The 57671-nt window shown below is 37.2% G+C and carries 58 protein-coding genes (2 of these 58 cut by a window edge); 41 read left to right on the top strand and 17 right to left on the bottom strand.

Annotated features, from left to right (window positions below):
• The 3 genes in view from FFS26_RS12440 to tssO are tightly spaced (at most 48 nt apart) and all read right to left on the bottom strand, a layout consistent with a single transcriptional unit that may run on beyond the window.
• Positions 1–616: the 5' portion of a PKD domain-containing protein gene (locus FFS26_RS12440; RefSeq protein WP_110011661.1), read on the bottom strand. It extends 296 nt beyond the left edge of the window; 616 of the gene's 912 nt are visible here — the first part of the coding sequence; the start codon lies at positions 614–616; its stop codon lies off the left edge, out of view.
• Between the two features lie 48 nt (positions 617–664).
• Entirely contained in the window at positions 665–1189 is a 525-nt protein-coding gene (locus FFS26_RS12435) for a type VI secretion system transmembrane protein TssO (protein ID WP_137905162.1), read from the bottom strand.
• Between the two features lie 11 nt (positions 1190–1200).
• Positions 1201–1737, bottom strand: coding sequence for a type VI secretion system TssO (gene tssO, locus FFS26_RS12430; protein WP_110011659.1), 537 nt, complete (start codon positions 1735–1737; stop codon positions 1201–1203).
• 179 nt (positions 1738–1916) lie between these two features.
• Between tssO and FFS26_RS12425 the strand changes: the two genes are divergently transcribed.
• The 8 genes from FFS26_RS12425 (at position 1917) to FFS26_RS12385 (ending at position 9216) form a co-directional block, all read left to right on the top strand.
• A complete protein-coding gene (locus FFS26_RS12425) occupies positions 1917–2588 on the top strand; it encodes a response regulator transcription factor (RefSeq protein ID WP_047429454.1) in 672 nt (223 codons plus the stop codon).
• A 319-nt stretch (positions 2589–2907) separates the two neighbouring features.
• Positions 2908–3198 (top strand): HU family DNA-binding protein, encoded by a 291-nt coding sequence (locus FFS26_RS12420; RefSeq protein WP_002984212.1) that lies wholly within the window; start codon positions 2908–2910, stop codon positions 3196–3198.
• Positions 3199–3566: 368 nt separating this feature from the next.
• A complete protein-coding gene (locus FFS26_RS12415) occupies positions 3567–5126 on the top strand; it encodes a ribonuclease E/G (protein WP_137905161.1) in 1560 nt (519 codons plus the stop codon).
• Positions 5127–5382: 256 nt separating this feature from the next.
• Positions 5383–5850, top strand: coding sequence for an OsmC family protein (locus FFS26_RS12405; protein ID WP_137905160.1), 468 nt, complete (start codon positions 5383–5385; stop codon positions 5848–5850).
• A gap of 104 nt (positions 5851–5954) precedes the next feature.
• The gene (locus FFS26_RS12400; protein WP_110011656.1) at positions 5955–6584 is read left to right on the top strand and encodes an NUDIX hydrolase; all 630 of its coding nucleotides are present in this window, start codon (positions 5955–5957) and stop codon (positions 6582–6584) included.
• A 27-nt stretch (positions 6585–6611) separates the two neighbouring features.
• Positions 6612–7418, top strand: a complete 807-nt coding sequence (locus FFS26_RS12395) for a lysophospholipid acyltransferase family protein (RefSeq protein WP_062675350.1) — start codon at positions 6612–6614, stop codon at positions 7416–7418.
• 16 nt (positions 7419–7434) lie between these two features.
• Positions 7435–7872: a hypothetical protein gene (locus FFS26_RS12390; RefSeq protein WP_110011655.1), complete on the top strand. Its 438-nt coding sequence runs from the start codon at positions 7435–7437 to the stop codon at positions 7870–7872.
• Positions 7873–7878: 6 nt separating this feature from the next.
• Positions 7879–9216 carry a UDP-N-acetylmuramate--L-alanine ligase gene (locus tag FFS26_RS12385; RefSeq protein WP_137905159.1) on the top strand — a complete coding sequence of 446 codons (1338 nt, stop codon included), beginning with the start codon at positions 7879–7881 and terminating at the stop codon, positions 9214–9216.
• A gap of 45 nt (positions 9217–9261) precedes the next feature.
• Here the strand turns inward: FFS26_RS12385 and FFS26_RS12380 are convergent, their stop codons facing one another.
• Together FFS26_RS12380 and FFS26_RS12375 are read right to left on the bottom strand one after the other, a co-directional pair.
• Entirely contained in the window at positions 9262–10326 is a 1065-nt protein-coding gene (locus tag FFS26_RS12380; protein ID WP_110011653.1) for an NAD(P)H-dependent flavin oxidoreductase, read from the bottom strand.
• A gap of 169 nt (positions 10327–10495) precedes the next feature.
• The gene (locus FFS26_RS12375) at positions 10496–11371 is read right to left on the bottom strand and encodes an aldo/keto reductase (RefSeq protein ID WP_137905158.1); all 876 of its coding nucleotides are present in this window, start codon (positions 11369–11371) and stop codon (positions 10496–10498) included.
• A gap of 276 nt (positions 11372–11647) precedes the next feature.
• Between FFS26_RS12375 and FFS26_RS12370 the strand changes: the two genes are divergently transcribed.
• Positions 11648–12082, top strand: a complete 435-nt coding sequence (locus tag FFS26_RS12370; RefSeq protein ID WP_137905157.1) for a GNAT family N-acetyltransferase — start codon at positions 11648–11650, stop codon at positions 12080–12082.
• Positions 12082–12549: a GNAT family N-acetyltransferase gene (locus FFS26_RS12365; RefSeq protein ID WP_110010920.1), complete on the top strand. Its 468-nt coding sequence runs from the start codon at positions 12082–12084 to the stop codon at positions 12547–12549. Before FFS26_RS12370 ends, FFS26_RS12365 begins: the two co-directional genes overlap by 1 nt.
• On the opposite strand, the gene FFS26_RS12360 is transcribed toward FFS26_RS12365, so the two are convergent.
• Positions 12526–13422 (bottom strand): LysR family transcriptional regulator, encoded by an 897-nt coding sequence (locus FFS26_RS12360; RefSeq protein ID WP_110010919.1) that lies wholly within the window; start codon positions 13420–13422, stop codon positions 12526–12528. The genes FFS26_RS12365 and FFS26_RS12360 overlap by 24 nt on opposite strands.
• A 40-nt stretch (positions 13423–13462) precedes the next feature.
• Positions 13463–14209 carry a metallophosphoesterase family protein gene (locus FFS26_RS12355; protein WP_110010918.1) on the bottom strand — a complete coding sequence of 249 codons (747 nt, stop codon included), beginning with the start codon at positions 14207–14209 and terminating at the stop codon, positions 13463–13465.
• A gap of 310 nt (positions 14210–14519) precedes the next feature.
• On the opposite strand from FFS26_RS12355, the gene FFS26_RS12350 reads away from it, so the two are divergent.
• From FFS26_RS12350 to FFS26_RS12325, 6 genes are all read left to right on the top strand, one after another.
• Positions 14520–15137, top strand: a complete 618-nt coding sequence (locus FFS26_RS12350; RefSeq protein ID WP_137905156.1) for an NAD(P)H-dependent oxidoreductase — start codon at positions 14520–14522, stop codon at positions 15135–15137.
• Positions 15134–16018 (top strand): NAD-dependent epimerase/dehydratase family protein, encoded by an 885-nt coding sequence (locus tag FFS26_RS12345; protein WP_137905155.1) that lies wholly within the window; start codon positions 15134–15136, stop codon positions 16016–16018. The genes FFS26_RS12350 and FFS26_RS12345 overlap by 4 nt, the downstream gene beginning before the upstream one ends.
• 2 nt (positions 16019–16020) lie before the next feature.
• Complete coding sequence (locus FFS26_RS12340) at positions 16021–16308, top strand: putative quinol monooxygenase (protein WP_110010915.1); 288 nt, start codon at positions 16021–16023, stop codon at positions 16306–16308.
• Between the two features lie 2 nt (positions 16309–16310).
• Positions 16311–17063, top strand: a complete 753-nt coding sequence (locus FFS26_RS12335; RefSeq protein ID WP_228449433.1) for a type 1 glutamine amidotransferase domain-containing protein — start codon at positions 16311–16313, stop codon at positions 17061–17063.
• Positions 17064–17289: 226 nt separating this feature from the next.
• Positions 17290–18273 (top strand): aldo/keto reductase, encoded by a 984-nt coding sequence (locus tag FFS26_RS12330; RefSeq protein ID WP_137905154.1) that lies wholly within the window; start codon positions 17290–17292, stop codon positions 18271–18273.
• Positions 18274–18493: 220 nt separating this feature from the next.
• Entirely contained in the window at positions 18494–19462 is a 969-nt protein-coding gene (locus FFS26_RS12325; protein ID WP_137905153.1) for a cyclase family protein, read from the top strand.
• Positions 19463–19940: 478 nt separating this feature from the next.
• Here the strand turns inward: FFS26_RS12325 and FFS26_RS12320 are convergent, their stop codons facing one another.
• The 3 genes from FFS26_RS12320 to FFS26_RS12310 all read right to left on the bottom strand — a co-directional run bounded on the left by FFS26_RS12320 (position 19941) and on the right by FFS26_RS12310 (position 21460).
• Positions 19941–20384, bottom strand: a complete 444-nt coding sequence (locus FFS26_RS12320) for a carboxymuconolactone decarboxylase family protein (RefSeq protein ID WP_137905152.1) — start codon at positions 20382–20384, stop codon at positions 19941–19943.
• 8 nt (positions 20385–20392) lie between these two features.
• Complete coding sequence (locus tag FFS26_RS12315) at positions 20393–20824, bottom strand: DoxX family protein (protein ID WP_171006301.1); 432 nt, start codon at positions 20822–20824, stop codon at positions 20393–20395.
• 63 nt (positions 20825–20887) lie between these two features.
• Positions 20888–21460 (bottom strand): Crp/Fnr family transcriptional regulator, encoded by a 573-nt coding sequence (locus FFS26_RS12310; RefSeq protein ID WP_137905151.1) that lies wholly within the window; start codon positions 21458–21460, stop codon positions 20888–20890.
• A 65-nt stretch (positions 21461–21525) separates the two neighbouring features.
• On the opposite strand from FFS26_RS12310, the gene FFS26_RS12305 reads away from it, so the two are divergent.
• The 4 genes from FFS26_RS12305 to FFS26_RS12290 all read left to right on the top strand — a co-directional run bounded on the left by FFS26_RS12305 (position 21526) and on the right by FFS26_RS12290 (position 25354).
• Entirely contained in the window at positions 21526–21891 is a 366-nt protein-coding gene (locus FFS26_RS12305; RefSeq protein ID WP_110010909.1) for a DUF1304 domain-containing protein, read from the top strand.
• A 527-nt stretch (positions 21892–22418) separates the two neighbouring features.
• A complete protein-coding gene (locus FFS26_RS12300; protein ID WP_110010908.1) occupies positions 22419–23669 on the top strand; it encodes a glycine betaine/L-proline ABC transporter ATP-binding protein in 1251 nt (416 codons plus the stop codon).
• 1 nt (position 23670) lies between these two features.
• Positions 23671–24498, top strand: a complete 828-nt coding sequence (locus FFS26_RS12295) for an ABC transporter permease (protein WP_137905150.1) — start codon at positions 23671–23673, stop codon at positions 24496–24498.
• Between the two features lies 1 nt (position 24499).
• Positions 24500–25354, top strand: a complete 855-nt coding sequence (locus tag FFS26_RS12290; protein WP_137905149.1) for a glycine betaine ABC transporter substrate-binding protein — start codon at positions 24500–24502, stop codon at positions 25352–25354.
• A gap of 288 nt (positions 25355–25642) precedes the next feature.
• Here the strand turns inward: FFS26_RS12290 and FFS26_RS12285 are convergent, their stop codons facing one another.
• Positions 25643–26026, bottom strand: a complete 384-nt coding sequence (locus FFS26_RS12285; RefSeq protein WP_110010927.1) for a winged helix-turn-helix transcriptional regulator — start codon at positions 26024–26026, stop codon at positions 25643–25645.
• A 92-nt stretch (positions 26027–26118) separates the two neighbouring features.
• Between FFS26_RS12285 and FFS26_RS12280 the strand changes: the two genes are divergently transcribed.
• Both FFS26_RS12280 and FFS26_RS12275 read left to right on the top strand, forming a co-directional pair.
• Positions 26119–27114, top strand: coding sequence for an NADP-dependent oxidoreductase (locus FFS26_RS12280; protein WP_110010905.1), 996 nt, complete (start codon positions 26119–26121; stop codon positions 27112–27114).
• Entirely contained in the window at positions 27104–27577 is a 474-nt protein-coding gene (locus FFS26_RS12275) for a cupin domain-containing protein (RefSeq protein ID WP_137905148.1), read from the top strand. Before FFS26_RS12280 ends, FFS26_RS12275 begins: the two co-directional genes overlap by 11 nt.
• A gap of 173 nt (positions 27578–27750) precedes the next feature.
• Here the strand turns inward: FFS26_RS12275 and FFS26_RS12270 are convergent, their stop codons facing one another.
• Positions 27751–28212, bottom strand: a complete 462-nt coding sequence (locus FFS26_RS12270) for a redoxin domain-containing protein (RefSeq protein WP_110010903.1) — start codon at positions 28210–28212, stop codon at positions 27751–27753.
• A complete protein-coding gene (locus FFS26_RS12265) occupies positions 28209–30278 on the bottom strand; it encodes a TonB-dependent receptor plug domain-containing protein (RefSeq protein WP_171006300.1) in 2070 nt (689 codons plus the stop codon). The genes FFS26_RS12270 and FFS26_RS12265 overlap by 4 nt, the downstream gene beginning before the upstream one ends.
• A 123-nt stretch (positions 30279–30401) precedes the next feature.
• On the opposite strand from FFS26_RS12265, the gene FFS26_RS12260 reads away from it, so the two are divergent.
• The 10 genes from FFS26_RS12260 (at position 30402) to FFS26_RS12220 (ending at position 40813) form a co-directional block, all read left to right on the top strand.
• Positions 30402–31553, top strand: coding sequence for a homogentisate 1,2-dioxygenase (locus tag FFS26_RS12260; protein WP_110010902.1), 1152 nt, complete (start codon positions 30402–30404; stop codon positions 31551–31553).
• 183 nt (positions 31554–31736) lie between these two features.
• Positions 31737–33248, top strand: a complete 1512-nt coding sequence (locus tag FFS26_RS12255; RefSeq protein WP_110010901.1) for a succinate CoA transferase — start codon at positions 31737–31739, stop codon at positions 33246–33248.
• 180 nt (positions 33249–33428) lie between these two features.
• The gene (locus FFS26_RS22985; protein WP_410493528.1) at positions 33429–33614 is read left to right on the top strand and encodes a bacteriocin-like protein; all 186 of its coding nucleotides are present in this window, start codon (positions 33429–33431) and stop codon (positions 33612–33614) included.
• 475 nt (positions 33615–34089) lie between these two features.
• A complete protein-coding gene (locus FFS26_RS12250) occupies positions 34090–35364 on the top strand; it encodes an acetyl-CoA hydrolase/transferase family protein (RefSeq protein ID WP_110010900.1) in 1275 nt (424 codons plus the stop codon).
• A 137-nt stretch (positions 35365–35501) separates the two neighbouring features.
• Positions 35502–36293 (top strand): hypothetical protein, encoded by a 792-nt coding sequence (locus tag FFS26_RS12245; protein WP_137905147.1) that lies wholly within the window; start codon positions 35502–35504, stop codon positions 36291–36293.
• Positions 36294–36530: 237 nt separating this feature from the next.
• The gene (gene hppD, locus FFS26_RS12240) at positions 36531–37661 is read left to right on the top strand and encodes a 4-hydroxyphenylpyruvate dioxygenase (RefSeq protein ID WP_137905146.1); all 1131 of its coding nucleotides are present in this window, start codon (positions 36531–36533) and stop codon (positions 37659–37661) included.
• 69 nt (positions 37662–37730) lie between these two features.
• A complete protein-coding gene (locus tag FFS26_RS12235; protein WP_137905145.1) occupies positions 37731–38192 on the top strand; it encodes a hypothetical protein in 462 nt (153 codons plus the stop codon).
• Between the two features lie 52 nt (positions 38193–38244).
• Positions 38245–39492, top strand: a complete 1248-nt coding sequence (gene fahA / locus FFS26_RS12230) for a fumarylacetoacetase (RefSeq protein ID WP_137905144.1) — start codon at positions 38245–38247, stop codon at positions 39490–39492.
• 67 nt (positions 39493–39559) lie between these two features.
• Positions 39560–39928, top strand: coding sequence for a GxxExxY protein (locus FFS26_RS12225; protein ID WP_110010896.1), 369 nt, complete (start codon positions 39560–39562; stop codon positions 39926–39928).
• Positions 39929–39988: 60 nt separating this feature from the next.
• Complete coding sequence (locus FFS26_RS12220) at positions 39989–40813, top strand: flavin reductase family protein (RefSeq protein WP_110010895.1); 825 nt, start codon at positions 39989–39991, stop codon at positions 40811–40813.
• 172 nt (positions 40814–40985) lie between these two features.
• On the opposite strand, the gene FFS26_RS12215 is transcribed toward FFS26_RS12220, so the two are convergent.
• Together FFS26_RS12215 and FFS26_RS12210 are read right to left on the bottom strand one after the other, a co-directional pair.
• Positions 40986–41495, bottom strand: coding sequence for a hypothetical protein (locus FFS26_RS12215; protein WP_137905143.1), 510 nt, complete (start codon positions 41493–41495; stop codon positions 40986–40988).
• Between the two features lie 48 nt (positions 41496–41543).
• Positions 41544–42386, bottom strand: coding sequence for an alpha/beta hydrolase family protein (locus FFS26_RS12210; protein WP_110010893.1), 843 nt, complete (start codon positions 42384–42386; stop codon positions 41544–41546).
• A gap of 61 nt (positions 42387–42447) precedes the next feature.
• Here FFS26_RS12210 and FFS26_RS12205 point away from each other — a divergent pair, with 61 nt between their 5' ends.
• The 5 genes from FFS26_RS12205 to FFS26_RS12185 all read left to right on the top strand — a co-directional run bounded on the left by FFS26_RS12205 (position 42448) and on the right by FFS26_RS12185 (position 47953).
• Entirely contained in the window at positions 42448–43704 is a 1257-nt protein-coding gene (locus FFS26_RS12205) for a T9SS type A sorting domain-containing protein (protein ID WP_137905142.1), read from the top strand.
• 15 nt (positions 43705–43719) lie between these two features.
• Positions 43720–44493, top strand: coding sequence for a HipA family kinase (locus FFS26_RS12200; protein WP_137905141.1), 774 nt, complete (start codon positions 43720–43722; stop codon positions 44491–44493).
• On the top strand, positions 44480–44863 hold the full coding sequence (locus FFS26_RS12195; RefSeq protein WP_110010891.1) for a DUF3037 domain-containing protein: 384 nt from the start codon (positions 44480–44482) through the stop codon (positions 44861–44863). The genes FFS26_RS12200 and FFS26_RS12195 overlap by 14 nt, the downstream gene beginning before the upstream one ends.
• Before the next feature lie 19 nt (positions 44864–44882).
• Positions 44883–45917 (top strand): alpha/beta hydrolase, encoded by a 1035-nt coding sequence (locus FFS26_RS12190; RefSeq protein ID WP_110010890.1) that lies wholly within the window; start codon positions 44883–44885, stop codon positions 45915–45917.
• 194 nt (positions 45918–46111) lie between these two features.
• Entirely contained in the window at positions 46112–47953 is a 1842-nt protein-coding gene (locus FFS26_RS12185; protein WP_171006299.1) for a carbon starvation protein A, read from the top strand.
• Between the two features lie 76 nt (positions 47954–48029).
• Here FFS26_RS12185 and FFS26_RS12180 read toward each other — a convergent pair whose 3' ends face one another.
• Both FFS26_RS12180 and FFS26_RS12175 read right to left on the bottom strand, forming a co-directional pair.
• A complete protein-coding gene (locus tag FFS26_RS12180; protein WP_137905140.1) occupies positions 48030–50798 on the bottom strand; it encodes a TonB-dependent receptor plug domain-containing protein in 2769 nt (922 codons plus the stop codon).
• Between the two features lie 412 nt (positions 50799–51210).
• Entirely contained in the window at positions 51211–53541 is a 2331-nt protein-coding gene (locus tag FFS26_RS12175) for an ATP-dependent helicase (protein ID WP_110010888.1), read from the bottom strand.
• 184 nt (positions 53542–53725) lie between these two features.
• On the opposite strand from FFS26_RS12175, the gene FFS26_RS22980 reads away from it, so the two are divergent.
• The 4 genes from FFS26_RS22980 to secG all read left to right on the top strand — a co-directional run.
• Positions 53726–53989: a bacteriocin-like protein gene (locus FFS26_RS22980; RefSeq protein ID WP_410493527.1), complete on the top strand. Its 264-nt coding sequence runs from the start codon at positions 53726–53728 to the stop codon at positions 53987–53989.
• Between the two features lie 127 nt (positions 53990–54116).
• The gene (locus FFS26_RS12170; RefSeq protein WP_114820783.1) at positions 54117–55430 is read left to right on the top strand and encodes a M16 family metallopeptidase; all 1314 of its coding nucleotides are present in this window, start codon (positions 54117–54119) and stop codon (positions 55428–55430) included.
• A 53-nt stretch (positions 55431–55483) separates the two neighbouring features.
• A complete protein-coding gene (locus FFS26_RS12165; protein WP_137905139.1) occupies positions 55484–57529 on the top strand; it encodes a M16 family metallopeptidase in 2046 nt (681 codons plus the stop codon).
• Between the two features lie 133 nt (positions 57530–57662).
• Positions 57663–57671, top strand: partial view of a preprotein translocase subunit SecG gene (gene secG / locus FFS26_RS12160; RefSeq protein ID WP_110010885.1) — the 5' portion only. The gene runs 339 nt beyond the window's last position; 9 of the gene's 348 nt are visible here — the first part of the coding sequence; the start codon lies at positions 57663–57665; its stop codon lies beyond the right edge, outside the window.

The following is a 57671-nucleotide window of genomic DNA, read 5'->3' as shown; positions in this document are numbered from 1 at the left end:
CAGCAAGAGCATCATAAGCCGGAAGAATTTTAATACGGTGATAGATAGGATCCTGGCTTTGTTCTGTGTAAAGAGTCACCAGATACTCTCCAGGTTTTTTATAGGAATAGATGGTAAATTTGTCCTTAGCATCTGTATTTCCGGACTCACCGAATTTCCATGCAAACTGTTTTGCATCAGAAATAGCACGGAAGGTCACATTTTCATTTTGCATTGCCTGACTTACGGCTTCGATAGTTGTTTTTGCCGTTGCAGTATCTTTTGGTTTCTGAACGCTTCTTGCGCTTACCATTACAGGGAAAGATTTCGTGTACTTGTTGTCGACGATCAAAATCACCTGATAATATCCCGGTTTATTATAGAAGTGAATACCACTGTTTTTATCTGAAGTTGTCCCATCTCCGAAATTCCATCTTTTGGTTTTGGCAAACTGGGTTTTATCTTCGAATAAAAGCGTGTCTCCTACCGCCAGTGAAGACGGATAAACCACCCCAACAATATCATCTGCTGAATGTATTACCTTTTTCTGCAGCCACAGAGCAACCAATGCTGCGATCAGCAAAGTTGCAATAACACCGATAATAATGTTTTTCTTGTTCTTTTGAAAATAATTCATAGTTAGTAATTGTGATGTGTTTTATGTATGTTCCTAGTATTTATTTGCTTACTGCATTCTTGCTTTCAGATCCTGCTCGCGCTGATAAAGCTTATTCTGCTTATCTTTAAATCCGATTCTGCATTCATCCACCTGTTTCTGGAAAATTTTAATGTCTTCAGAAGTTGTTGAAATGACTTTTTTGTCATCAAAATACATTTTATAGAATTTCGCGATCTGCGGATAGGCATCTTTACGTATATCCACAACATCAGTACTGTTGAAATAGCTGTTAAGGTCGTTTACACCCAGCTGGATATTGTTTTCGATAAAAGGCTGTGGTCCGTCATCAGTAAGTTTTGTAATCATGATATAGGTACTGTCCATGATGGGAAGAACAACTTTCTGGTGTTGTTCAAATTCGGCTTTCTGCTCAAGATTCTGAATACCTCTTACATCTTCATCAGAAAAAGGGGATTCAAATCCTTTCAGAAAGATCACTCCTAAAAATAACATGGCAGTCACCAGCATCAGTATTAAATAAAAAAACTGATAATGCCTTTCTTTCTTCGATAATGTGATTTGTCCTTGCATATCTTTTCTTTTTATCTTCTTCTTCTACTTCCTGTGAAATTTCTCGTAGGGTCTTTCCGAAGTTCATTGTTGGTTACTTTAATCTTACCCATGCATTCATCAAGATCCCGTAAAACGGTTTTTTTCTGATACTCTACTTCGATGATCTTTGCTTTTAAATTCATCATCGGTACAATCTGCTTCATCAGTACGGCATAATGTTTAAAGCTCTGCACACTGTCTTTACCCATAATATTTTTGGCATCTCTCACATTATCCATAATACTGGTTCTCAGAAATACCTCATTCTCCACCTTATTGATGCTAAGCTGGTTCATTTTGTCGTAAATATCATCAATGTGATCCTTAAGCACGTCACTTCGAAGCATCAGTTCTTTATACGCTTCAGCTTCACGGCTGATTCCTTCCCGCTGTATATCATAACTCTTAAAGAAGAGAAATAAGCAAGCAAAAGATACAACCGACAAAACGACAAATGACAGAATAAACTTCCAAATGCCCGTTCTGACGTCAGATTTGTTTAATTTTTTTTCCCTGTTAGAAGACATAATTTGCGATTTGTTTGGCCTGTGAAAATATAAAAAAAAAATTTTATGCACAATACGTAATTTCCCCAACCCTGTTTCGTGAAAACCCTGATTAAATTAATATTAATTTTCACTTTGATAAGTTTTTCATAAATTAGACCTCTGAATTTTAAATATCATTCGCCAAATCGATATTAAGAATGAGTAAAATATTATCTAATACCGTACGTTTTTCCATTGCTGACAGTGATTTTTATTTTAAAAAAATAATGATCAAAACACTTATGGAAAATCCTTTCTATATGCTTCTGAATGATTGTAACAATGGGCATGAGCTGGTAAACAGAATCTACAGAAGACAGGAAGATGTGTTCATTATTGAGCTGTTCATGCCGGTATTAAGTGGAATTGAAGCTATTAAGTACATCAGAAAAAACAATACTGAAACCCCTATTATTACGTATTCCGGCACTTATCAGGAAGATATGGCGGAAATCCTTTCAAAGATTCCCAATATCTATTACTGTCAGAAAAAAAGCACCATTATAAAGGATATTATTAAAGGAAGTATTGCGTCTGACGACTTCGACTATCAGGCTTATTCCAAAGAATGGGAACAGCAGCCGCTTGCCGTACAGGAATATATGGACAGGCAGAAAAAAGGACAGGAAGAACTTTCCCCATCTGAAATACAGCTCATGAGGTTCTGCTATGAAGGATTCAGCAATAAAGAAATTGCAGAAAAACTCAATCTCAGTACCAGAACAATTGATACCTATATCAACAGACTTACAGAAAAGCTGGGGTTGAAAACCAAACTTCATCTTATCCGCTTCTGCGTAGAAAACGGATATTATAATTCCAGTTTATAAAAAAATCTGATTTCAATTGAAAAATTCAATTTCGGGCGGATGGTTAAGGGCAGATAACGGATCTCAAAAATAGTATGCTAAAGACCATAAAGTGCTGCCAGACCTGTTATAACCAGCATTTATTAAATTTTGTTCATCAATTTTTTGTACCTTTATCCGGTTACATTATTTTATTGTTAAATTATCACCATCCTGCCTTAATATAGTGTATACATAAAAAGTCCAACTCTTTGAATAAAAATATTTTGCCACTAATTTGCTAGTATTCAATTTTTTTAACTAAATTTGCACACCTAAAATTTAAAATTAAAATAAGGAAATGACAAAGGCAGAATTGGTAAACACCATCTCAAATAAGTTGGGAACAGAAAAGAATGAAACACAGAAAGTTGTAGAAGCTTTTATGCAGGAGATCAGAACTTCTATGTATAATGGGGATAACGTTTATCTAAGAGGTTTTGGATCTTTTATCATTAAAACAAGAGCTGCTAAAACAGGAAGAAATATTTCTAAAAACACTGCAATTGAGATTCCTGCTCATAACATTCCTGCTTTCAAACCTTCAAAATCTTTTGTTGAGAAAGTAAAAACTAAAGTTGCAGTAAAATAAGAACATTAACTGAATATTAACTAGTTACTAAAAAATTAAAATTATGCCAAGCGGAAAGAAAAGAAAAAGACACAAGGTTGCGACTCACAAAAGAAAGAAAAGAAGAAGAGCAAACAGACATAAGAAAAAATAATCTCTTTTTCTCGAGATTTACAATATAATAATATAGTTGGTGGATTTAAATTTTTAAAGTTCACTAACTATATTTTTGTTTGCAACTATAAGATTCCGCGGAAAACGGAGGGTTTCAAATATTATTTTAATAAAAATATAATGGTTTTCATTCAAAATCCTTATATTTAATAGATGAATTAATCGATAAAAAACATCCACTTCCTATAATCTTAACAATTTTATCTTATTAAAAAATGAAGAAAGAACTAATAGTTTCGCATGAAGATGATCTTACAAAGATTGCGCTGCTGGAAGACGGAAGACTATGTGAACTTCATGAGCAAGAAGACAAAAGCGATTTTATAGTTGGAGATCTGTTTATAGGAAAAGTAAAAAAACTTGCCCCAAACCTGAATGCAGCATTCGTCAATATCGGATATGACAAAGATGCATTTCTGCATTACCAGGATCTGGGACCTCAGTATCTTACGTACAGAAAGTTTTTAAAAGATACTATTTCTAAAAAACAAAGCACTTCGAGCTTAAAAAATTTCGAGATACAACCCGAAATAGACAAAAACGGAACGGTAGACAAAGTAATTGCCAAGGACGATATTGTTCTGTTACAAATTACCAAAGAACCTATCTCTACCAAAGGTCCAAGAATTTCTACCCAGATTTCATTAACAGGACGTTTCCTGGTTTTAATTCCTTTTGACAATAAAGTTTCTATTTCCAAAAAAATCAGAAGTTCTGAGGAAAAAGAAAGACTGAGAACCCTTATCGACAGCATTAAGCCTGAAGGATTCGGAGTGATCATCAGAACAGTGGCAGAAGGAAAAAAAGTAGCCGACCTGCATAATGACATGAACCAGCTGGTTCAGAAATGGGAAAGTACTTTCAAAAACATCCAGAGAAATAAAGTTCCGTCTAAAGTTTTAAGCGAAGAAGACAAAGCTTCAGCTATTTTAAGAGACAATTTTAATCAGGACTTCGTCAATATCATTTGCGATGATGAGCAAATGGTGAACGAAATGAAAAATTACATTGAAGTAATTGCTCCTGAAAAGAAAAATATTGTCCAGTTTTATGATTCCCATATTCCACTTCTGGAATATTACAATGTTGAAAAACAGCTTAAACAGAGCTTCGGAAAACACGTCAACATTCCGAGTTCCAAAGGAGCCTATCTTGTTATTGAGCACACAGAAGCACTTCACGTAGTGGACGTCAACTCCGGAAACAATATTACAACCGGAGCAGCTGTCAACAAAGAGCATGCACTGAAAGTGAACAAAATGGCTGCTACAGAAATCGCAAGACAACTTCGCCTCCGCGATATGGGAGGGATCATCGTTATCGATTTCATAGATATGCCGAATTCTGATCACAGAAGAGATCTTTACGAGCATCTTAAAGAGGAAATGAAGCGCGACAAAGCACGCCACAAAATCCTTCCTCCAAGTAAATTTGGTCTGATCCAGATCACCAGACAGAGAAACCGTCCGGAAAAACAGATCGACACCAAAGAAGAAAACCCGAACAAAGACGGAGAAATTGTAGCTCCTATTGTTATCGTGGAAAGAATGGGTGAAACCTTAAGAAATATCCTGCAGAAAGAAAAAGGAAAAATCTACCTGCACGTACACCCATTTGTGGAAGCCTACCTTACAAAAGGCATTAAAAGTATCCAGATGAAATGGTTTATCAAATACAAAAAGTGGGTAACCATTGTTCCAAGGGATTCTTTTAAATATTTAGAATACAAAATCTACAATGCCAAAAAAGAAGAATTGATAGAATTCTCTAATTAAAAAATTTAAAACCTTCAGTTTTCTGGAGGTTTTTTTATTACCTTTCTTGCTATAAGTTTCGGCTAAAGCCGATAGATGTTTTTTGTTTATGTAGGCGGGCTAAAGCCCACCCCTATTGAATTTTAACAGCAAGATCTTTTATCTTTTATCTTTTATCTTTTATCTTTTATCTTTTATCTTTTATCTTTTATCTTTTATCTTTTATCTTTTATCTTTTATCTTTTATCTTTTATCTTTTATCTTTTATCTTTAAAATATGAAAAACCATCATTACAAAATGACCATCCAGTGGACGGGAAACCAGGGAACAGGAACCAGCGGTTACAGAGATTACGGAAGAAGCCATACCATTTCAGCGGAGAATAAAGTTGTGATTGAAGGATCATCTGATCCGGCATTCCGTGGCGACCGGACGAAATATAATCCTGAAGAAATGTTTTTATCTTCACTTTCTTCCTGTCACATGCTTTGGTACCTTCATTTCTGTTCTGAAGCGGGCATTATTGTTACAGATTACACTGACGAGGCAACGGGCATCATGGCAGAGACAGCCGGTGGCAGCGGCCACTTCACAGAAGTAACTTTACACCCTAGGGTAACTGTTGCCACAGAATCTATGAAAGAAAAAGCAGAACAGCTTCATCATAAAGCCAACGAATATTGTTTCATTGCCAATTCTGTCAATTTTCCGGTACAACATCTCCCTGTTATTTCAGTTAAATAATTACCCTGTCAGATTAAGGGGTTAAAGCTTTAAATCCTGATATTTCACAGGTTAATTAATGTTAAGGCATTTATTTCTTCGAGATATATTGCTAAATTTGAGCTATGGAAAATTTTGGAAAAGATTTATTGAGAAAAATAAAAAGCGTGGAACTTCCCGGTGAGCACGCCCATGGAGTATTTTCACCTCCCTACCGCCCCGTTTTTACGTATGATGAAGTATTGTCAAAGAATCCCAAATTTGCGGCGGTTAATATTGTTTTATATCTGAAAGACAACGAGTGGTATTTTCCATTGATCCAAAGGACGATTAATGAACACGACAGACACAGCGGACAGATATCTCTGCCCGGAGGAAAGCGTGAGGAAATGGACAGGGATTTTGCTGAAACGGCAGTTCGGGAAACCTCCGAAGAAATCGGAATAGATAAACATTATGTAAGAATCATCAGAGAAATGTCTCCGATTTATATTCCGCCAAGCAATTTTTATGTCTATCCCTATATTTCTTATACAATAAAGAATCCTGCTTTCGTTCTTCAACAGACGGAAGCTGTGGAAACCATAGAATTTCCGATCACTTCCTTTTTAAACCTGTCGGACACCCCGGAAATCATGGCTCTGCCGAGTGCAGGCGGACATGAAGTGCCCGTGATTAATTTCAACGGATACATTATCTGGGGAGCTACAGCGATGATATTAAGTGAATTCAGTCAGTTGCTGAAAAAAATGTAACTTTGCACTACCGTGTTTAATTGAGAGATGGCGAAGAAAAATATTTTCACCGATGCATTCGGAACTCCTTATTTTTTGAAAAGGTTTATTATTTTTATTTTAGGAATTGTTTCTTACAGAAGATTCAATGGCTTTAATAAGTTAAAAATAACCGGTACAGAACACCTTGTGGATCTTCCGGACTCTAACGTACTGTTTGTATCCAACCATCAGACCTATTTTGCAGATGTGGCGGCCATGTACCATGCCTTTTGTGCTGTGAACAACGGATATCTCAATACAATAAAAAACCCGATCTATCTTTTGAATCCGAAGATTGATTTTTACTATGTGGCAGCAGAGGAAACCATGAACAAAGGTATTCTTCCTAAAATTTTCAAAATTGCAGGAGCTGTAACGGTAAAAAGAACATGGAGATCTGAAGGGAAGAATGTCAACAGAATGGTAGACATGAGCGAGGTAGATAATATTATGAAAGCATTGGACAATGGCTGGGTAGCTACTTTCCCTCAAGGAACTACATCGGCTTTTGCACAGGGACGAAGAGGAACTGCCAAACTGGTAAAAAACCAGCGTCCTATTGTAATTCCAATCAAAATAAACGGATTCAGAAGAGCTTTTGATAAAAAAGGACTCCGCGTAAAGGTAACCGGTGTAAAACCTACGATGGAATTCAAAGCTCCTTTGGATATTGATTATGATAATGAAAAAGCACCGGAAATTTTATTGAAAATTATGACTGCCATAGAGCAGACAGAAGATTTCAATCTATTACACAGTTATGATGAAGAACTTAAAGCTAAAAAATTAGAACAAAAGGACTCAAATAATTAAAGTAAATAGAAAAATTATGAAAAAAATACTTGGAATATTATTCGCAATCATAGTATTAGTTTCATGCAACAGCCAGAAAGTATATTCGGATTTTGATATCAGTTATTCGAAAAGCGGAGGCTTTGCTCCTGTATATGAAAATCTTCTGATCAAAGGGAATAATGTACACTACTCTTTTGAAGGCCAGGGAAAAAAATATAAACAGGATTTTAAAATTTCAGATGAAGATTTAAAGAAACTGGATCAGGTTCTTTCTCAGAATAATTTCAGAAGAATACAGGAAGACCGTAAAAAATTGTACGACAATATTTCAACGTCCATCAATGTCAAGAAAGGTCCCAATGAAGGCAGTAAATCGGATGCTAGTATGATCATTCCGAATTATCAGACCAACTGGAACAATATTCTTGAAGCTTTCCAGCACATCATTAATATTAATGTTAAAAAACAGTAAATACAATTGAAAACCCACTTCATTGCCATTGGCGGAAGCGCCATGCATAATCTCGCCATCGCATTAAAAGACAAAGGATATCAGGTAACAGGTTCTGATGATGCTATTTTTGAGCCTTCAAAGACCCGGTTGGAAAAGAAAGGAATTCTGCCTCAGGAAATGGGCTGGTTCCCGGAAAAGATTACTCCGGATATTGATGCTGTTATTCTCGGGATGCATGCCCACCAGGATAATCCTGAGCTGGCAAGAGCAAAAGAACTGGGCCTGAAAATATATTCTTACCCTGAATTCCTGTACGAACAGTCTAAAAACAAGACAAGAGTTGTTATTGCAGGATCACATGGTAAAACAACCATTACGTCAATGATTCTCCACGTTTTGAATTTCCATCAGAAAGATGTGGACTTCATGGTAGGTGCACAGCTTGAAGGTTTCGACTGTATGGTAAAACTGACTCAGGATAATGATTTCATGGTACTGGAAGGTGACGAATATCTTTCCTCTCCTATTGATCTTCGTTCGAAATTTTTACTGTATCAGCCGAATATCGCTTTAATGAGCGGCATTGCATGGGATCATATCAATGTATTCAAAACATTTGATGATTATATCGAGCAGTTCAGAAAGTTTGTAGCAAGCATTACGGCAGGCGGAGTTCTTGTGTATAATGAAGAAGATCCGGAAGTAGTGAAAGTAGTGGAAAATGCTGAAAATTATTTCAGAAAAATCCCTTACAAAACTCCTGAATACGAAATCAATAATGGTAAAGTATATTTAAAAACGGAAATGGGAGATGTTCCTCTTTCTGTTTTTGGAGCACACAACCTGCTGAACCTTGAAGGAGCAAGACATATCTGCCAGCAGTTGGGAATTATGGATGAAGATTTCTATGAGGCAATCATGAGTTTCAAAGGAGCATCCAAACGTCTTGAAAAAGTGGAAAGAGAAGATAAGGGAATCCTTTACAAAGATTTTGCCCATGCACCAAGTAAGGTAAAGGCTGCAGTAAAAGCCTTTGCAGAGCAATTTAAAAATAATAAGAAATACGGATTCCTGGAACTTCATACGTATTCAAGTCTGAATCCGGCTTTCCTTGAGCAATATGATCATGCAATGGATGGCCTGGAGGAAGCTGTAGTTTTCTACTCTGAAGATGCCTTGAAGATCAAGAGAATGGAACCTATCTCTCCTGAATTTATTAAAGAAAAATTCAAGAATGAAAAACTAAAGGTTTTCACGAATGCTGAAGATCTACACGCCTACTGGAATACATTGGATAAAACAGATGGTGTCTATCTTATGATGAGTTCCGGAAATTTTGGAGGCCTCGATCTAACAAAATAAATAAAAAGCTTCAGATTATATTTCTGAAGCTTTTTTATTAATGTCTTACTTATCTTTTTCACACTGGCAGATTAAATTTCTTAAAATTTCCTCTGTAGACCGTTCGCTGTACCGGTGAATGGACTGTCCCACCCAGATTCCTGTAAACTCTGGATTTTGCAGAGCTTTAGCTGCTTTTCGTAAGGCATTGGTCAGTTTGTTCTGATAAGGATATGGTAAAATATATTCTGAATTTTCAACCGTTTCTATAAATTTGTTTTTCACTCCTCTTGCATACCGCCCGGAAAAGCTCTTCGTGAGAACAATTTCTTCTTCTCTTACCCTTTTCAATCTTTCTTTTTCAAAAGGCAATAAAGCGCTTTCCTGAGAAGCCAGCAAAAGATTGCCCACCTGAAAACCCTGGGCACCTAAGTCTTTAACGGCTTGTAATGTTTTAGCTCCATAAATTCCTCCTGCATAAATCAAAGGAACATTTACATGATCGTAGATCTGTGATAGTAAAGATAATCCTCCGATCTGGGGAATATTTTCAGCTTCAAAACTACCTCTGTGGCCACCAGCTTCTATTCCCTGAACACAAATAATATCAATACCGGATTTTTCAAGCAACAAAGATTCCTTCACAGAAGTACAGGTTCCGATAAGGGTAACACCATTTTCCTTTAATTTCTGAATACTCTGATCATCCAGATTTCCAAAAGTAAAACTTAATATTTTACAATTTTCTTCTATGATAGCATCCACCTGTTCACGATAACCGTTGACACTGATTTCTTCAAGATCAGGAAGGTGTACTTCAATACTATTGTCTTTGGCCAGCTGCTCAATAAATTGTTTGGTTTTACGATACTTTTCTTTTAAAACATCCGTCACTTCAGGAATATGATGGACAAATATATTGACAGCAAACGGCTTATCAGTCAGTTTTCTTGTTTCCCTGATCAATTCCACAGACTGGTCTGCAGAAAGATCGGCCAGTGCCAGTGATCCCAGACAGCCTGCTTTTGCAGCTGCAACAGCCATTTGTGTAGTACTTACCCCAAACATCGGAGCCTGAATAAGAGGATATTGTATTCCTAGTTTTTTACTGATTGTATCGGGCCAGAACATAAAAAAATATTTTAATTAAAAAGTACAAAAAATAAGAGCACCTCATTTTCAACAGGATATGATATTCTTCACCCTGAATGAAAATACAATTCCCACAGATCACACGGATGTCACAGATCGTAATCTGAACTAGTGAAAACTGCGGGAATATTTTGATTCTTTATTTTTATTAAATATCTGCTACAGAATTTAGCATTTTTTGCTCCCATTCAGGATCTTTAGGATCAAAGAACAATCTTTTTCCAGTATCTAAAGACCGGACAACATTCATTTCATCTTCTGTCAGCTCAAAATCAAATACGTTAAAGTTTTCTTCAATTCTTGACGGTGTCACCGATTTTGGAATTACAACGAAACCTTCCTGAAGGTGCCATCTCAAGATTACCTGAGCTACTGTTTTACCATATTTTTCGGCAATAGCTTTCAGGTCAGGATTGCTTAAAAGATTAGCGTTACCGTTGCCTAGCGGGCTCCATGGCTGTGTTATGATATTATTTTCTCTGTCATACACCTGTAGTTCTTTCTGCTGAAATACAGGATGCAGCTCAATCTGATTGATAACCGGCAAAACAGTTGAATTTACTTTTAATTCTTCAAGTTTTTCGACGGTAAAATTACATACTCCAATTGCTTTGATCTTCCCCTCCTGATAAAGCTCTTCCAAAGATTTCCATGTTCCCAGAAAGTCCCCATACGGCCAGTGAATAAGATACATATCAAGATAATCCATCTGTAATCTGTCCAATGTTCTCTGAAAAGCTCTTTTTGCTTTTTCATATCCATGATCCTGAACCCATACTTTGGAGGTGATAAACAGTTCGTCTCTGTTGACACCACTATTTTTTACGGCCGTACCTACTGCAGTTTCATTCTGATAAATAGCAGCGGTATCGATCATTCTATATCCTGTCTGAATAGCTTTGATTACTGCATTTTCACATTCTTTCAGATCTTCCATCTGCCATACTCCAAATCCTAAGGCCGGAATATCCACTCCGTTATTTAATGTTACCACAGGCTGTCCTGTATAGGTTTTCTTTTGCATAAATCTTTATTTTAATGATTAATATAAAGTGATAAACAAATTTGCAATAAAAAATTGAAAATTCTGCCTACCATTTTTACTGTTTCTGTTAAAAAATTCTTATTCATAAGGTTTAAGATGATGTATAAACTACTCCGTCTTTTTGTTTCACGATGAGTGGTCGATAAAACGGCTATGTCCACTTCTAACTTCTAACTTCTAACTTCCAGCCTCAAAATTCACCCTTCTCCTGGCATCTCACCTCTATTTTCTCTATTTTTGTTTAAAATTTAAATCATGTCACAACATATCAGATTGGCTACAGCAGAAGATTATCCGAAAATTATGGAAATATGGGAATCAGCAGTAAAAGCAACACACGATTTTCTTGCTGAGGAAGATTTCAATTATTTTAAAGAAGCCATTCCAAGAGACTATCTTCCTAATCTGGAAGTGTATTTAATTACTGAAGATCATGAAACTAAAGGATTTGCTTCCGTAGCAGAAGGCAACCTGGAAATGCTTTTCATCCACAACGATACACGTGGAAAAGGCTATGGTAAAACACTTTATCAGTTCATGAAAGAGAAAACCGGACTGACGAAAGTAGATGTCAATGAACAAAACCCTCAGGCCATCGGTTTTTATGAAAAAATGGGTTTCAAAAAAGTCGGAAGGTCTGAAAAAGATGGTTCAGGAAAAGATTACCCACTTATTCATATGAGTCTGTAATGGAAGATTTCACTTTTCATCAATTAAATTCCGATTCGGAAATTCCCTATCATCTCCTGTTATTAGCGGATGAAACCAAGAAAGCGATTAATCAATATATTTTCAATTCCGATATTTATCTTTTGCATAGCGGTACTGAAAACATTGCAGTGATGGCATTGTACGGGAAAAGCAATACGGAACTGGAAATAAAAAATGTTGCTGTCATTGAAAGCTACAGAAGCAAAGGAATCGGAAGTATCCTGATGAACAAGGCTAAAGAAATTGCCAAAGAAAACCACTATAAAATACTGACTGTCGGAACCTCGGATACGGGATTCCAACAGATCAGATTTTATGAGAAAAACGGATTCATCAGAAGTGGAATACTGAAAGACTTTTTTATTAAAAACTATCCTGATCCAATCTATGAAAACGGTTTACAGATGCGCGATATGATTGTCTTAAGCCATCACCTGGCGGAATAAACCTTTAATATGCTCTATTTCAGTCTGGTAATTGGTTTTCTTACGACATCCGAAATACAGCGTGTTTTCCAGTTTCTTTTTTCCTTCCCAGATCAGCTGTACTTCACCGCTTTCGATATCATTCCTGCACAGAAAATCAGGTACAACAGCTAATCCTGTTCCTCCCTTCAGACAACGGATAATTGAATTCAGGTTGGGAACGATATAATTGGGGCGGAAATTCGGTTTATGACCAAAATTTAAGGTCCAGAACTGGAAAAGGTGTTCCATATCTCCGGTGGTTCCGTACCATTTTTCATTCTTCAGCCACTCTTCAATCTGCTCTGCATCTTTTGTTTTCAGCACTTTATTGAAAGCCGCTTTATCTACATCTTTCCCCCCAACCAGAATAATTTGTTCCGAAGAGAAGGCTTCATGCTCGATGTTGGGTGAAGACCCCTTTTTAGGAGTGATGATAAGATCGAGAATTCCTTTATCCAGCTGATCCAGCATTTCAGGATATTCTCCAAAACTGATGATCAGATTAAAAGGTAATGAAGAAACATATTGCTCCAGAGTAGTCTGAAAAGTTTCAAAACACATCCCTACACTGATGGTAGGCGTATGTTTCTCTGTGGATTTCTGAAAATTCTTTTCTACATCCTCCAGCTTAGTGAGTGGTTCAGCAACTGCATTAAACAACACTTTACCACGCTCTGTCGGGATCATTTTTCTACCAGTCCTGTCAAACAGCTTGTATCCTACATAAGCTTCCAGTGAACTTAAGTGAAGGCTTACTCCCGGCTGTGATATGAATAAGGCATCAGCAGCACCCGTTAATGTCCCGGTTTTATAGATCGCCTTAAAAGTACGATACCATTCTAGATTAACCATGACTCAATTATTAATATTATAATGCAAATTTACAAAATAATTATAATATTAATACGTTTTCATTCTTCAGAAACGAAGCATAATAATCCGGAATCCCGCTTTCCCTTATCTGACGGGCAGTTTCATCAATCGGATAAGATAACTGTACAATTTCAGGGGTGATTTTTTCTTCATCCAAAGTCAGTACCAGATAAGAAGCCAGTCTGTTTTCTTCTTTGGAGCGGCCTACAGAACCGCAATTTACGGCCCATGTATTATTTCCGAACTGTTTTTTAAATGATAAATGGGTATGTCCCATTACGATCAGATCGGCTTTTGCCCATTCCAGCATAGATGTAAAAACCTCATCATTTTCTGATTCATACAAATAAGTATCATTGCTTTCAAGACTGGAATGAACCAGCTGGATGTTCCAGTGCTTTTTACCTGTTTTGTAATTTAACTTTAAGTGAAAAGGCAACCCGGAAAGAAATTTTTTATTCGGTTCTGTAATATGTTTTTTAGAATGATCTATCGCAATGAATCTGGCAGTAGTTTCTTCTTCTGAATGCTGAGGTAAAGGAACAACAGGAATATCAAAAGCAATTCTTTCATCGTGATTTCCCATCAAACATGGAATGTTCAGACTCCTTATTTTTTCTATTACTTCATTTCCCCAGGGTGCAAAATCTACCAGATCTCCCAGGCAGAACTTCTGGCTTATTCCTCTCTGCTCAATATCCTTCAACACCACTTCCAGTGCAGGAAGATTTCCATGCACATCACTAAAAACAGCTATCTGTATCATTGTCCTTCAATTTGTTAGGCAAATTTACCTGTCGGAAAATAATTCCGGTTCAGAGATGATATGATATTTTACCATGAAAGGGGAAATTGTCAATCGTTAATTTTTGCTTCGCAAAGTCAATAGTGAATGATTAGCTGCTGGCTAAAATAACCTCGAAACCCACAACCCATAACCCGCAACCCGAACCTCATAACCCGAATCAAAAAAACAAACTATCACAAAAATAATAACACCCTATAATTTATATTATTTTTATTATACATATATCTGATCTAACTTTGCAGAGTAAAATTTAAACAATCATAAAAAAATGAAAAAAGTACGAATCATCAACGGAGGACAGAATTTCGGACATTCCGGGGGAAAATATAATCAGACTATCGCAGACAATACATTAGCCGTTCTTAAAGAATTTGATAATGTAGAAGTAAAGATAACGAATATAAGTGAAAATTATGACAAACATGAAGAAGTGCAGAAGTTTGTCTGGGCAGATTACATCATTTACCACACTCCTATCTGGTGGTTCCAGCTTCCGAACGGATTGAAAAAATATATTGACGAAGTATTCACAGCAGGTCATGCCAAAGGAATTTATATGAGCGACGGAAGAAAGGCTGAGAATCCGGAAATCAACTATGGCACAGGAGGAATGCTTGGCGGGAGAAAATATATGTTAACAACAAGCTGGAATGCTCCTGCAACTGCTTTCACACTTCCCGGAGAATTCTTTAATGAAAAAAGCGTGGACGAAGGTCCTTTATTTGGATTCCACAGAATGAATGCCTTTGTTTCTATGGAAAAAATGGACAGCTTCCACTTCCACGATGTGGAGAAAAACGCCAATATAGAACGCGATATGAAGCTTTACAGAGAACATGTGAGAAATGTTTTTGAAAAAGAATTAAGATCTGAACTGGTATCATGAAAAAAATACTGATCACAGGTATTACCGGCTATATAGGCGGAACTATCGCAAAAAAACTCCTCGACAGGAATTATGAAGTGACAGGACTGGTTCGTAATGAAACCCATGTACAGGAACTGGAATCATTAGGAATCAAAACCATTGTGGGAAATATTCATGATGAAGACCTCATCAGAACAGCGGTTTCTGATATTGATGCTGTGATCCATAATGCAGATTCAGCAGATGATGCGTATGCAGCAGATAACTTTATCAAAGCACTGGAAGGAAGTCAGAAAACCTTTATATTCACTTCAGGGTCTGCCATTTTTGGTGGAAAAGAGAATGGTAAAAAAAGTGACTTTATCTTCAGAGAAGATTTACCTTTGCAGCCAAGACTGGAAATGGCATCAAGAGTATTGATCAACAATTACGTCCTGCAATCTGCCAGCAAAGGCATACGAAGTATTGTTATTGTTCCTACCATGGTTTACGGAGAAGGTTTAGGAATTAAAAAAGACAGCATTCAGATTCCGGCTCTTATCAACTTTTCTAAGGAGAAAGGGCATGGAGTTTATTTTGGTGAAGGTGAAAATATCTGGTCCAATTTACATATTGAAGATCTCGCAGATCTGTATGTACTCGCATTGGAAAAAGCAAAAGGTGGCTCTATCTATTATGCAGAAAACGGTTCATCTTCTCTGAAAAACATTGCAGAAAATATCAGTAAAAAATATAACTTACAATCAACTAAATCATTAAGCATACAGGATGCGGTTGACAAATTTGGTCCTGCAGGAGGTTATTTCGGTTTTGCATCCAACAGCAGATGCAGTTCAGATAAAGCTAAAGCAGAACTGGATTGGAAACCTATCTATAACTCTATTGAAAATTTTATTTAATTATGAAAATTCATCTTACAGCCATTATAAAATCCAAGGAAGAACATCAGGCAGAAGTACTGGAAGTTCTTCAGAATATGGTAAAAGAAACAAGAAAAGAAGAAGCTTGCGAGCTTTACAGCCTTCACCAGGGAATTGAAGACAAAAATGAATTTGTTTTCTACGAAATCTGGAAAAGTAAAGAAGGATTGGATCAGCACAATCAGCAGCCTTATATCCAGGCTTTCGGAGCTTTGGTTGAGGAGAAACTTCAGGAAAAACCACAGATTTATACCACCAATCTTATTTAACAATGAAAAAATTAGCGTTTTTAATGCTTGCGGTCTTTACGATAGGATTCGTACAGGCACAAACCAAAAAATCAAAGAATATGAAAAAGAAAATATTATTCGTCGTTACCAGTCATGACAAAAAAGGCAGTACAGGTGAAGATACAGGATATTACCTGGGTGAAGTTTCTCATCCGTGGGAAGTTCTTCACAAGGCAGGATATGAAATAGACTTTGTAAGTCCGAAAGGCGGAACTCCTCCGGTAGACGGCTTCGATTTGAAAGATCCTGTCAACAAAGAATTTTGGGAGAACAAGGAATATAAAAACAAGATTGATCACTCAATGACTCCGTCACAGGTGAATCCAAAAGAATACTCAACCATCTTTTATGCAGGAGGACACGGAGCAATGTGGGATTTTGCAGACAATAGAGAACTGGCGGATATTGCTTCCAAAATTTATGAAAACGGAGGAATTGTAGCCGCTGTATGTCATGGCCCTGCAGGTTTGGTAAATATCAAACTGAATAACGGGAAATATCTTGTAGACGGTAAGAAAATCAATGCTTTTACCAATGAAGAGGAATCTGAAGTAAAATTAACGAACGTTGTTCCTTTCTTACTGGAAGATAAACTGAAAGGAAGAGGAGCTAAATTTGAAAAATCAGGACTTTGGCAGAATCATGTGGTAACCGATCAGAGAGTGATCACAGGACAGAATCCACAGTCAGCAAAAAGCGTTGGAGAAGCTATCGTAAAGGAATTAAATAAATAACAGACAATTTTTAACCACAAAGTCACAACAGTTTTCAGACACTTAAGTAAAAAAAGATACTATTCAGAATACAGAGAAGAACACTTAAGTTCTTTTTAAATCCGAAAAGTTCTTAAAAGGGTCACTACTGGAACGGCGAGAATTCCTCTCCTCCGGAGGGGTGGCGAAAATTCAAAGAATTTTTGACGGGGTGGTTCAACACAACAACAATTTTTAAACAAACAAAATGGAATATAGAAAATTAGGAAACACCGATTTGGAATTATCAACCATCACACATGGTGCTTTTGCTATCGGCGGAAATATGTGGGGTGGTAATGAAAAACAGGATTCTATCAATTCTATTCACGCATCATTAGATCATGGTGTAACTTCTATCGACACAGCTCCATTCTATGGTTTCGGACTGAGTGAAGAAATGATCGGTGAAGCGATCAAAGGAAAAGACCGTTCAAAAATTCAGCTTTTGACAAAATTCGGATTGGTATGGGACGGAAGCAACAACGGAAAAGGAGAATTTTTCTTTGATGCAGAAGACGAAGGAAAAACTCTTCCGGTTTATAAGCTGGCTTCAAAAGAAAACATCATCAAAGAAGTTGAAGAGAGTTTAAAAAGATTAGGTACAGATTATATCGACCTTTTACAGCTTCACTGGCCGGACAGCACTACGCCTATCTGCGAGACCATGGAAGCTATGGAACTATTGATCCAGCAAGGAAAAATCCGTGCTGCAGGAGTAAGCAACTACAGTGTGGCTCAGATGGAAGAAGCTAACAGGACTTTAAAACTTGCCAGCAACCAGGTTTCTTACAGTATGCTAAACCGTGCAATCGAAAATGATCTTGTTCCGTATTCTCTGGAAAACAATTCTGGAATTATCGTGTACAGTCCGATGGAAAGAGGTCTTTTAACCGGTAAATATTTCAAGGAAACCCAATTGAAAGATAACGATCACAGAAACGGATATTTCTCTCAGTTTGATCTGAATAAGGTAAAAACTTTCTTAGAAAAATTTGAGCTTATTGCTCAGGAAAAAGGTGCAAGCCTTTCTCAGCTGGTATTAAGATGGACGACACTCCAACCTGCAATTACAGTAGTATTGGCGGGAGCAAGAAATGCACAGCAAGCCATCGAAAACGCAAAGGCAATGTCTATTGACCTTTCACAGGAAGAATTGAGCTTCATCAATTCTGCTTTAAGCGAAATATAATACAAAGCTGGAAGAAGGGGGCTGGAAGATGGAAGTTATTGATGTCGGATAATAAATAGACTGGTTTACAATTTGCCTTCAATTGTTATTCCGACGAAGGACGAATCTCTTTGTTACATGCAGAATAGTACATTAGAAGCCTCCTAATTATCAATACACCAATAGAACTTCCTTCTCCCAGCTTCCAGCTTCCTTTCTTTTAACCTCAATCCTTATAAAAATGAAAAATAATCTGATCAAAATTTTCGGGTTAGCCACTCTATTGACTATCAACAACATTAGTTTAAAGGCACAGACCCTTGTCAATCCGCAAGATCAATTATGGTATCCTTCGGCTTACGGTGCGAAAGATGAGATCGGAGCAGCTAATTTGTTGACTCCTGAAGTTGTCAAACAGGCTCTGGGACTTGTAAAACAAGGTAAAACATTAGCGCTTGCCGTTCCTATTGATAAAAACCTGCCTGCTTTCAGACACAGAGGTTTCAATTTATACAATATCCAACCCGGAGAACAGGGTGGAAAAAGCATTGGTCCTAATAAATTTACTTTCAATGACGAACTGGTGAACGGATGGACCGGAGTTGGAACACAACTGAACGGTATCGGACATATTGGTATTGATAATACTTACTACAACGGAAATAAAGCGACTGATTTTGTAACGGTAGAAGGCGTAAAAAAACTGGGTGTTGAAAAAGTACCTCCTTTCGTTACCCGCGGTGTCGTGCTTGATATGACGGCTCATTACGGAAAATCTATTGTACCCGGAGGAACAGAATTTACTGTAGAAGACATCAGATCTGTTTTAAAGAAACAAGGCCTTACCCTGAGAAAAGGTGATATCGTTCTTTTCAATACCGGATGGCTTGAATTGATCGGTAAAAACAATCAGCAATTCCTGGAAACAGAACCCGGAATCGGTATGGATGCTGCCAAATGGCTTGCCAATCAGGGAATCGTAGCTTTTGGCGGCGACACCTGGGCTTCCGAAGTATATCCTAACCCAAAAAGTAAGGAAGAATTTCCCATCAACCAGTTTATGCTGGCTAAAAAAGGAATTTATAACCTGGAGCTGATAGACAGCCGTCCATTGGTGAAACAAAAAGTCTGGGAATTTTTATTTGTGCTGGGACAGCCTTTATATGTAGGTTCTACTCAGGTGAATGTAAATCCTGTAGCTATTTATTAAATTAAATGTTACAGTATGAGGCTATTTAAACTTTTATATTCATTGCTTTAACCACAAAAGGCACAAAAGTTTTAAACACTTAAGTTTTTTCAGAACCAGGTCTTATGCATAATAAGTACACCTAAGTTTTGTGAAAATCTTTGATTTTCATCTTGTGTGAACTTTTCTGCAGTATCATTTTAAACTTACTTAAGTGAGCTCAAGTGTTCTAAAATAAAACCTTTTGTGACTTTTGTGGTTGGATAAAATTCAAACAACTTTTATATCCGAGAAACGGAGATACAATGTAATTCCGGTTTAAAAAATAAAATGAACCAAAGAATTTATTTTAGAATTAATACCCAAACTGTGATACATTGTCACTTTGAATTTTACATTAAAACGGCCTTTCAGTTTTTGAAAGGCCGTTTTGATAAAAAGTAAACATCCGTAATTACGCAGTCTTCATCAACTTCCATCACCCAACTTCCTGACTCCGTTATTTTGCAATTGGAATATGCGTGCTCACTGCAATTCTGTTCCAGGCATTGATGGTAATAATCGCCATAATGATCTGAGCGATCTGGTGATCATCAAAGAATTTTTTCGCCTTCTGGAAAGTTTCTTCTGTTAATCCGTTTTGACTGATCAGTGTAATTTCCTCAGTCATTGCCAAAAGTACCTGCTCTTCTTCAGTGAAAAATTCTTTTGCCTCTGTCCATCCGTTCAGAATAAAAATTCTTTGAGGATTTTCACCGTATTTGATGGCATCTTTGGTGTGCATATCAAGGCAGAACGCACATTTATTGATCTGTGAGGCCCTGATTTTAATTAATTCCTTCTGAATATGGGTTAAAGAAGTGGTCTGTAAGTATGCTTCTAATCCCATCATTGCTTTGTAAGCTGCTGAATCTACTGTTGCAATATTTAATCTTGCGCTCATAATATGTATTATTTTTTGGTTAATTGATCTATACTTAAAGAATAATGTTGCTGAACCGCCAGTAAAAGAGCCGCGGCACTTCCTACCCATACAGAATAGTTGAGTGGAGCTTTAGCTCCTGAAGCAATGGTCATGGATACGGCAAAAATCAACAGCAGAATACTGCTTCCATAGGCTGCAAACTTTGTTTTAAATCCAAAGATCAGCATCAAGGGAAAAAGAATTTCTAAAAAGGTAGCAGCATAGGCTGAAACTGTACTTAAAGCTTCCGGAAAAAAAAAGGTAAGCTGTCTTGTGTATTCTTTAAAACGCTCCATGTTTCCCCATGAAGAATTTTCTTTACTCCATAATCCGAACCGGTCTGCCACCGCAGAAAGCATTGTAACGGCGAGAGCCAGTCTTAAAAAGAGTTGCGGAAAATGATTTTTTGTATCTGTCATTGCATTGGTTTCTAATTACATGACAAATTTCCGGCTTCTGATCCGTAAAAAACTTAAACTGGTTTAAGATCGTAATTTTGCTCTGATTTCACTCAGATATTCCGGAGTAAGATTCAAAAAAGAAGCTATAAGATATTGAGGAATCCTTTGAATAAACCACGGATACAATGTACTGAAATGCATATAAAGCTCTTCTCTGGACATTTCATACAAATAACGGATCCTGCGTTCCGCAGCAGCATATGCCCGCTGATAGATCATGCGGAAATACCTTTCCATAACAGGATGCTTTTGTAATAATTCTTCCTGTCGCTCCAGATCAATTACCAAAACGGAAGAATGTTCTACCGCCTGTATCGAAAAGTTTGTTTGTATCTGCCTTTCGTAAGCAAATGTATCTGTAATCCACCAGTTTTCAATGGCAAATTCCGTTGTCTGCTCTACCCCTTTTTCATTGATAAAGAACTTTCTCAGACATCCTTTCACTACAAAATACATGGTCCGGCACACTTCACCTTCCAGCATCAGATTTTGCTTCTTTTTTACATCCATTACCTCAAAAAATGATACAATAGAGGTATATTCTTCGTCAGTTACTGTAATAAATTTGTTTAAATGTGATTTGAATGGATCCATGGTAAGAATTAATACTCAAACTTAACTTTATTTTTTTAGTTTTACAATGAGAAAAATATTGAATCATGGAAATCGTTGCAAAAATTCTGATCGCTGTCGTTGCACTGGAACACCTTTATATTCTTTGGATGGAAATGTTCGCATGGGAAACCAAAGGAAAAGAAGTTTTTAAAGCCGCTCTGCCTGCAGAAATGTTTAAACCAACGAAAGGACTTGCTGCCAACCAGGGACTTTACAATGGTTTTCTGGCTGCCGGACTGATCTGGTCATTCCTGATTAAAGATCCGCAATGGCAGACCAATGTGGCATTATTCTTTTTAGGATGTGTAGCTGTGGCCGGAATCTATGGAGCCATTTCTGCCACTAAAAAAATATTTTTCGTTCAGGCATTACCCGCCATTCTTGCTATTATTACCGTTTTATTGAAATAACCTTACGGGTTATCTTTTAAAATAATTACCATATCCATCTCTCTTACCTTCAATGATAAGAGAAAATTCATTATGAAATCACCTCTTTAAAACTATATTGAAAATCAACAATTTACATAAATAAAAATCCATTTAATATAAAATTCGTAAATTTGCACCGTCATAAAAAATTGATATACAGTTTTTTGATGCTGGCAAGCATTTTGATGAAATGTAGCCATTCAAGTTGTTCAGTATACATATCTGTAATTACCTCATCAGTAATTTAATTGTAGAATCTATGTAAAAGATCAGTTTCTTTTTACATAATACACTCTTTTTCTAGAGTATAATCTATTGAAATATTTAAAATAAACATAAGGCCAGCAGGTCTTTATGCTATTATTTTTTTGTTTAAAGCTTTTATCACCAAAGGCTTGGCAAATTATTTTATCCTATCATCAACATCAGAACAACGAAAGCTAAATATATATAATGAATTGGTGTACAATTTTTTATATCAAATTATTAATTGAAAAATTCTGAATATGGAAAAAAATGAAAACACTAGAAAAGTAAAACTTAAAGTGGAAGACCTGACCATCATCTTTGGTAAAAACAAAGAAAAGGCACAGGAACTTCTGGACAAAGGTTTTTCCAAAAAGGAAATTCTTGAAAAAACAGGCTGCACCATAGGAATCAACAAAGCCAGTTTTGAAATCTATGAAGGAGAATTCTTTGTGATCATGGGACTTTCAGGAAGTGGAAAGTCTACGTTACTGCGCTGTTTGAACAGACTGAATGAACCCACTTCAGGAAAAGTATACATCAATGACGATGATATCACCGGGAAAAACAATAAAGAGCTGCTGGAAGTAAGAAGAACGGAAATGAGTATGGTATTCCAGAAATTCGGATTACTGCCTCATCATACAATTCTCGACAATGCTGGTTTCGGGCTGGAAATCAGAGGAGAAGACAAAGTTTCTCGTGATAAAAAAGCACAGAAAGCGCTGGATATCGTTGGATTAACCGGTTTTGAAAATCAGTATCCTTCTCAGCTTTCCGGAGGAATGCAGCAGAGAGTAGGATTGGCAAGAGCGCTGGCCAATGATCCTGAAGTTTTGCTGATGGATGAAGCATTCTCTGCATTGGATCCGCTGATAAAATCTGAAATGCAGGATCAGATGCTTGAACTGCAGAATACCTTACAAAAAACCATTGTCTTTATTACGCACGATCTGGATGAAGCCATTAAAATCGGAGATCGTATCGTCATCATGAAAGATGGAGTGATAGAGCAAATAGGAACAGCGGAAGATATTTTAACCAATCCTGCAAGCGACTATGTGAAAGCGTTTGTAGAGAAAGTAGACCGTAAAACGATTATTACTGCCAGATCTTTAATGTTTGATAAAGCGACAGTTGTACGTTTCAGAAAAGACGGTCCTGAAGGCGCTTTAAGAAAAATGAGAGCTACAGGTCTGGAAAACTTACCTGTAGTGGATTTTCAAAATAAATTTCTGGGTTTTGTAACCCTTAATGATGTTGTCCGCATTGCCAGAAAAAAAGAACCTACGGTAGAATCTATTATCAACAGCAATGTTCCTTCGGTTTATCCTGAAGTAACGGTAGAGGAAATGCTGCCGCTGATCTCAGAAAATAAATCGTCCATTGCTGTAATTGATGAAGACAATAAATTTTTAGGTTTAGTAACCCAATTATCACTTGTCATAGAAGCTACCAAGTTTAACGAAGAAGAGATCATAGAATTAAAAGAAATTGCAAACAACCAATAAGATGAATAAAACTATAGATATAGGCCAATATGTAGAAACTGCAATCAATTGGCTCACAGAAAACGGAAAGCCTGTATTTGATGTCATAAAACATCTGGGAAATTCCTCTATTATGGGGATTGAATGGGTTTTAACAAACACCCCTTTTTATGTAATCATTCTCTTTTTTACCCTGCTGGCGCTATGGAAGGCCGGAAAAGGTATTTCTGTAGTAACGGCTGCCGGATTAAGTTTAATATTTTTAATGGGATTATGGAAAGAAACCATGGAAACGCTGGCTCTGATCTTTGTCTCCACCATTACAGCCCTTATCCTTTCTATCCCTTTGGGAATTCTGGCCGCGAAAAACAAAATAGCTGACAAAATCATTCGTCCTTTACTGGATCTGATGCAGACCATGCCCGCATTTGTCTATCTGATCCCGGCTGTACTGTTTTTTAGTATTGGTAAAGTACCGGGTGCTTTTGCAACGATTATTTTTGCCATGCCGCCCGCTGTACGATTAACAACTTTGGGAATTGAAGCCGTTCCGAAAGATATTGTGGAAGCTGCCAGGGCTTTTGGAGCCACCAACCGTCAGATCCTGTTCAAAGTAGAGCTTCCTTTAGCGATGAAAACGATTTTAACAGGAATCAATCAAACCATATTATTATCCTTATCCATGGTCGTTATTGCAGGAATGATTGCTGCAGGCGGTTTAGGAGAGAAAGTACTGGAAGGAATTAATAATCTGGATATCGGATTAGGATTTGAAAGTGGTTTATCCGTAGTGATATTGGCCATTATCCTCGACCGTATTACCCAGGGATTTGTAAAGAAAAAGCAATAAGATGAAACAATTTAAATATCTGTTTTTGCCCGTTTTAATGTTACTATTTACAGCATTAAGTTCGTGTGAAAACATAAAAAACTCAAAATACATTACCATAGGAATGGTAGATGGCTGGGCAGAAGATGTTGCGATGACGCATGTTGCTAAAGCCATTCTGGACGAGCAGGGATACCACGTTATTATTCAAAAAGCTTCTACGGATATGATTCTGGCTTCGATGAATAATGAAGATACAGACCTTTTCATGGGAGTCTGGCTTCCTTACACTCATGCTAAAAAACTGGCCAAATTTCCGGAATTAGTTCATCTTGGAACCAATTACGACAACGGACGTATAGGATTAGTTGTACCTGAATACGTTCCTGTTAACTCCATCGAAGAGCTCAGTCAGCATAAAAATCAGTTCAATCAAAGAATCATTGGAATTGAAAAAGGAGCCGGATTAACCACCGGAACGGATAAAGCTATTGTTGACTATAAACTGGATTATCATCAGATCAACTCTTCTACCATTGCCATGATCACCGAATTACAGAACGCTATTCAACGTAAAGAATGGATTGTGGTAACCGGATGGCAGCCTCACTGGATGTTTGGAAAAATGAAGCTTAAGTTTCTTGACGATCCCAAAAAGATATTTGGTGAAGCAGAACAGATTAAAATTTACTCCAGAAAAAGCTTCGCAAAAGATCATCCTGAGCTGGCCAAATTCTTTTCAAGACTCCATTTTGATGATGAAAATATGTCTGATCTTTTAATGAAAATGGAACAGAGTAAAGATAAAGAAGCCACCGCCAAAGAATGGGTGAAAGATCACGCTGAACTGATACAGTCTTGGTTAGATAAAAATTAATAAACAATTTGGTAGTATTTAAAATCCTCAACTCTAAACGGGTCTGAGGATTTTTTTTCATCAATATAGATTATTTGATCTTTTCTTTATGAAATAATATTGATTAGTAATCGCAAAGGCGCAAAGAAATTTAATAACATACTGCTTAAAGGCGCAAGAAAATCAAAGATTTTCAGCAAGTTTGTTTCAGTTAAAATTCAACAGAATTAAATTTTATCAAAGATAAAATCCTTGCGCCTTAAAGCATATTTAAAAGAAAATTGTTGCGCCTTTGCGTTTTTCAATATCTCATAACGATCCCATTGATTCTTTGATCTTTTCCCGATGAATGATCCCCCAATTCACCAATGTTTCTGTCACCGGAAATACAGATTTCCCGTACTCAGTCACTGCATACGTTACCGTAATCGGCTTTGTATCCTGAATCGTTCTTGTGATCAGAAGATTGGTTTCCAGCTCTTTTAATTCTTTGCTCAGCATTTTGGCGGAGATTCCTTCAATACTTCGCTCCAGCTTTTTAAAATGAATCATCTGATCCGGTCTGTTCGTCAGATATCGTAAAATCATCAGTTTCCATTTTCCTCCTAAAACGTCCAGACTGTCGCGCATCGCGAACAATTCCTCTGTGCAGCTGGCCTCTCTTTCAATGCCGTTTTCAATGATTTTTGCCATAATAGTTTCATGAAGGTAACTAGTTACCATTGGTTAACTAGTAGCAAATATAAACTATTCCCTTTTTACATTTGTGTATCAAATTTTAAAGTATGAAAGCAGTTATTTTAAATAAAAACGGAAAGCTGGAAGACGGATTTGCAGAACAGCCAAAACCCAAAAGCAATGAAGTTTTAATCCATATTAAAGCAAGCGGTTTCAATCCCATCGATTATCAGATGCTGGAAAATGAATTGGAACGGAAACTGATCAGTTCCCCGATATTAGGAAGAGAACTATCCGGAATTGTAGTGGATAAAGGTTCAGAAGTTACAGAATTCAATATTGGCGATGAAGTCTATTGTGGCAGCGGTTCCATGGGAAGCAACGGCACTTATGCTGAATATATTGCCGTTCCTGAAGCCATTGTTTCCTTTAAACCAAAAAATATTTCTTTTGAACAGGCGGCTGCCATTCCTTCAGCAGGGCTTACTTCTTTACAGATCTTCAACCGTCTTAAACTAAATCCGGAAGATAAAGTTCTCGTGACAGGAGCAACAGGAGGTGTTGGCTCATTTCTGATTAAGCTTTTATTAGCCCACAATATCCGGCAGATCATCACAACTGTTGGAAGTGAAGAAAACAGACAGATCCTTCTTAAGCTGGGCTTAAAAGAACATCAGATCATCAACTATAAAGAAGAAAATCTAATCAGTAATATTCTAAAAGCCAATAACGACCAGCCTTTCGAATATGGAATTGATCTGGTTGGAAACTATATGTCGGAAGTGACTGCAGAAGTTTTGAAAATTAACGGAACTTATGTGGATGTCACGGCTTTGGTAACAAAAGAAGCTCATGAAATACTGTTCAACAAAGGAACTCTGATTATGAATATTTCCAATTACACTTACGGAATGATTAAAAAATATGAGTATTATAAAAACAGTTTATTAGAAATAAAAAGACTCATTGAAACCGAAACGATCCTTCCCCCTCAACATAAAATTATAGGAAACCTTTCCTTAGAAACTGTTCTGAAGGCGCATTCTCTATTAAAAAATAATCAGACTCAGGGTCATAAACTTATCATGAGAAATGATGAATAAAATACCACGACGAATCGTAACAGGAATTAAAGATGGAAAATCTATTATTATAGAAGACCAGCAGGTAGTAAACGCTGTAGAACATTTTCCGGGACTTATCATTTCAGATGTATGGAATACGAAAACAATGCCTGCAAGTTTAGACTTTGAAACAAGAATTCCGAATACCGGAATTCCGCAAACACCTAAAAATGGCACTTACTTCCGATATGTAGTAGTTCCTCCGGATAAAAATTTAGGTGTAGAATGGAAAAAGAATGAACCTCATCCGATGATGCATCAAACGCTAACACTGGATTATATTATCATCCTTTCCGGTGAACTTTACCTTATCATGGATGAAGGCGAAACGCTTCTGAAACCTGGCGACGTTGTTATTCAAAGAGGAACGAATCATGCTTGGAGCAACCGTTCTGACAAGCCTTGTATTCAGCTGGCGGTTTTGATTGATGCAGCGATCTAAATTTAGACGACTGTATAAGATTTAACACGATTGTTATTCTGACGAAGGAAGAATCTTATGTAAAGTTAGATTCTTCATTTCACTGCGTTACATTCAGAATGAGAGTGTCCTAATAATAAGATAGCAGGATTAATGTGGAATTGTGTATAATTGTCTGGATTTAATCCTACACCTCACAAAGCAGAAATCTCCAACAGTTTCTGCTTCATTTTTTCAGTCGTGATCTGCCCTTCCTGATAATACACCAGATTCTGATGCTTATCCAGGAATATCCACAAAGGATAAACAGGCTGATTTTTATTTTTTGACAATGCCAGCGCCAGCTCATGAATTCCCGAATTTCCATTCTGCAGATATTCAAAATCCTGATTCTGAAAATGAATTTTCTCCTTCGTTTTCTCTGTCTCAAAGTTGATAAAATAAAAGTGATCATTGACCATATTCACCAGCTCTTTATCTTTATTCATACGGAAAGACTCAATCTTACAGACCGCACACCAATCTGTATATAGATGGATCACAACCGGTTTAGGATTTTCTTTCTGCTGAACCTCAAGATCAGAAAAAGTGCCTGTCTTCATCTGAGACAGATAAAAACAAGGCACTAACATTAAAAATAAAGCTATTTTTTTCATTTCAAAGTATATTTTACACCCAGAAAGCCTCTGATGCCCTGCATTGGTGCATAGCCGTATGCCGTATCAAAAGTATAGTGATTAGGGTTGTTGACAGGATCATCAACATATTTATCAAACGGGTCAAACGGTCTCATCAAAGGATCTTTAGGTCTGAAATTGAATAGGTTTTTTATTCCGCAATACACTTCAAATCCGGATTTAAAGCTCTTAGACACCTGAATATTAGCCAGAGAATAAAACGGTGAATATTCAGGGCGGTAGTCGTTTACCAGAACAGGAAGCCTCATGGGGCCATAGAACTGTCCTGTAAAATCGATGGTCAGATTATTGGCGAACTTATACGTCAGATTATAAGTACCACTCCATTTCGGAGCATGCAATTGCTGTGTTTTTTGATTTTCATTATCAAATTTCTGATAGACATCCAGATAAGTGACTCCCAGATTGACACTCAGAGGAAATTGAAATGTGAAATCCACATTCAGGGAAGCTCCTCTTGAAATTCCGTACCCGTGAAGATTATCATAAATAATTTTATTAGGATCGGAATCAAAATCTCCTACAATTTTATTGCTGAAATAGGTATAAAATGCAGAAGCATCAAGATTCACCATTCGGTTTCGTACAGGAATTTTCCAGATATAATTCAGATTTCCGTTGATGGATCTTTCCGGTTTCAGGTCTGATTTTACCACCACTTCCCTTGAACCGGTTAATGCAGCGTGATCTTCCGTAAATAAATTCACCACTCTGAAACCTGTTCCGAAATTGAAACGCAAGGTATGGTATGGATTAGGATTAAATTTCCATGCCAACCTCGGTGAATGTACGGAATGATGCACTTTATCATAATCATATCTGTATCCAAGCAATAAGGTGTTTTGATCATTGATTTCCCATTGATCCTGAATAAATGCTCCCCAGATCGGTGATTTCATTGGCGCATTCGTGATGCCGTCTGAAGCCAATGTTCCGGGTGTATTGTCATCGTAAAACGTTCTTTTAAAAGTAAGTCCCGCAGTGACATCATGTTTCCCGAAGCTTCTGTCCCAATACGTCTGTATAAAAGCTACCTTTTGTGTAGCATTGAACGGATTGGATCCGTAAAAAGAATTCTGGTCGTGATAATTATAAGAAAACTGGGTCACAATATGTTCTTTCATAGGCCATTCATACAAACCAAAAATCTCTGCCCTGTTGGTATAGATACTTTCCCCGTACACCTCATCACTGCCACGGAAAGATTTATTCCACTGCATTTCACCACCAAAACGGTCTTCATACAGATATCTCATGGCAAAACTTGCCTGCCTGTTTTCCTTTCTTTTAAAATTCCACTTATTGAAAACCGAAATTCTGCTTTGTAAAGTAGCATCGGTGAAATTATCTTTATTCTGATCTATTCTTTCCTGAAAACTGAAATAATTTAAACTTAATAAAGAAGCAGCTTTCTTTCCTACGTTGAATTTGGTGGAAAGGTCCAAATTATTTTCAAACCAGCTCGATGTCATCAGATCTACACTCAGCTTAGGAGCAGTCAAAGCATTTTTGGTAATAATATTGATCACACCTCCCATCGCTTCAGAGCCATAGATAGAAGACGCAGGACCTTTTACAACTTCAATTCTGTCTACCAGACTATTGGGGATTCCGCTTAATCCATATACGGTGGAAAGTGAACTTACAATCGGCATTCCGTCAATCAGGATCATGGTATACGGTCCTTCCAAGCCATTAATATGGATATCTCCCGTATTGCACACAGAACAGTTCAGCTGAGGTTTTACTCCATTCACCATGGCAATGGCCTCAAAAATACTTGGAGTAGGATTTTTCTGGAAAAATTTCTGACTGTAGATCTCCACTGCCACAGGACTTTTCGATCTGCTCATTGGTTTTATGGTTCCGGTAACCACTACATCTTCAATGGTACTGGTCTTAAATTCCCTCTTCATAACTTTTGCAGAATCCTGACTTTTAGTCTGCTGCAAGCTCAAACTGTCCGTCTCCTGCGCAAAGCAATAGGTAGATAAAAAAGTAATAGAAAATAATATTCGCTTCATGAAATTAAAATTGTTAGACAAATCTAACAATTATTTTTCAAATACAAAACTTTACACTGAAAATATAGATGAAGTCAATTCATGAAAAATGATTAAATTTGAGAAACTACATATGAAAGTAAAATGAGATATCATCAATCGGGAAATATCCCACCAAAAAGACACACGATCTTTAAGTCTCCTGAAGATAAATTTTACTATGAGCAGCTTTTCGGTACAGAAGGGTTCCATGGTATTTCTTCTCTGTTATATCATATCCACCGCCCTACACAAATCAAATCTATCGGTGAGCCGAAAGATGTTACTCCTAAAATCGCTGTGGAAAAAAATGTGGCTCCAAGAATGTTTAAAGGAATGAACGTTACTCCTGAAGATGATTTTATGGACAGCCGAAAAATCCTTTTGATGAATAACGACCTGAAAATGGGGCTGGCCAAGCCAAGAAAATCGATGGATTATTTCTACAAAAATGCAGAATGTGATGAACTTTTATATGTTCACCAGGGAAACGGAATCTTAAAAACATTTGTAGGTGATCTTGAATTCGTAACCGGAGATTATCTTATTATTCCGCGAGGAACTATCTATCAGGTAGAACTGAAGTCTGATGATACTGTGTTTTTCGTATTGGAAAGCCACTCTCCTATTTACACTCCGAAAAGATACAGAAATGAATTCGGGCAGCTTTTGGAACATTCTCCATTCTGCGAAAGAGATATAATTGCTCCTGCCTACAGAGAACCCATCGATGAAAAGGGAGAATTCTTAATTAAAGTAAAAAAAGAAAACCAGGTTACCGATTTCATCTACGCGACTCACCCGTTTGATGTAGTAGGCTGGGACGGATATTTTTATCCTTATAAATTCAACATTAAAAACTTCGAACCGATTACTGGAAGAATTCACCAGCCGCCGCCGGTCCACCAGAATTTTGAGGGACACAATTTTGTAGTCTGCTCATTCTGTGCAAGAATGTATGATTATCACCCACAGGCGATTCCTGCACCTTACAACCACTCCAATATTGACTCTGATGAGGTATTATTCTATACGGAAGGAGACTTCATGAGCCGTAATCATATCGACCTTATGGACTTCACCCTTCACCCGGGAGGAATTGTACACGGACCTCATCCAGGTGCTATGGAAAGAAGTATCGGAAAAAAATTCACAGAAGAATATGCAGTAATGGTAGACCCTTTCCGCCCTTTGAAAATTACTGAAGAAGCTTTAAAAGTGGAAGATCCTTCTTATAAAACTTCATGGTTAGAATAAAACAAGAATAGTACTTTATTTCATTTAAAAAAAGTATTACTGAATACATACAAAAGACGCTTTAAATCCTTTATTTAAAGCGTCTTTTTTCGTAAATTTGTAAGGTATGGTTACCATATTGGCCATCATTATTTTTCATGACGCATCCTAAGTAATGGTGGTTTAAAACAAAATCAATATTACATGTTAGAAAGAATCAGATTAGAAAGTCTACGCGGGAAAGTAACTACCGCGGAAAACGCAGTAAAAATCATTAAAGACGGTATGACCATCGGGTCCAGCGGCTTTACGAAAGCAGGTGACAGCAAAGCCATTTTGCCGGCACTGGCAGAAAGAGGAAAAACCGAAGACCTTAAAGTCACTTTAATGACGGGAGCTTCACTAGGCCACGGTACCGATGGAAAGCTGGCTGAAGCCAATGTTCTGAAGAAAAGGATGCCTTTCCAGGTAGATCCTGTTTTAAGAAATAAAATCAACAATGGCGAAATTCTCTTCATCGACCAGCATTTAAGTGAAAGTGCCGAACTCCTCCACACCAAAAATCTTCAGAGTATTGACGTAGCTATTATTGAAGCGGCCTATATTGAAAGAGACGGAAGTATTGTTCCTACTACATCTGTAGGAAATTCTGTAACATTTGCTGCTTTGGCTAAAAAAGTGATCATTGAAATCAATACAGAAGTTCCTGAAGAAGTTTATGGAATCCATGATATCTACCAGGCCGAAGATTATCCTTACAGAAATGTTATTCCTATCGTAGCGCCATGGAACAAAATCGGGAGAAAAAGCATTCCTGTAGATCCTGAAAAAATTGAAGCTATCGTATTTACCAACCGTAAAGACAGCCCGGCTGATATTGCAGAACCGGACGAAAAGACTACAGCTATTGCCAAATATCTTCTTGCTTTCTTTGAAAATGAAGTTCTTTTGGGACGACTTACCGACAGACTACTTCCTCTTCAGGCTGGTATTGGTAAAGTAGCCAACGCTGTTCTGACAGGTTTCAAAGACAGTAATTTTTATGATCTGACAATGTTTTCCGAAGTACTTCAGGACAGTACCTTCGATCTGATCGATTCCGGTAAGCTGAGCTTTGCCTCAGCATCTTCCATTACCGTTTCTCAGGAATGCTACGAAAGAGTATTAGGAAATCTTTCAAAATATAAAGACAAATTCGTTTTAAGACCTCAGAATATTTCCAATACACCGGGACTGATCAGAAGATTAGGAGTGATTGCCATCAATACAGCTATTGAATTCGATATTTATGGAAATGTAAACTCCACTCATATCGGAGGAACCAAAATCATGAATGGAATCGGAGGTTCAGGAGACTTCGCGAGAAATGCTTATTTAAGTATTTTCGTAACTCAGGCTGCTTCAAAAGGCAACAATATTTCTCACGTCCTTCCAATGGTTTCTCATACCGACCATACGGAACATGATGTTGATATTCTGGTAACAGATGTCGGATTGGCTGATTTAAGAGGTTTAGCTCCAAGAGAAAGAGCACAGAAAATCATTGACAACTGTGTTCACCCGGATTATAAAGAAGAATTACAATCATATTTCGACAGAGCCTGCGAAAAAGGAGGTCATACTCCTCATTTATTACAGGAAGCCTTCAGCTGGCATTTACGATTTGCAGAAACCGGAAGTATGAAACAGAAAACCATTGCTGAAATTTCTAATTAATTCAGGATTCAGTTTAAACTAAGTTTAAAATAATTGACCGTCATTTACTTTATTTAAGTTTATTGGCGGTTTTTTTTCGGAATTAATGACATATTTCGGAATTAATTTTTAAATTTAAAAAAATTAAAGCGTCCTCCGAAAAGCTATACGAGTAGGAAAAACTAATACAATAATTTATCTATGAAAAATCTAAAAAAAATCAAGAGAAACGAGTTAAAAAATGTAAAAGGAGGCGACAACCCAACACGTGTCGTTTGTATTCAATTAATGAATCAATTTGTAGAGGCGTTTCCTGAAGATTTTTGCTATAACCCACAAAATACAAGTCATACAGTATGCGTGTGTAAAAGACTTTATGGTCTGTAATATAAAAAAGTATCAAAACTCACCAAGCGAGGAGTACTGCTTTGTGTAAATTATCAAATACTGATTTTTTTTATTAATGAGCCGGAGTTTGATAAGCAAAGTTTAAAAATAAGAGCCGTCATTTACTTTTTTGAGTCTAATGACGGTTTTTTCTTTGAATGAAACCAATATTGATAAGACTTTCCTAGATATTCAACCTAAAAACTTTTTACACTTACAGGCTAGCATCTTTTATCTGACAACATTCTTTCCATCTAGTCCAATCAATAATCTCCCAACAATACAACAACATGAATTTCAATGAATTATATCTTTATTTTTAATTTTAATTTACTTTCTTCGACATGACAAAAGTCTGTTCGATATCCTCAAAAAATTTATATGAACATAAAATTATAAAGATTATCTTTGAAAGAAGAGCGGTATTTTTATGAGATTTAAAATACGTTGAACACCCTTTTAAAAAAGACAAAATATGAATAATTACATCAGCGCAGAAGAAGCAATATATACAATAAAAAGTGGAAACCGTGTGTTCTTTCATGGCAGTGCATGTACCCCGAATTATCTGATTGACGAGCTGGCAAGACAGTCCGGCCGGTTGCAAAATGTGGAAATGGTTTCCATTACCCAGCAGGGAAATGTGGAAATTGCAAAACCACAATACAAAGACAGCTTTTTCATCAATTCTTTATTTGTTTCCACACCTGTGCGTGATGCTGTGAATTCTGACCGCGGAGACTTTGTTCCCGTTTTCTTAAGTGAAATTCCTATTTTATTCAGAAAAAATATACTGCCACTGGATGTGGCGATCGTCACCGTTTCTCCACCAGATCAACATGGTTTTTGTACGTTGGGAACTTCAGTCGATATTGCGAGAGCTGCTGTAGATACGGCAAAAATCATTGTAGCCATCGTTAATCCAAGAATGCCGAGAACCCATGGAGACGGGATGATCCACATCAGCAGGATTCATAAACTGGTATGGCATGAAGAAGAACTTCCAACAGTAGATTATGGTTCCAAAGTAGGCCCCGAAGAAATGCTGGTAGGAAAAAATGTTGCGGAGCTTATTGAAGACCGATCTACCCTTCAGATGGGGATCGGAACCATTCCTGATGCGGTTCTGAAATGCCTTACCAATCACAAAGATCTGGGAATTCACACAGAAATGCTGAGCGACGGTGTTATTGACCTTATTCAGGATGATGTGATCAACAACAAATACAAAGGCTACAACGACAATAAAACCATTACAAGTTTCTGTTTCGGAACCCGCAAACTTTATGACTATGTGGATGACAATACCGTGTTTGCCTTCAGAGACGTAAGCGAGGTTAATTTTCCGATCAATATCATGAGAAACAAAAAGATGGTTGCCATCAATTCTGCTATTGAAATAGACCTTACAGGACAGGTATGTGCCGACTCTATCGGAACGCTCCAGTATAGTGGAATCGGAGGACAAATGGATTTTATGCGCGGTGCTGCTTTAAGTGATGACGGAAAACCTATCATAGCCATTACCGCAAGAACCAAAAAAGGAATTTCCAGAATCGTTCCCTTTCTTAAGCAAGGCGCTGGTGTAGTTACTACAAGAGGGCATATTCATTATGTAGTAACTGAATACGGGACAGCTTATCTGTACGGAAAAAATCTTCGCCAGAGAGCGCAGGAACTTATCAGCATTGCCCATCCGGATGACAGAGAAATGCTGGAAAGAGCTGCTTTTGAAAGATTTAAACATTGATAATCAAACCATAAAGTTTTCAAAACTATTTCTGCTATAAAAATTAAAACAAATTTTGAATTTAACATCATAGAATCATATGAAAATATTAATTTTTTGGCAGTATATTTGATAAAATTCACTCAAAAACAAGGAAATTGAAAACTATATATAATTCGATACGAGACGAAATTATAAAACATTCCAAGGTAAGGAATTCTGTTTTGGGGAATGTGAATGAATGGAAGAGAAGCCACTATATTATTCTTTCCGAAATCATCAAAGATGCACTCTCTGAGGCTGAGGAACTGAAGGGAGGAAAAAAATTTGAAATCGGAAATACCATTTCCCATGTTACCCTTCAACGATTTTTTGAAAACGATTATCAGGATAAAACCCACAGTGATCTCAGATTTTTAAAAACACTGGATAAAATCTGTATCTTTTTAGGATATAAAGATCTTAATGATTACATCCTTACGGTAAGGTACAGAAAAGAGAATGATGAGGGAAGCGATGACCAATCCTATCTTACACAGATGGTATATGATTACTGTGCTGCCGTTTTTGAATTTTATAAGCAGTTTCCGACTCACAATACCGAACTTTTAAAAGGTCTGGTCTTTGACGATTCTCCTTTTCTGGAAAGAGCTTCACAGTTTAGTAAAGAATTGTGCGATAAAGATTTTCACCTGATTACAAAAAACAACAGATCCAATTACGAAGTATTTGATATTCACGTTGTCACAGACGAACCGGACAAAAAAATCCTGGAGTCTCAGGAGTTCTGGAATCTTCTGTTTAAAGTGGGAGAAACCGGCGAAGAACATTTCGTAAATCAACTCAGTACCCAGATCTATTTTATCCGAAAAATAAATGATACCTGGAAGATATGGGATAATTATAATCCCGACGCAGGAATGCTCAATCGAAAAATTGAAACAATCTAAAATAAAAAGCCGCAGAGAAATCTACGGCTTTCATGTTTCGAAATATTTTTTTTTCACTTGTCTTTTTGTATAACAAATGTAGGCAGACGATTTTAAACTTATGAAACTTAAATATACTTAAGTAAACTCTTCTTTAACGTTATGTTAAATATATTCAATGAATCCGGGGGAATATTTTCGCAATGTCTAAGAATTTTGTAATTTGCATACCAATAAAATAAAAGTAAAAGAGAAAATATGTCAACACTTACATTTGCCGAGAAAATAGCTCAAGCAGAAAATTTCTTACCAATTAATGGTACAGATTATATTGAGTTTTATGTAGGAAATGCAAAACAGGCTGCCCATTATTACAAAACCGCTTTCGGTTTTCAGTCTGTAGCTTATGCGGGTCCTGAAACAGGAGTAAGAGACCGTGCATCTTATGTGCTTCAACAAGGAAAAATCAGATTGGTATTAACAACAGGACTTAAATCTGACTCTCCTATCAGTGAGCACGTAAAAAAACATGGTGACGGAGTAAAAATTTTGGCACTTTGGGTAGATGACGCTTATGCAGCTTTCGAAGAAACAACTAAAAGAGGAGGAAAACCTTATTTAGAGCCTGTAACGTTAACTGATGAGCAGGGTGAGGTAAGAATGTCCGGTATCTACACCTATGGAGAAACCGTTCACATGTTTGTGGAAAGAAAAAATTATAACGGAGCTTTCATGCCTGGTTATGAAAAGTGGGACAGTGATTATAATCCTGAAGAAGCAGGTTTATTATATGTAGACCACTGTGTAGGAAATGTTGACTGGAACAGAATGATCCCGACCGTAGAATGGTATGAAAAAGTAATGGGATTTGTTAACATCCTTTCTTTTGATGATAAGCAGATCAACACAGAATATTCTGCACTGATGTCTAAAGTAATGTCAAACGGAAACGGATATGCAAAATTCCCAATCAACGAACCTGCAGAAGGTAAAAAGAAATCTCAGGTAGAAGAATATCTTGATTTCTACGAAGGAGAAGGGGTACAGCACATTGCTGTAGCGACGAAAGATATCATCCATACCGTAACTGAATTGAAGAAACGTGGTGTTGAATTCCTTTCTGCTCCACCGGAAGCTTATTACGACATGGTTCCTGAAAGAGTAGGTCATATTGATGAAGATCTTAAAAAACTTCAGGAGTTAGGTATACTTATTGATCATGATGAAGAAGGGTATTTATTACAGATCTTTACGAAGCCTGTAGAAGACCGCCCTACTCTATTCTTCGAAATTATTGAAAGACACGGTGCGCAAAGTTTTGGTGCCGGAAATTTCAAGGCGTTATTCGAAGCATTAGAAAGAGAACAGGAAAGAAGAGGTAATCTTTAATTTTACAATAAAATATAAGTTTTGTCAGAATACTGTATTCTGGCAAAACTTTTTTATAAAACACAGTATATGAGAAAACTTTTTATCGGGATTTTCCTTCTGGGAACCTTAGGGCTTAAAGCTCAATATGGAACTTTGAATGAAATCCTTAACCGACTTGAACAAAGAAAAGGCATCAATCAGCATCTTGAAAATGTAAATATTGATAACAAAAAGTTTGTTTTCATCAAAGATGAAGCCGATCATACGGAGCGGGACTTTATTATCATCAAAGGAAATAATGCCACGTATGTAGAAGTTTTCGATGATAAAGCAACAGGAGAAAGCAGTTCCAATGTTTTCACCGGGGATATCATCAGAAAAAAAAATATTATTTCTTTACGGGCAGACATGCTTGAAAACAAAAAAATCCCAATGCCTGTCACGAAGACTTTACTGCTGACACAACAGGACAATATTTTATACCTCATCGATGTCAATACCAGAGACAGATGGATTGATGAAGCCTCTTATTCAAAAAAGACCAAATAAATGTTCCGGGGAATTCTCCGGATGATATTTAATCTAACTAAAATCTAAACTTATGAAATCATTTGTAGACTATTCCTCAAATTCGGATTTTTCTATACAAAATATTCCTTTCGGAGTCGCAGTTTTTAACAAAGAATATATCGGATGCTGTACAAGAATCGGAGATCAGGTCATTGATCTTGCTACCTTGTATGATCTTGGGTATTTTGAAGATATTGAAGGATTAGACGACAATGTTTTTGAAGCCTATACCATCAACGAATTTATCGAGCTGGGTAAGCCTGTTACCAATGCTGTTCGTACCAAAATCCAAACCTTATTACAGGAAGGATCCACTTTATCAAAAGATCAGAAAACTATTGAAGAGGCTTTCTATGACCTGGATAAAGTAAAAATGATGATGCCTGTTCACATCCCGAATTATACAGACTTCTATAGCAGCATCGAACATGCTACCAACGTAGGAAAAATGTTCCGTGATCCGGCAAACGCTTTATTACCCAACTGGAAACATCTACCGGTAGGTTACCACGGAAGAGCATCCTCTATCGTAGTTTCCGGAACGGAGATCAATCGTCCGAAAGGTCAGACAAAGCCTGCCGATGCAGATAAACCGGTTTTCGGACCATCTAAACAACTGGATTTCGAACTGGAAATGGCTTTCATCATCAATAAAAATACAGAGATGGGAGAAAGTATTTCTACTAAAGACGCTGAAGATGCCATCTTCGGAATGGTCGTTTTCAACGATTGGTCTGCAAGAGATATCCAATCCTGGGAATATGTTCCGCTAGGGCCTTTCCTTGCGAAAAACTTCGGTTCATCCATTTCTCCCTGGGTAGTTACCCTTGAAGCTCTGGAGCCATTCAGAACCGCTTCTCCAACCCAGGATCCTGAGGTTTTAGACTATTTAAAATTTGAAGGTGATAAAAATTACGATATCAACCTTGAAGTATATATCCAGCCTGAAAACGGAGATCAAAACCTGATCTGCGAAAGCAACTACAAACACATGTACTGGAATATGACCCAGCAACTGGCACATCATACGGTAAACGGTTGCAACGTAGAAGTTGGTGATATGTACGCCAGTGGAACCATTTCCGGAAGTGACCCGAAATCTTTCGGTTCTATGCTTGAACTTACATGGAGAGGACAAAATCCTTTATCATTAAGCAACGGAGAAGAAAGAAAATTCATTGAAGACAATGATACGGTTACCATGAAGGCCTGGGCTGAAAAAGACGGTGTGAGAGTAGGTTTCGGTGAAGTTTCAGGTAAAATTATTCCAGCACTTTAACTTTTTTTTACCACAAAAGTCACAAAAGAATTTATGATTACGCAATCATTTTTAACAGGTCTTTAAAATAAATGGTGCTTGTATAGAAGTTCACAAAATTTTAGGGCCTGGTTTATTGGAAAGCGTATATCATAAATGTCTGGAAGAAGAATTCAAATTAAGAAATATTAATTTTAAATCTGAATTGAAAGTTCCGGTACATTATAAAGGAAAAGAAATTAATTGTGATTTCTTTTGCGACTTTTTAATTGAGGACTTAATTGTGGTAGAATTAAAGTCAGTTGCGAAGCTTAATGATATTCATAGAGCTCAACTTCTTAACTATATTAACTTAATGAAGAAACCCAAAGGCATTTTAGTCAATTTTAATGTAAAAAACCTATATCACGAAGGGCAAGAAACCTTTGTAAATCAATATTACGATATGCTTTTTTAAACTTTAATGATTAAAAGTATTTTACTTAAAACTTTTGTGCCTTTTGTGGTTAAATAGAATATGAAAACAGTAATCCCCTCCGAGATAACCTCCGTACAACTGCAGACCATCATGCAAACCGCCGTTTCACCACGTCCCATTGCATTGGCTTCTACAGTGGATAAAAACGGTAATAATAACTTATCTCCGTTCAGTTTTTTTAATATGTTCAGTACGGTTCCTCCGATTTTGATTTTTTCACCATCGAGAAGGGTTCGTGACAATACTACAAAACATACGCTGGAAAATGTTCTTGAAGTACCGGAAGTAGTCATCGGAACAGTCAATTTTCCGATTGTACAACAGATTTCTTTAGCCTCTACAGAATATGAAACCGGAGTGAATGAGTTTATCAAATCCGGTCTTACCATGAAAGAGGCAGATCTTGTACAACCTAAGCTGATTGAAGAATGCCCTGTTAACTTTGAATGCAAAGTTTTAGAAGTAAAATCATTGGGTGATCAGGGCGGTGCAGGAAATCTGGTGATCTGTGAAGTTCAGAAAATTCATATCAGGGAAGAATATCTGAATGAAGCCGGAAATCTGGATCAGAAAAAACTGGATATGGTAGCCCGTTTAGGCAGCAACTGGTATTCCAGAAGCAATGAAAACAGTCTTTTTGAAGTACCTAAACCTTTGGTAACAAAAGGAATCGGTTTTGATCTGCTGCCGGATTCTATAAAATACAGCAAAGTCTTTACAGGAAATGACCTTGGAATGCTTGCCAATACGGAAGTATTGCCTGAAGGTGACTTTCATGTTGATGAAAACATTCATCTCGACGCACAGAAATTACTTCTGGAAAGCAAAGTGGAAGAAGCGTGGGTTTTGCTCACTATTAAATAAAAAAATAAGCCTGAAATTTCAGGCTTATTTTTTATGCTGGAAGTAAGAAGCTGGAAGTATATAAAGTCTTATGAATAGCTTTTTGTCCAAATTAATACCCTTTGGAAAATAATTCCATTTTGATTTCAATAGATACTGAATACTATTATCTTCCAGCTTCTCACTTACTTTCTTATTTTGCTTTCAGCGATTCTGAGACCGTAATTTTCCCTTTTTCAGCAAATTCTGTTGCTTTACCGTTTTTATCAATAGAAATATTCAGGTTGTCATTTTTAGCATCATAGTAAATGCTTGTGGCATATCCCGGACAGTCGTGTTGTTTGCATCCTATCAGTTTGTAGATTCCATTTTCTGATGCAACAGGACTTTCCACGTTGAAATTCTTTACCATCTCATCATACTGAGCACCGGTAAGTTTTTTCAGTCTTTCTGAAATACCTTTATCTTCAAAGAATTTAATATCATGAGGATATTTCCCAACGTTTTTGGTAATAATATTGTCCGGAGCGGGAGCAGAAGGAGCTGCAGTTGCTGCTGAATCTGTTTTTGGAGTTGTTACGGAATCCTTAGGCATTACGGTTGCCAAAGTATCACTGCTTACAGAAGATTCTGTTTTTGTTTCTTTCTTACATGAAACAACACATAGTGAAAGCGCAAATGCGCCTGCAATAATTTTTTTCATAAATATATTGTATGGTGGTTACTATATAATAACGTAGTTTTAAATGTTTTATTTCAATTTTTCTTTGATAAAATCAATGCATTTTTCAGTTACAGTATGGAGATCTTTTGGTAAATCATTTCCTTCCCATGGTTCTTTTGCCCCGAAAGTATGGTTGGCATTTTCAATCAGAAACAATTCAGAATTGGGGTGAAGAATATGAAGATGTTCTGCCTGCTTCACCTCTACCGCTTCATCTTCTGTTCCATGAATAATCAGCATATGAGCCTTAGCCATTTCTGTAGCTCGTTCTACATCAAAACGGTGAATATCTTTTTCAAAATCTTCATAAAACTGATAATAATGAGGCATTTCCTGTTTTGTACGGCCGTTCAGCGCATAATACACTCCATTATTTTTCCAGTTCTCAAAGGCTTCTCCTTTTGGAAAACGATCTAAAGTATCCACACTGGCCACCGTAATCAACCCGTTGATTCTTTCATCTTCAAAAGTTTTGATAATGGATATTCCTCCTCCCCTGCTGTGTCCGATCAGTACAATCTTTTCATCATCCACATGAGGATCTTTACTGAAATGATCAATCACTACTCCAAGGTCAGAAAGTTCTTTAGAATAATTATTATTTCCAAAAGCTTCGAGGTCTCCAAAGTTAAACGGATCTTCTGTTGTTGTTCCGTTATGTGAAAAATTAAACTTGACAAAGAAAAAGCCTGCTTCGGCAAACTTTTCGGCCATCAGGCTCCAGGCGCCCCAATCTTTATACCCTTTATATCCATGAACAAATATAATCAGGGGAAGTTTTTTTTCAGTAGCCGGATAAAAAATATCAGCAAGAAAGCCTTTTGTTTCTTTATTTTCTAAGTATATATTCTTTTCTATAATCAAATTCATAAAACAAATGGGTTTTACTTAATATTATTTATATTTATAGGATGAATTCAAACTGAAATTTATGAAAAAAACTCTACTTTTTTTATCTTTAATTACATTTTCTTTCATCCTGAGCCAGACGACCAAAAGGGTCTTTTTTATTGGAAACAGTTATACTTATGTTAACAATTTACCTGGCCTTATTCAAAGCATTGCTGCATCTAACGGTGATGTATTCGAGCATCACAGCCAGACTCCGGGAGGTGCTACCCTGCAGGATCATGCCAATAACCCGAATGTCACTACAGACATTAATCAGGGAAACTGGGATTACGTGGTATTGCAGGAACAGAGCCAGCTTCCTTCGTTTCCTGATTCCCAGGTACAAAACCAGGTGTATCCTTATGCGCTTCAGCTTTCTAATTTAATTAAAGCATCAAATCCTTGTGTTAATGTTATTTTCTATATGACCTGGGGCCGTAAAAATGGTGATGCAGCCAACTGTCCGGGACTTCCCACAGTCTGCACCTATCAGGGAATGGACACTCAAATTTATAACCGTTATATGGAAATGGCCATGAACAATGAAGGCATTGTCTCTCCTGTAGGTAAAGTCTGGAGAACAATCAGAGAGCAAAACCCGGCCATTGAATTGTATGATCAGGATGAATCGCACCCAAGCTACATTGGTTCTATGGCGGCTGCGTATACATTTTATACTATTATATTCAAGAAAGATCTTACGCAGATTCCTTTTAATGGAAATCTTACTCCGGCACAGGCTCAGCTAATCAAAGAAATTGTGAAAACAGAGGTTTATAACCAGCTTGGTCAATGGTATGTGACCAACAATGATGTTCACAGCAGATTTACTTATCAGCTTACCGGAGCAGGAACCGTTCAGTTTACTAATACAACACAGAATGCAGCTTCTTATTTATGGGATTTTGGTGATGGTACAACATCTACTTTGGAAAATCCGACGCATACTTATACTGCAGGAGGAAATTATCATGTAAAACTTACTACAGATGCCTGCGGAGCAACTACAACGAAAACAAAACTGGTTGTTGTAAGTACATTGCAAACAGCAGAAACAACTATAGAAAACGGAATTCAAATCTATCCAAATCCGGTTCAAAACCTTATTAACATTATTTCTAAAAAACAATTTGAAGTCGTTTCACTGACAGAAGCATCTGGAAAAATCATTCCTTATCATTTGAATAAGACAGAGGACGGCTGCAGTATTTCACTTCCGCATTTAGCCAGTGGAGTTTATTTCCTGCAATATAAAACAGGAGAAAAGGAATTCACTAAAAAAATTATTAAAAAATAAGCTTATTTTTGCTGCATGCAGAATTTAAGAACTGTAACCGTGATGCGTTACATTCTGCCCCTGAGAGAAGGAGGATCTCTTCCGGCTCTGGCAGAAGCTGATGATGATTTCAAATATGTATTAAAATTCCGTGGTGCAGGCCATGGGGTAAAAATGCTGATCTCCGAACTGTTGGGCGGGAAAATTACCGAAGCTTTAGGACTTAAAATTCCTGAACTTGTTTTCGTTAATCTTGACGCCGATTTCGGAAGAACGGAAGCCGATGAGGAAATCCAGGATCTTCTGAAGTTTTCTGAAGGGCTGAATCTGGGTTTACATTATCTTTCCGGATCTATCACCTATGACCCGGGAGTAAGTGTGGATCCGCTGCTGGCCTCAAAAATAGTATGGCTGGATGCATTCATTACCAACATCGACCGTACTTTTAAAAATACGAATATGCTGATGTGGCATAAAGAACTTTGGATCATTGATAATGGTGCTTCGTTCTACTTCCACCACTCCTGGCAGAATTTTGATGCAGCGGCCAAAACGCCTTTCAAATACGTGAAAGATCATGTGCTTCTTCCTAAGGCCAAAATGCTTGATGAAGCGCATAAATTTGCCCATGAAGTTTTGAATGATACTCTTTTCAGAAATATTGTCAATATGATTCCTGAAGACTGGTTACACTGGAATGATGCCGACGAAACACCGGAAGAAATCCGTGAGATCTATTTTCAGTTTATGAAAACCAGATTAGAAAATTCTCAAATCTTTGTAAACGAAGCGAAAAATGCAAGAGGATAAAATATATGAATATGCGGTAATACGCCTGGTACCTAAAGTTGAAAGAGAAGAATTTTTCAATATCGGACTGGTGATGTTTTCCAAGAAGGAAAAATTCATCAGAGTGGAATTCTATTTGTGTCCGGATAAATTCAAACTGATGCACAGCAAACTGGATTACGATGATATCATCCACAATCTGGAAAGCTTTCAAAAAATTGCTAACGGTGAGAAAGATGGCGGTCCTATTGCTTTTCTTGATATTCCGGAACGTTTCCGATGGCTGACAGCGGTAAGAAGTTCTGTCGTACAGACCTCAAGACCTCATCCGGGAAAATCAAAGGATCTGAATGCCACTTTTGGTAAGCTTTTTGAGGAGTTAGTAAAATAACACTCCTTAAAAATTTATTATGAAATTACACATCAACAACATATCAACATACAGGTTTTTCACAAACCTGTTTTTTATTTTATTTTTAAGCTTTACAAATTTATTTTTTTCACAAGAATTACCATTAAGACCAAACAAAGCTGCTGCTGTAAAAAGTACATTACTCCCTGAAATTGCAACAGTTTCCGAAGATATCGTGTACAAAACAAACAGAAAGGGCAAACCTCTCGCTCTTGATCTCTATACTCCCAAGAATGCCAACACTGAAAAACTTCCGGTATTGATCTACGTTCATGGAGGCGGATGGGTAGAAGGTGACAAAGTGGTAAATTCAGATAATTATCTTGAAACAACTGTAAAAAAACTGATAGACAAACAGTATGCGGTGATCAGTATCAATTATACGCTTTTAAGTGACAGCATTCATTTTCCTTTGCCTTTGGAAGACACCAAAGATGCCACAAGGTGGGTAAGAAAAAATGCAGAGAAATATCATTTCGACCCCAATAATATAGGGTTATTCGGGGCTTCTGCCGGAGCTCATCTTTCTCTGATGGCAGCCTATACACCAGACAATACTTATCTGGGTAATCCTGAACTTTCCTCTTATTCGGCTAAAGTGAATTATGTGATTGATCATTATGGCCCTTCAGACCTCAACAAACTTTTCCATACAAGATTAGGAACAATTCCGGTTGGAATGATCGGATTAATGTCTAAAAAAATTGTCGGTTTACAGGAAAATCTTGTCAAAGGAATTTCCGGATATAATATCAGAAAAGATCAGGACAGCGCTATTGACTATCTTAAAACGATTTCCCCTGTCTATTTTGTTTCCGGAGGAGTTCCAACTTTAATTGTCCAGGGGAATAATGATAAAATTGTCCCTTTAAGCCAGTCTAAAAAGCTCCACAGAAAATTAAACAGAGCCAAAATACAGAACTCCCTGATCGTCGTTGATGGCGGAGTGCATGGCTTTGGCACTACTGATAAAGCTTATCTGGATCAACTTACGGATCAGATGGTGGAATTCATTCTATCACAAAAGAAATAAGATATATCCATCTATCAGAGTACAACATAAAATCCTATAAATCAAATTAATAATATAAAGAACAAATACAAATTTGCTAGATTGATATACATATTGTTACTTTTTCATTGAGAATTAATTACCTTGGCTATTGTTTAAATTATTAACAACAAAAACACCAATAGTTTAATTTTTTATCAACAAAAATAAGCAATATGGAATCTTTAAACAATATTAATGCGCTTACGCTCATCTTTGTATCTGTTCTTCTTTTTGCGATAGCTTACCGTTTTTACGGTATTTTCATTGCCAATAAAGTTCTCCGGCTTAATGACGGGAATACAACACCTGCAGTAGAATTTGCAGATGGTAAAGATTATGTTGCTACTAATAAAAATGTACTTTTTGGACATCATTTTGCAGCTATTGCTGCTGCTGGTCCTTTGGTAGGACCTGTTCTTGCTGCGCAGTTCGGATATCTGCCGGGAGCTTTATGGATATTGATAGGATGCGTACTGGGAGGTGGGGTTCATGATATGATTGTGCTCTTTGCTTCCGTGAGACATAAAGGGCAAAGTCTAGCCACGATTGCTTCCAAAGAAATCGGGAAAGCAACGGGTACGGTGGCGGGTTTTGCAATCCTCTTCATTTTGATTCTTACGCTGGCAGGTTTATCTTTGGCTTGTATCAACGCGATGCACGAAGCTTCATGGTCTCTTTTCACCGTTGTGATTACCATGCCTATTGCTATCATTATGGGGCTGATTATGCGTTATAAAAAGAATAGTGTCCTGTTTGCAAGTATTTTGGGAGGTATTCTTTTGGTTGCAGGAATTATCGGAGGGCACAGCCTTATGCAGAATCCTACAATGAATAATTTATTTTCATGGGATATTAAAACCATCTCTATAGCGATTCCTCTGTATGGATTTATTGCTTCGGTATTACCCGTATGGCTTCTTTTGGTTCCCAGGGATTATCTATCGACTTATTTAAAAATAGGAACGATTATCATGCTGGCTATAGGGGTAATCGTTATCCATCCAACGATACAGATGCCGGCTATCACAGCATTTGTGAATGGTGGCGGCCCTATTATTGGTGGTCCGGTGCTTCCTTTTATTTTCATTGTAATTGCCTGCGGAGCGATTTCCGGGTTCCACGCGGTGATTGCGACGGGAACCACTCCAAAAATGCTTAATAAAGAAAGAGAAATTCTTTTTGTTGGTTACGGAGCCATGCTGGTAGAAGGATTTGTCGCATTAATGGCACTTATTGCAGCATGTACGCTGATGCCGGGTGATTATTTTGCCATCAACACGCCCAAAGAAGCTTATGATTCTTTTCTTGCAGCACATCCTTCCCTGCACGGTGTAGACATTGATTATTATTCGCAGAAAATAGGCATTGATCTTTACGGAAGAACTGGAGGCGCTGTATCTCTGGCGGTGGGAATGGCTCATATCTTCAACAAAATCCCTTATATGGATCAGCTGACAGCTTACTGGTATAATTTCGCGATTATGTTTGAAGCGGTATTTATTCTTACAGCTATTGATGCCGGAACCAGAGTCGGACGCTTCTTCTTACAGGAAATGCTGGGGTCTGTAGTTCCAAAGTTTAATGATAAAAACTGGATTCCGGGAATCATTATCAGCAGTCTCCTTTTCACTTTTGCCTGGGGATATCTGGTATATACAGGAAATGTAAACAGTATCTGGCCGTTATTCGGAATCAGTAACCAATTGCTGGCAGCCTGCGGGCTTATTGTATGTACAACGATGCTGATCAGAATGAACAGGGGAAAATATGCTTTATGCTCGGCCATTCCGGGTGTATTCATGGCTGGAATTACCTTCTGGGCAGGGTATATTCAGGTGACCGCCATTTACATTCCTAAAGGACAGTATTTACTGGCCGCTTTAGCGGTGACAGCTATGGTTCTGATGCTTGTTGTATTTGCAGGAGCTTTCAGAAAGTGGTATCAGCTTCTTCAAATCAAAACAACTGAAATTGACCATTATGGTGAACCAGTGAAAGAACTTGTGGAAAGATAAAGGCAGTCATTAAATAAAGAAAAAACAGTTCAGAAATTCGGAACTGTTTTTTTATAAGCACTATCTTTTGATTTATTTAAAAATTAAAATTAAGTCTTGCGAAGACATATCTACCATTCTGTCCAAACTGAGAAGTGGAACGGGAATAGATAAACTGATCATTATTAGTAGAAGCGGGAAGGTTTTTCGTTGGATAGATATCAAACAAATTGTTTACTCCTAAAGTCAGTCCTACATTTTTGGTAAACTGATAAGCAGCAGATAAATCCGTAATGATTTTATCTCCGATCTGCTGATGTTCGTTAAAATCAATGATTCCGTCTCCGTTCACATCAATAATATCAGCACCTGTTACTTTTCCGAAATAGGTATTTCTGAGATATAAACTTGCATTCTTCCATGAAAGGGTGTGAGAAAGACTCGCTTTTACTCTAGGCACAGCCTCTTCAAGATATACTCTTGATTTTTCAGAAAAATAAATCTTTTCAAGCGAAGGAGACTGCAGCAGCCCTGCCGAATGAATTTCTCCTACCTGTTTGGTTTGGTTCAGATTAATCGCAAAGTTATTGTCCAGTTTAAATCCTGAAAACCTTGCATTATGTGAAATTACCACATCTAAACCTTTTGTTTCTGTATCAATAGCATTTGTGAAGAACTGGGCACCATTCACATTTAATTTATCATATTCTTTTTGTGCATCTGAAGGTACATCTTTTCTTAAAAACTGATCAGTAAGAATGATACGGTTATCAATTCTCGTAAAATATCCGTCCGCGGTAAAGCTAAGCCCGGCCGAAGGAATTCTGTAAGTAAATCCTACACTTGCTGATTTGGAAGTTTCCTGCTTCAGTTTTGGCATACCCAGCAATCCTGCCAGCTGAGAATCATTACTGAAAGTTCCTACTTCCAACAGTTGATTATTGGTGAACAACGTAGAGGTTACATTATAATAGATCTGGTGGATAGATGGTGCTCTGAATCCTGTAGATCCCGCAAATCTTACATTGAAATCAGGAGCTACTTTGATTCTTGAAGCCAGTTTATAATTGAATGTAGATCCAAAATCTGAATAGTTTTCATATCTCGCTGCAGCATCTACCAATAACCAATTGGTAAAGTTAAATTCCACATCCGCATAAGCAGCTACCGACTGTCTGTTTTTATCCACTGCATTTCCAGGTTTAAACCCGTTGAATACCTGCGATCCTCCCGGAAGCAATGCTCCGAAAAAATCTGTAGGTCTTACAGAATTTCCGTTCCAAACATTTCCAGAAACATCATAGGTCGCATAAGAAGCTTCTTCTCCCTGGGTAATTTTAAAATTCTCATAACGGTGCTCACCTCCAAAGGCTACATTGATTCCTTCCCATACATCATATTTCTTAGAAAAATCTAAATTAATAGTATTTTGAGAAAATCTTAAACCACCTGCATTAAACTCCCTTGGTGAAGCAAAACGCAAAGAGGTATTTCCTGTATTCTGGATATTATAGGTAAATGAATTCTGCCCGTACGTATTACTGAAATCAATATTCCAGCCATCCCAGTTTCCTTTAATTCCCGCTGCCAATGAGATATCCTGAATATCTGTTCCGATCTGTGGAAGATAACCATTAGGATATAATCCTGTAAACGTTCTGCTTTCACTTGGTCTTCTGTAAAAACCTCCGGAAGTTCCGTGTCTTATGCTATAGCCACCAAAAGTATATACTTTCCAGTTGTCACTTACAGGGATTTCTGCATTCACAAAAAGCTGGTGATTGTTAAGCTTCGATTGTCCTACCTGCATATTAAAGTCCTTTCTTGTCTGCCCTCTGTAGGCCAGTTCCTGATCAGTAAAATAATTAAGCTGATCTCTGGTGAAATTTGCAGATTTTAAAACATTTTGTAGTGCAGAAATGGTATTCGCTCCCTGGATTAAATTTTGCAGATCCTGAGAGAAATAGCTTACATTCTGTGCATATTGATGAATGTAATTCACAAGCTGCTGTGAATTGGGAGTATTATTTATATTGGTAAAAAGAGAAGAAAGATTGACTCCGTCATTCAATGCACGCTGTTCAATAGCATTGTAAGCATTGTAAATAGGACCACTTTCTGTTCCTGCTCTATACGTTGGATTTCTGAATTGTGAAGACCAGGTAATATTAAAGAACCCTCCTTTGGTTCCGATTTTATTTCCATAGTTCAAATCCAGCTGAATATTCTGACCATCAAAATCTCCGGTATGATCATTAGCCGTTGGCGTAAGGTTTCCGCCATAGCTGATCTGCCCTGCCAGCTTCCCTGTATCTCTTTTCAGGTCAAGGTTGATAACACCGGCAATGGCATCAGATCCATATTGTGCGGCAGCTCCGTCTCTTAATACTTCAATCCTGTTCAAAGCAAAAGAAGGAATGGCGTTCAAATCTGTACCAACAGTTCCTCTTCCAGGTGTTCCGTTGACGTTCACCAATGCTGAAGTATGCCTTCTTTTTCCGTTAACCAAAACCAAAACCTGATCAGGTCCCAAGCCTCTCAGCTGTGCAGGATCCAGATGATCTGTTCCATCTGAATTGGTCTGAATGGTAGAAGTAAATGAAGGAGCAACCGCATTCAGAATCTGCCCGATATTAGTTTGTGGGAGTATAACTGAAGATTCTTTAACATTAAATACATCTACAGGAACCGGACTATCTGTTTTGGATCTCGCCCCGGCTCTTGAACCCAGTACGACTACTTCTTCAACATTATTGGTTTTTATGGTGTCTTTATTTGCTTTTATGCTGTCTTTTTCCTGTCCGTAAGTAAATACACCTAGGAAAAATAAAACAGAGGCCGAAAGAATAGTTTTCTTATTTTTCATAGTTTAGAATTTTGATAACATTTATGTTTTTACAGGGTGCAAATGTAAAATTTATTTATTAGTCTACAAAACAGATAGACTTTGTTTTTGTAAAAAATAGTTATCGTTTCTTTCTATCCCTTATTTAAAGTTATGATAATTTAAGAACATTTCAATAAAAAAACATTGTTTTATAGAAGGTTAACAGTAAAATAAATATTGAAAAACGCTATGCACGCAAAGAAATTCTTACTTAGTGATTATCTTTACGATAGCAAGGGCACTTCCGTTCAGCAATAAAAATCATCTCTGCTAAGTGAAACGCCCTTGCGAACAAAAAATAGCAGATCCAGATAATCACATTGCGAACTTTGTGTTTAAAAATAAAAACGGATCCAAAAATTGAATCCGTTTTCTTTATTTTATTTTGAAATTAAATCTTAGTCAGTTTAGCATATTTCAGGATCAGATTTTTTTCTCCTTCGTGCATGAAAACTACTTTTGCTTTGATATTCTGTGGATCTGTTCCGTCCAGGAAAGTCACTTCTCCAATTCCGAAACGATCGTGTCTCACTTTATCACCCACTTCAATATCCTGAGAAGAAGCTCCGCTTGGGTTGATAATCTTAGCCGTACTTACCGGTTTCAGCTTTCTGACTTCAGGAGCAGGTTTCGAAGTATCTCCCCTGTCGATGGTCTTTTTCTCAACCTTTTTGAAAGATCTCATTTCAGATGGATGCTCATCAAAAATATTGGATTTCACGCCTGAATTATTGATAAACCTTTTTTCCAGCGCAGGATTAAGGAATTCAATATATTCATCATCAATTTCGCTTAAGAATCTTGAAGGTTCAGCATCTGTAATTTTCCCCCACTGAAAACGGGAAACCGCATAGGAGAAGAAAGCTTGCTTTTCTGCTCTTGTCAATGCCACATAAAATAATCTCCTCTCCTCTTCAAGGTCTTCTCTGGTTGCCGAGCTCATAAAGCTTGGGAAAAGGTTTTCTTCAAGTCCTACCAGGTGAACCACCGGGAATTCCAGTCCTTTTGAAAGGTGAATCGTCATCAGAGAAACCATATCATCTTCCAGTTCTTTATCCTGAGTATCTGCAGAAAGGGCAATATTTTCAAGGAAATTGGAAAGACTCGGATCTCCATCTTCAAGCTGCATCTGTTCTTCAATGAACCCCTGCATAGAGTTCATCAATTCCTGTACGTTTTCTACTCTGGAAATTCCTTCAGGAGTCTGATCATCTTTTAAAAACTTGATTAAACCGCTTCGCTTTGCCACTTCCATAGCAACACTGTAAGCCGTTTCTGTTTTCAGCAATACCTGAAAAGCTTTGATCATGGACCAGAAGTCATTCAGTTTGTTTAAAACTCCATTGTTCAAACCTAATTGCGGTGCATACATCGGAAGATTCTCCAATACTTTTGAAACAGCAATGTTGTGGGCATCAGCAAAAACGATCAGTTTATTCTGTGTCGTTTCTCCAATTCCTCTTGCAGGATAATTGATAATCCTCATCAATGCTTCAGAATCATTTTCATTGATCAGCAGACGAAGGTATCCAATAAGGTCTTTTACTTCTTTTCTTTGATAAAAAGAAAGTCCTCCATACACTTTGTACGGAATATTTTTACGTCTCAGGGCATCTTCAAAAGCACGTGTCTGAGAGTTGGTTCTGTATAAAATAGCAAAATCGCTGTATTTTCTCTGGTCACGGTTACGAAGTTCCCAGATATTTCCTGCCACGAAATTGGCTTCATCAGCATCGGAAAGGGAACGGTATATTTTAATTTTATCCCCTTCTTCATTATCACTGAACACATTTTTCTTAAATTGCTGCAGGTTTTTAGCGATAACAACATTAGCAGCGTTTACAATATTCTGTGTAGAACGGTAATTCTGCTCCAGAGATACCGTTATAGCATCGGGATAATCTTTTTTAAAGTTTAAGATATTGTAGATATTCGCTCCACGGAAAGAGTAAATAGACTGTGCATCATCTCCTACCACACAGATATTTTCAAATTTCGAAGCCAAAGCTTTTACAATAAGATACTGGGAGTGGTTAGTATCCTGATACTCATCCACCATGATGTATCTGAATCTGTCCTGATATTTTGCCAGTACTTCCGGAAAACGGGTCAATAGTTCATTGGTTTTCAATAAAAGATCATCAAAATCCATAGATCCGTTTCTGAAACACTGATCTACGTATTTCTGATAAATCTGCCCGATGAATTTCATATTCGCTTTTTCATCCGCTTCCATCAGTTCCGGATTGTTGAAATAAGCTTTTACTGTAATCAGATTATTTTTGTATGTTGAAATTCTTGCCTGAACTTTTTTAGGTTTATAAAGATCAGCATCAATATTCATATCCTTCAGCACTTTTTTAATCACATTCAGGGCATCCTGCTGATCATAAATAGTAAAATTGGAAGGATACCCAAGATAATGGGCTTCAATTCTTAAAATTCTTGCAAAAACCGAGTGAAAGGTTCCCATCCAAAGGCTTCTTGCATTGCTGTCCCCTACTACTTTGGCGATACGTTCTTTCATCTCACGTGCTGCTTTATTGGTAAAGGTAAGAGCCAGAATATTGAAAGGGTCTATTCCGTTGTGTATCAAATGGGCAATACGCATGGTCAATACACGCGTTTTACCGGAACCTGCTCCGGCAAGCACCATCAGAGGTCCCTGTAAAGAGGTAACGGCTTCATATTGTGATTCGTTGAGTCCTTTCAAATAGTCCATACAGCAAAAAAATTTTTGGGAACACAAAATTAAGGTATTCGGAGGAGAATTCAAACTTTCATAGTATTGCATCTGCATCAAAATAATTTATACAGAATTTAGAACTGAATATTTTCGATATAGAAAGAATTAAATTTAATATTTTGAAAAAAAAACAAAATTTATCTCTATCAATAGAATTAATATGTATATTTATAACTTAATTTTAACAAAACTTTTAATCATGAAAAATTTAAAAAAGCTTTCCAGAACGGAGCTTAGAAAGTTATCGGGCGGTGAAGGCAGCCTTGTTTGTGGTATGACATGTTCATCCGGAAAAGTAATTTCAATGCATCATTGCGATAGTTGTGCTCCAATGAGTGGAGGAGCTGGCATGGGATGTGGAGTCAACACATCCATATTAGGCCGAGGTCCCGCTCAAATGACAATGTATGTAGAAGAATGCTAAATAATAAAATCCGTATCTTTAATGAGGTACGGATTTCTTTTTATTAACTGCCCATCTTCTATTTTCATTAGAAATTGTAACAAATAGAGCATATTTGGCACTAATTGATAAACAATTTCTAAATTTTATGAAAAAGCGACTTCTTTCTGCTGCTGCCGTAGCTTTCTTCGGGCTAATCATGAATGCACAGCAAATCAAATTCGAAGAGTATGATCTTCCTAATGGTCTTCATGTAATCCTTCATCAGGATAATTCTGCACCGGTTGTAACAACAAGTGTAATGTACCATGTAGGAGCAAAAGACGAAGTACAAGGCAGAACAGGTTTTGCTCACTTCTTTGAACATCTTTTATTCGAAGGAACACCAAATATCAAGAGAGGTACATGGATGAAGATCGTCGCTGCAAATGGAGGTGTAAATAATGCCAATACGACCAACGACAGAACGTATTATTACGAAACCTTCCCCTCCAATAATGAACAGCTTGGACTTTGGATGGAAGCAGAAAGGATGCGCCATGCAGTAATCAACCAGATTGGTGTAGATACTCAGAGAGAGGTAGTGAAAGAAGAAAAAAGATTAAATATGGATAACAGGCCATATGGAAATCTCTTTACAGCAATTTTAAATAATTTATTTACAAATCATCCTTACAAATGGCCCACTATAGGTTCAATGGAAGACCTTAATGCGGCCAAACTGGAAGAATTCCAGGCATTTTACAAAAAGTATTATGTTCCTAATAACGCTACTTTAGTAGTTGCTGGAGATATCAAACCTGAGCAAACCAAGAAATGGATTGAAACATATTACGGAGGAATTCCAAAAGGAACACTTTATCCAAAAGATTTCCCGAAAGAAACGCCTATCACTCAGGAAAAAGAAGTAACTGCTACAGATCCCAACATCCAGCTTCCGGCTTATGTGTTCGCATACAGAACTCCGGCTAACAAAGAGAAAGATGCTTATGTTTTAGATATGCTTTCTTCTTATTTAAGCAGCGGTAAATCTTCGGTTTTATATAAAAAATTAGTAGACCAGGACAAAAAAGCACTTCAGGTGGCTGCTTTCAACCAGGGACTTGAAGATTACAGTATTTTTGCCTTCTTCGCAATTCCAATGGGACAAACTACAAAACAGGCGTTACAGACTGACATTGATGCTGAAATCAAAAAGCTTCAGACTACTTTAATTTCTGAAGAAGATTATCAAAAACTTCAAAACCAATACGAAAACCAGTTTGTAAATGCCAATTCAAGCATCCAGGGAATTGCCGCTTCATTGGCAACCAACCACGTATTGATGGGTGATACGAATCTGATCAACAAAGAAATCGACATTTACAGATCTATCACAAGACAGGATCTTCAAAATGCTGCTAAAAAGTATCTTAATTCCAACCAAAGAATAATCATCAATTACGTACCTGAGAAAAAGTAATCATGTTCAACTTTCAGGTTACCTTATGATTATTAAAAATTAAATTTTTACAAATGAAAAAGCAATTAACATATATAGCTGCAGCATTTTTCTTTACAGGAATGGTTTCAGCACAAAAAATAGATCTTAATGCAATGCCAAAACCAGGACCTACTCCTGCGATTAACATTGCGAAGCCAAAAACTTTCCAGCTAAGCAACGGTCTTACGGTAATGGTGGTTGAAAACAACAAATTACCAAGAGTAAGTGCCAGCCTTTCTATGGACAGACCTCCATACAACGAAGGAGCAGTAACCGGAGTAAGCGGAATTATGGCTGAGCAGTTCGAAAACGGAACTACCAATATCAGCAAAGATGACTTCAATAAAAAAGTGGATTATCTTGGTGCCAATCTTAATTTCTCTTCGGGAGGTGCTTCTGCCAATTCACTTTCAAAATATTTCCCTGAAGTTTTAGGTTTAATGGCTGATGCCATTATTAATCCTAAATTTTCTGCTGAAGAAATTCAAAACTCTAAGGAGAGAACGATTGAAGGATTAAAAGCTGATGAAAAAAATGCTTCTTCTATTGCTGAAAGAGTATCCAACGCTTTGATGTATGGGAAGAATACGTCAAGAAGTGAGTTTGAAACGGTTGAATCTATCAGCAAAATCCAGCTTGCTGACGTACAAAATGTTTATAAAAAATACTACGCTCCGGATAATGCTTATTTAGTAATTGTAGGAGACGTAAAGTTTGACCAGGTAAAACCTTTGATCGAAAAAGCTTTCAGTGGCTGGAAAAAAGCAAACACTCCTATTACACCATTAGAACCTGCTTCTAATGTTGCTAAAACAGAGATTAACGTAGTAGATGTTCCTTCTGCAGTACAGTCTGTTGTTTCTTTAAACAACCTGAACACCCTGAAAATGAAAGATGCCAACTACTTCCCTGCTACAATCGCCAATTACATCCTTGGTGGTGGCGGTGAAGCCAGACTTTTCATGAACCTTCGTGAGAAAAACGGATTTACCTATGGGGCTTACTCAGAAATGGTGGCCAGCAAGTATTCTCCACAATTCTCTGCGAGTGCAAGTGTAAGAAATGAGGTTACAGACAAAGCCGTTAAGGAATTCATGAATGAACTTAATGCGATCTCTACCATAAAACCAGAAGAATTAGCGAACGCTAAAGCTAAATTAAAAGGAGCATTCATTCTTGCCCTGGAACAACCTGCCAATATCGCAAGATTTGCTTTAAACCTGAAGGTTCAGGATTTACCTGCTGATTTTTATACCAATTACTTAAAATCTATTGATAAGGTAACTGCAGCAGATGTTTCCAATGCCGTAAAAGCTACCATCCTACCCAACCAGAGCAGAATTTTCATTGCTGGTAAGGCATCTGATATTTCTGAAGGATTGGAAAAACTGGGTTATCCTGTAAAATATTTCGATAAAGAAGCCAACCCCGTTGCAAAACCAACTGTACAAAAAGTGGATGCCAATGTAACCGTTGCATCTGTTGTTGACAAATACATCAATGCTATCGGAGGAAAAGCTAATCTGGCGAAAATCACGTCTTATACAACCAACGCCTCAATGTCTATGCAAGGACAAAATATTGATTTTAAAATCGTTAAAGCACAAGGCGGAAAAGAACTTACCACGGTAACGGCAATGGGACAGGTTGTTCAGAAGCAGGTATTCGACGGGAAAACCGGCTATTCTATGCAAATGGGACAAAAGGTTGACATCACACCGGAGGAAATTGCTGAAAAACAAAAAAATCCTGAGATTTTCGAAGAATTGAGGTTTGCAAAATCTCCCGACTATAAATTAGGAGGAATCGAGAAAATCGGCGGGGAAGATTCTTATGCTATTAAAGGTGGAAATACTACGTATTACTACAGTGTGGCAACGGGATTAAAAACCGGAGAGACTAAAAAAATAAAAGCTAAAGGTCAGGAAATGACCATTCCGACAACCTACTCTAATTATAAAGATGTAGAAGGCGTAAAAATGCCTTTCACGATCTCTGTAAGCCAGATGGGAATGGATATGACCATGACTGTAAAGTCTTATGAGATCAATAAGGCTACAGATGCTGATTTTAAATAATAACATCCTATTTTTATAGAAAGAACGGCAACAAATGTTGCCGTTTTTATTTTTATCAACATTTGGCGGTATCTTTTTTTGTAATTCAGTAAAAAAAGATTAAATTTGCCCATTCAAAAAGATATCAGAATTAATGGATACT

Origin of the sequence: Chryseobacterium sp. 2VB, from assembly GCF_005503635.1 — a bacterium.
Lineage (GTDB): Bacteria > Bacteroidota > Bacteroidia > Flavobacteriales > Weeksellaceae > Chryseobacterium > Chryseobacterium cupriresistens.
Note: the sequence above shows the minus strand (reverse complement) of the source record. Positions and strands in the feature narration are given on the sequence as shown.

Bases quoted from the DNA above. Each gene is read 5' to 3' on its own strand.
- FFS26_RS12435 (WP_137905162.1), bottom strand. From the start codon at position 1,189: ATGCAAGGACAAATCACATTATCGAAGAAAGAAAGGCATTATCAGTTT.
- tssO (WP_110011659.1), bottom strand. From the start codon at position 1,737: ATGTCTTCTAACAGGGAAAAAAAATTAAACAAATCTGACGTCAGAACG.
- FFS26_RS12425 (WP_047429454.1), top strand. From the start codon at position 1,917: ATGAGTAAAATATTATCTAATACCGTACGTTTTTCCATTGCTGACAGT.
- FFS26_RS12420 (WP_002984212.1), top strand. From the start codon at position 2,908: ATGACAAAGGCAGAATTGGTAAACACCATCTCAAATAAGTTGGGAACA.
- FFS26_RS12415 (WP_137905161.1), top strand. From the start codon at position 3,567: ATGAAGAAAGAACTAATAGTTTCGCATGAAGATGATCTTACAAAGATT.
- FFS26_RS12405 (WP_137905160.1), top strand. From the start codon at position 5,383: ATGAAAAACCATCATTACAAAATGACCATCCAGTGGACGGGAAACCAG.
- FFS26_RS12400 (WP_110011656.1), top strand. From the start codon at position 5,955: ATGGAAAATTTTGGAAAAGATTTATTGAGAAAAATAAAAAGCGTGGAA.
- FFS26_RS12395 (WP_062675350.1), top strand. From the start codon at position 6,612: ATGGCGAAGAAAAATATTTTCACCGATGCATTCGGAACTCCTTATTTT.
- FFS26_RS12390 (WP_110011655.1), top strand. From the start codon at position 7,435: ATGAAAAAAATACTTGGAATATTATTCGCAATCATAGTATTAGTTTCA.
- FFS26_RS12380 (WP_110011653.1), bottom strand. From the start codon at position 10,326: ATGTTCTGGCCCGATACAATCAGTAAAAAACTAGGAATACAATATCCT.
- FFS26_RS12375 (WP_137905158.1), bottom strand. From the start codon at position 11,371: ATGCAAAAGAAAACCTATACAGGACAGCCTGTGGTAACATTAAATAAC.
- FFS26_RS12370 (WP_137905157.1), top strand. From the start codon at position 11,648: ATGTCACAACATATCAGATTGGCTACAGCAGAAGATTATCCGAAAATT.
- FFS26_RS12365 (WP_110010920.1), top strand. From the start codon at position 12,082: ATGGAAGATTTCACTTTTCATCAATTAAATTCCGATTCGGAAATTCCC.
- FFS26_RS12360 (WP_110010919.1), bottom strand. From the start codon at position 13,422: ATGGTTAATCTAGAATGGTATCGTACTTTTAAGGCGATCTATAAAACC.
- FFS26_RS12355 (WP_110010918.1), bottom strand. From the start codon at position 14,209: ATGATACAGATAGCTGTTTTTAGTGATGTGCATGGAAATCTTCCTGCA.
- FFS26_RS12350 (WP_137905156.1), top strand. From the start codon at position 14,520: ATGAAAAAAGTACGAATCATCAACGGAGGACAGAATTTCGGACATTCC.
- FFS26_RS12345 (WP_137905155.1), top strand. From the start codon at position 15,134: ATGAAAAAAATACTGATCACAGGTATTACCGGCTATATAGGCGGAACT.
- FFS26_RS12340 (WP_110010915.1), top strand. From the start codon at position 16,021: ATGAAAATTCATCTTACAGCCATTATAAAATCCAAGGAAGAACATCAG.
- FFS26_RS12335 (WP_228449433.1), top strand. From the start codon at position 16,311: ATGAAAAAATTAGCGTTTTTAATGCTTGCGGTCTTTACGATAGGATTC.
- FFS26_RS12330 (WP_137905154.1), top strand. From the start codon at position 17,290: ATGGAATATAGAAAATTAGGAAACACCGATTTGGAATTATCAACCATC.
- FFS26_RS12325 (WP_137905153.1), top strand. From the start codon at position 18,494: ATGAAAAATAATCTGATCAAAATTTTCGGGTTAGCCACTCTATTGACT.
- FFS26_RS12320 (WP_137905152.1), bottom strand. From the start codon at position 20,384: ATGAGCGCAAGATTAAATATTGCAACAGTAGATTCAGCAGCTTACAAA.
- FFS26_RS12315 (WP_171006301.1), bottom strand. From the start codon at position 20,824: ATGACAGATACAAAAAATCATTTTCCGCAACTCTTTTTAAGACTGGCT.
- FFS26_RS12310 (WP_137905151.1), bottom strand. From the start codon at position 21,460: ATGGATCCATTCAAATCACATTTAAACAAATTTATTACAGTAACTGAC.
- FFS26_RS12305 (WP_110010909.1), top strand. From the start codon at position 21,526: ATGGAAATCGTTGCAAAAATTCTGATCGCTGTCGTTGCACTGGAACAC.
- FFS26_RS12300 (WP_110010908.1), top strand. From the start codon at position 22,419: ATGGAAAAAAATGAAAACACTAGAAAAGTAAAACTTAAAGTGGAAGAC.
- FFS26_RS12295 (WP_137905150.1), top strand. From the start codon at position 23,671: ATGAATAAAACTATAGATATAGGCCAATATGTAGAAACTGCAATCAAT.
- FFS26_RS12290 (WP_137905149.1), top strand. From the start codon at position 24,500: ATGAAACAATTTAAATATCTGTTTTTGCCCGTTTTAATGTTACTATTT.
- FFS26_RS12285 (WP_110010927.1), bottom strand. From the start codon at position 26,026: ATGGCAAAAATCATTGAAAACGGCATTGAAAGAGAGGCCAGCTGCACA.
- FFS26_RS12280 (WP_110010905.1), top strand. From the start codon at position 26,119: ATGAAAGCAGTTATTTTAAATAAAAACGGAAAGCTGGAAGACGGATTT.
- FFS26_RS12275 (WP_137905148.1), top strand. From the start codon at position 27,104: ATGATGAATAAAATACCACGACGAATCGTAACAGGAATTAAAGATGGA.
- FFS26_RS12270 (WP_110010903.1), bottom strand. From the start codon at position 28,212: ATGAAAAAAATAGCTTTATTTTTAATGTTAGTGCCTTGTTTTTATCTG.
- FFS26_RS12265 (WP_171006300.1), bottom strand. From the start codon at position 30,278: ATGAAGCGAATATTATTTTCTATTACTTTTTTATCTACCTATTGCTTT.
- FFS26_RS12260 (WP_110010902.1), top strand. From the start codon at position 30,402: ATGAGATATCATCAATCGGGAAATATCCCACCAAAAAGACACACGATC.
- FFS26_RS12255 (WP_110010901.1), top strand. From the start codon at position 31,737: ATGTTAGAAAGAATCAGATTAGAAAGTCTACGCGGGAAAGTAACTACC.
- FFS26_RS22985 (WP_410493528.1), top strand. From the start codon at position 33,429: ATGAAAAATCTAAAAAAAATCAAGAGAAACGAGTTAAAAAATGTAAAA.
- FFS26_RS12250 (WP_110010900.1), top strand. From the start codon at position 34,090: ATGAATAATTACATCAGCGCAGAAGAAGCAATATATACAATAAAAAGT.
- hppD (WP_137905146.1), top strand. From the start codon at position 36,531: ATGTCAACACTTACATTTGCCGAGAAAATAGCTCAAGCAGAAAATTTC.
- FFS26_RS12235 (WP_137905145.1), top strand. From the start codon at position 37,731: ATGAGAAAACTTTTTATCGGGATTTTCCTTCTGGGAACCTTAGGGCTT.
- fahA (WP_137905144.1), top strand. From the start codon at position 38,245: ATGAAATCATTTGTAGACTATTCCTCAAATTCGGATTTTTCTATACAA.
- FFS26_RS12220 (WP_110010895.1), top strand. From the start codon at position 39,989: ATGAAAACAGTAATCCCCTCCGAGATAACCTCCGTACAACTGCAGACC.
- FFS26_RS12215 (WP_137905143.1), bottom strand. From the start codon at position 41,495: ATGAAAAAAATTATTGCAGGCGCATTTGCGCTTTCACTATGTGTTGTT.
- FFS26_RS12210 (WP_110010893.1), bottom strand. From the start codon at position 42,386: ATGAATTTGATTATAGAAAAGAATATATACTTAGAAAATAAAGAAACA.
- FFS26_RS12205 (WP_137905142.1), top strand. From the start codon at position 42,448: ATGAAAAAAACTCTACTTTTTTTATCTTTAATTACATTTTCTTTCATC.
- FFS26_RS12200 (WP_137905141.1), top strand. From the start codon at position 43,720: ATGCAGAATTTAAGAACTGTAACCGTGATGCGTTACATTCTGCCCCTG.
- FFS26_RS12195 (WP_110010891.1), top strand. From the start codon at position 44,480: ATGCAAGAGGATAAAATATATGAATATGCGGTAATACGCCTGGTACCT.
- FFS26_RS12190 (WP_110010890.1), top strand. From the start codon at position 44,883: ATGAAATTACACATCAACAACATATCAACATACAGGTTTTTCACAAAC.
- FFS26_RS12185 (WP_171006299.1), top strand. From the start codon at position 46,112: ATGGAATCTTTAAACAATATTAATGCGCTTACGCTCATCTTTGTATCT.
- FFS26_RS12180 (WP_137905140.1), bottom strand. From the start codon at position 50,798: ATGAAAAATAAGAAAACTATTCTTTCGGCCTCTGTTTTATTTTTCCTA.
- FFS26_RS12175 (WP_110010888.1), bottom strand. From the start codon at position 53,541: ATGGACTATTTGAAAGGACTCAACGAATCACAATATGAAGCCGTTACC.
- FFS26_RS22980 (WP_410493527.1), top strand. From the start codon at position 53,726: ATGTATATTTATAACTTAATTTTAACAAAACTTTTAATCATGAAAAAT.
- FFS26_RS12170 (WP_114820783.1), top strand. From the start codon at position 54,117: ATGAAAAAGCGACTTCTTTCTGCTGCTGCCGTAGCTTTCTTCGGGCTA.
- FFS26_RS12165 (WP_137905139.1), top strand. From the start codon at position 55,484: ATGAAAAAGCAATTAACATATATAGCTGCAGCATTTTTCTTTACAGGA.